Origin of the sequence: Rhodospira trueperi (genome assembly GCF_900101965.1) — a bacterium.
GTDB lineage: Bacteria > Pseudomonadota > Alphaproteobacteria > Rhodospirillales > Rhodospirillaceae > Rhodospira > Rhodospira trueperi.
The window spans coordinates 227,943-277,317 of sequence record NZ_FNAP01000004.1; the positions used below are offsets into that span (position 1 = coordinate 227,943).

A 49,375-nucleotide genomic window follows, 5' to 3' on the forward strand; every position below is an offset into this window, starting at 1 on the left:
CAAGGATGTCACCAGCGACTCCAACGACGCCGCCATCTGTTCGGCCATCATCGCCATGGCCCACGAGCTCAACCTGAAGGTCTGCGCGGAGGGCGCGGAGACCCCCGACCAGTTGGAGTTCCTGCGCGCGCACCGGTGCGACAAGGTTCAGGGCTTCCTGATCGCCAAGCCCCTGCCGCCGGAGGACATGGAGCGGATGTTGAGGGCCGGCATCCCGGAGGCGCTGCGCGGCCCCGTCCCCGCCAACTGATTTCGCCCCAGGTTTCAGGGAAGGGTCGGCGACTGGTCTCGCGACGCTAAGGGGTCGTCTGCGATGGAAGCCGTTTGATTGGGTCCCGCTGCGGCAGTCGGTGGCGGATCGGGACCCAATCATCCGGATACCAGCAGGTCTCATTTTGGCCGTGCGGCCTCCGAAGGGAACGGCTGGGCGCCCCAGGCGCGAACCGGACTCCCTCCCCTGGATCTATCATATTCACTCTTCTTCTCGCCGAAGCGGGGGCTCTTCGCTCGCGCGACAAATTGACTCGTCATTGCGAACCCCTCAGGAATCCCCTCATTTCGGAAAAGGGCCGCAAAATCAATGGGTTTCACGACATCGGCCTGCGCGATAACCTGTTGATTTAATTGCATGTTTAAGAAATGAGGGGATTCCTGAGTGCGAACCCTCGTCGCAAGACGAGGGTGAAGCAATCCAGGGCACAAAACGCAAATATCCACCCTAAATTGCTTTGTCGCTTCGCTCCTCGCAATGACGAGCATAAGTGAAGATATGTGAATATGATAGCCTGGATAGGGGAGGGCTGGGGTGGGGGTGAAAAAAAAGGCCCGTGGGTTGATGCGGCAAGCGGGGTCCGTGCGGACATCACCTCGCCCCCCTCCGACCTCTTCCCGAAGGGGGGAGGAGAGCAGGCCGGCCCCGACCGCAACCGGAGTTCTCCCTCCATCCTGAGAATTGCTGTCCGGACACCGGATCAGTGAAATTCCGAGGCGCGCTGGCCTATTTTTCGGGCATTGTGGCGAATTTTCCGCGTCCGGAACAAAAAATGCGCTGATTGGTCGAAATATTATAATCACAACTTAGTCTAAGTGACGCCTCTCAAGAAGTCGGTGTCAAACTCCTTCTTGGTCTTCCCCTCCCAATTTCGGTGGTGTTTTACCGAAGGTTTATGAAATCACTTGCCGGTCCGGGGGGGGCTCTGCGACCATTAATGACGGATTTTCCGGTCGTTGAGGCGCGCCAAAATGAAGATGAAAATCGCGGCCAAGCTGCCCTTGGCCATTGTGGTTCTGGCCGTGCTTTCGGTCATCGCCACCGGCATCATTGCCTTCAACCAAGCCCAGCAGAGCATGCAGGCCGCCGCGGCCCAGAAGCTGACTGCCATCAAGGAAGGTCGGCTGGCGGAGATGGAGCGCTACCTGGACTTCATCCACCATGACCTTGCCTCCATCGCCGAAAACGACATGACCATCGAGGGTCTGGAGGCCTTCGAGCGCGGCTGGGCCGACCTGGCGGACGGGGGCGACCCGATGACGGTGGCGCAACGCCTCTACATCACCGACAACCCCAATCCGGCGGGGGAGAAGCACCGGCTGAGCGATGCCCGTGACGGTTCGCTCTACAGCGAGGTCCACGCGCGCTATCACCCATGGTTCCGCCGCTTCCTGGAACGGCGCGGCTACTACGACATCTTCCTGGTCGATCACGACGGGACCATCGTCTATTCGGTCTACAAGGAGGCCGATTTCGGCACCAACCTTGAGACCGGACGCTGGAAGGGCAGCGAAATCGCCGACGTTTACCGCCAGATCAAGGCGGATTTCCGCGACGGCGCCTTTGCCATCACCGATTTCCGCCCCTACGCGCCCAGCGACGGCGTGCCGGCCGGCTTCGTCGCCGCGCCTGTGTTCGATCACGCTGGCGAAGAACACGGCGTGTTGATTTTCCAGCTTCCAATCGGCGGCATCAACACGATCATGCAGCAGACCGCCGGGCTGGGTGAGTCCGGCGAAGCCTACATCGTCGGTGACGATCTGTTGATGCGCTCCGACTCTCGGTTCTCCAACGTGTCCACCATCCTGAAGCGCAAGGTCGATACGGTGCCCGTGCGTGAAGCCCTGAACGGCGGGAGCGGCGTGACGGTGGCCAACGACTATCGCGGCGTGCCGGTTGTCTCCGCGTATGGTCCGCTGGAGTGGATGGGCATCAGGTGGGCCTTCCTGGCCGAGGTGGACAAGGCCGAGGTGGACCAGCCCGTCGTCGCCATGGGCATGGGCATCGCCGTGGCGGGCCTGATCATCGCCGTCGTGGTGGCGGGCATCGGTTTGGTGTTCGCCCGCTCCCTGACCGGGCCGATCAACCGCATGGTCGTGGCCATGAAGCGGCTCGCCGACAAGGATTGGACCGCGGAGGTTCCGGCCAAGGAGCGCACCGACGAGATCGGCGACATGGCCGCCGCCGTGCAGGTCTTCAAGGACAACGGCCTGGAGGTCGAGCGCCTGGAGGCCGAGCAGAAGGAACGCGACCGCCGCGCCGAGGAGGAAAAGCGCCGCGTCATGCTGCAGATGGCCGACGACTTCGAGGGCGCGGTCGGCGGCGTCGTGGAGGCCGTCTCGTCGGCCGCCACCGAAATGCGGTCCACGGCGCAGAGCATGGCGGCGATCGCCGAGGAGACTGAAAACCAGGCCTCCACCGTCGCCGCCGCCGCCGAGGAGGCCAGCACCAGCATCCAGACCGTCAGTTCGGCGTCGGAGGAACTGGCCGCCTCCATCCAGGAAATCAGCCGTCAGGTCAGCCACGCCAGCGAGATCGCCGGAGAGGCCACGCGGCAGGTCGAGCAGACCAACACCCAGATCGACGGCCTCAACAACTCGGCCGAACAGATCGGCGAGGTGGTCAAGCTGATTACCGATATCGCCGCCCAGACCAACCTGCTGGCACTGAACGCGACCATCGAGGCGGCGCGGGCCGGCGAGGCCGGCAAGGGGTTCGCCGTCGTGGCCAACGAGGTCAAGACGCTGGCCAGCCAGACGGCCAAGGCCACCGAGGACATCTCCGACCGCATCCGGGGCGTGCAGTCCGAAACCCTGGCGGCGGTCAAGGCCGTGCGGTCCATCGGCGATGTCGTGGCCCAGGTCAGCGAGATCAGCCAGTCGATTGCGTCGGCCGTGGAGGAACAGACCGCCGCGACCCGGGAAATCACCCAGAACGTGGAACAGACCGCGAAGGGTGCCCAGGAAGTGACGATGAACATCCAGAGCGTCAATCAGGCCGCCGGCGAGGCGGGCAGCGCGTCCAGTCAGGTGCTCGGCGCGGCCGGACAACTGGCCGAGAACGGCGAGGTCCTCAAGCGTGAGGTGGGCGCCTTCCTCGCCCGCATCCGCAACGGATAGGGCCACCCGGGCCCTACCTGTCGGCGGCGGGCGGGCGCGTCTCGCCCGCCGCGAGACCGTGACCCGCGCGGGGATTTTGACAGGGCCTGCCGTTTCTGGGTAAAGCGGGGAACCATTTAACCCTCGTTTCGTCATGGGCCGATGTCAACGTCCCTCCAGACCGTGCTTGATGAGACCCGCCCCCCAGCCGAACGCGCCGATCCGCTGCACCTGCTGGAACGCGCCATCCTGGAGTCGCTCGACACCATTGAGGCGACCCGCCCGGGCGGTCTCGTCAGCCTGAGTGTCGCGCTCCCCGATGCCGCGCCAGATGGCGACGCTGCGGTGAACCCGGTTCGGGGCGGGGATTGCCGCTGGCTGTCTCCCGACGAGGATCAGACCCTCTATGGGGCCGGGGAGGCCGTACGCCTCACCCTGCCGACGCCGGACGGGTTCGAGGCCCATCGGACGGCCTGGGTGGTCCTGGGGGAAGAGGGCCTACCGCCGCCCCTTGCTTTCTGGACTGTGCCGCCGGCGCTGGACCCGGCGCCGCCGGAACTCTGGGTGCCGCGTGTGCTGCTGCGCCGGACGGGGGGGCGCATGACCCTTACGGTCAGTCTGCGGCGCGGCGATACGCCGGTCGCGGAAGCGGTCCGATGCTGGCTGGCGGAGGCGCGGACGCTGCTGCACGGCAGGCCCCGTGACGTCCTGCCCGCCATCGCCGCGCGCGCCCCCAAGACCGACCTCGCCGACTGGACGGATCGGGTGCGGCGCACCACCGAGGCCATTGCCGCCGGCCGCCTCTCGAAGGCGGTGCTGGCACGGCGGCTGGATATCCGTCTGACCGGGACCGCAGACGCCCAAGTGCTTGCCGACCGGTTGGCGGCGCTGCATCCCGCGTGCTGCACCTTTGCCCTTGCGCACGGGCAGGGCCATGTGGTGGCGGCCAGTCCGGAGCGGCTGGCGGTCAAGCGGGGGGCCAAGGTCCACAGCACCGCGCTGGCCGGCACAGCGCAACGGCATGCCGACCCCGAGGCCGACGCGCGGGCCGCCGGGGATCTTCTGGCCTCGCCGAAGGAACGCCGCGAACACGCCATCGTCGCCGACGCCATCGCCGAGGCCCTGGCCGAGGTCTGCGAGTCGGTTGAGCGGCCGGAAACGCCCGACATCATGCGTTTGCGTCAGGTGCAGCACCTGCACACGCCGGTGACCGGGCATCTGCGCGCCGGTGTGGGGTTCCTGGATGTGGTCTCGCGCCTGCATCCCACGCCGGCGGTTCTGGGATGGCCCCGACCGGCCGCCCTGGACTGGCTGCGGGCCATGAACGAGGGCCGCGACGGGCTGTACACCGGCGTCGCCGGCTGGATCGACCGCGACGGCGACGGCGAGGCGGCCATGGTGCTGCGCTCGGCCTATGTCGAGGATCGCGCCGCCGTGCTGTGGGCCGGCGCCGGCATCATGGCCGAGTCGGATCCCGCGCGGGAATGGACCGAGACGGACCTGAAGCTCTCGACCCTGCTCAACCTGTTCGGCGATCCATGAGCACGCCGGGGGACGTGACCCAGCGATGGGCCGGGGCCTTGATGGACGGCCTTGCCGGCGCCGGATTGCGGCGGGTGGTGCTCTCGCCCGGGTCGCGCTCCACGCCGCTCACGCTGGCCGCGCTACGCCATCCGGACCTGACCCCTCGCGTCGTCATCGACGAACGCTCGGCCGCGTTCCACGCTCTCGGGCTCGCCAAGGCGGAGGGTCGCCCGGCGGCCGTGATCGCCACGTCGGGGTCGGCCGTGGCGAACTGGTTTCCGGCGGTGGTCGAGGCCGACATGGGCCGCGTGCCCCTGATCCTGCTGTCCGCCGACCGGCCGCCGGAGTTGCAGGACTGCGGCGCCAATCAGACCATGGACCAGATCGGGCTGTTTGGACCTCATGTCCGCGCGTTCCATCCATTGCCGCCGGCCGAGGCGGACATCGGCTGGCTGGCACCGCTGGCCGCCCGGGTGATGGCCGCCACCCTCCAGCCCATGCCGGGGCCGGTTCACGTCAACGTGCCCCTGCGCGAGCCGCTGGTGCCGACGGCCGGAACAGGCTCGGCGGTGTCCGGCCCTGTTCCGCCCCAACGTCTGTCGGCACGGGCGAGACCGTCGAGCGAGACCCTTGAAACCCTGGAGCGCGTGATCGGCGGCGGGCGCGGCGCCATCGTCTGCGGCACCGAGGACCTGGGCGCCGATGGTCGTGCGGCAGTGCTGCTGCTGGCGGAGCGGCTGCGGGTGCCGGTGTTCGCCGATGGGCTCTCCGGGCTGCGGTTCGACGCTCGGGCGGGCGCGGCCGTGCTGGCCCATCCGGATGAGGTGGCGCGGGGAGCGCCGCCGGCCGACTGGGTGTTGCGTCTGGGCGGTGCACCGGTCTCCAAGGCGCTGTCAACGTGGCTGCAAACCGCGCGCGGACGACCCCAGGTGGTGGTCTGTGCGTCCCCCCGGGTGGCCGACCCCGAAGGCACCGCGACCCATGTTCTTCACGCTGATCCGGCGGAGGTCTGTCGGGATCTCAAAGGATCGCCGGCGCCGGAGTGCTGGTTGCGGGACGTCGTGGCGATGGACGGTGTCGCCGCCAACGCCGCCGAGGCGATCTGCGCGGAGGACGCACCGTTCGAGGGCAACGTCCTGCGCCGTCTGGTGAGGGGGCTGCCGTCGGGCACGCCGCTGGTGCTCGGCAATTCGCTGCCGGTGCGGGCGTGCGATTGGCTCGCCGGGCGGGTGCCGGGCGGCCCGCGTCCGTTCGGCAACCGGGGTGTGTCCGGCATCGACGGCACCCTGTCCACCGCGTTCGGCATCGTGTCCGCGCTCGGCCCCGGCGTTGTCGTGGCGGGAGACCTGACGTTCCTGCACGATCTGGGCGGGCTTGCCCTGGGACGCGACCTGCCCCTGGCGATCCTGCTGCTCGACAACGGCGGCGGTGGCATCTTCGACCACCTGCCCCAAGCCGGCCTGCCCGAGTTCGAGCAGGGCTGGCTGACTCCGCCCGCGCTGGACGCGATCACCGCCGCGCGGGCCTTTGGCCTGTCCGCCGAAACGGTCGCCACCACGGATGAGGCCGTCGCGGCCGTGCGCGCGGCCCTTGACCGCCCGGCCGCCTCGGTCATCCGCCTGCCCATCGACCGGGCCGAGAGCCTGCGCCGGTTCCGGTCCTTTTTCGCCACCCGTCCCGCCCCCATTCGCCCACCAGGGAGCCCCGCTTCATGACCACCGAGACGTTCGACTGGCAGCCCGCCCCCGGCACCGACTACACCGACATCCTGTTCGATACCTTCGAGGGTATCGCCCGCATCACCATCAACCGCCCGCACGTCCGCAACGCCTTCCGGCCGGAAACGCTGGAGGAGGTCATGGACGCCCTGCACCGGGCGCGGCTGGATCCGGACGTCGGCGCGGTGATCCTGTGCGGCGCCGGTTCCGAGGCGTTCTGCGCCGGCGGTGACCAGAAGGTGCGCGGCGAGCATGGCGGCTATAAGAACGAGGCCGGCGTCAACCACCTGAACGCCCTCGACCTGCAACGCATGATCCGCACCCTCCCCATGCCGGTGGTGGCCATGGTGGCCGGCTGGGCCATCGGTGGCGGCAACGTGCTGCATTTGGTGTGCGACCTGACCATCGCCGCCGACAACGCCCGCTTCGGCCAGACCGGCCCGCGCGTCGGCAGCTTCGACGCCGGCTTCGGTGCAGGGTTGATGGCCCGCACGGTGGGCCTGAAGAAGGCCAAGGAAATCTGGTTCCTGTGCCGCCAGTACGACGCCCAACAGGCGTTGGAGATGGGCCTGGTCAACACGGTGGTGGCGCTGGCCGATCTGGAGCGCGAGACGGTCGGCTGGTGCCGCGAGATGCTGGCGCTGTCGCCGACGGCGCTGCGCGTGCTCAAGGCCGGCTTCAACGCCGACACCGACGGCCTGTCTGGTATTCAGGAACTGGCCGGCAATGCCACCGCCTTGTTCTACATGACCGAGGAGGGGCAGGAGGGTCGCAACGCCTTCAACGAGAAGCGCTCGCCGGACTTCGGCCGCTATCCGCGCCGGCCCTGATGCGGATTGCGGCCGCGACGGTCCATCCCTACGCCCTGCCGCTGGTGCGGCCGTGGGTGGCATCCCGGGCGACGCTGACCGAGCGACGCGGTCGGCTGCTGGCGGTGACGAGCGAGGACGGGCTGGTGGGTTGGGGTGACTGCGCGCCCCTGCCCAGTTCCGGCGAGGCGGGCCACGCGCGGGTGTTCCAGGCACTGAACGCGGCGGTGCGGGGGTTGCCGGGGCGCGATACGGCGGATGTGTCCCCGTCCGACGTGCCCGAAGTGCGCTGGGCCATAGAGACCGCCCTGTTCGACCTGGAGGCCCGCCGCGCCGGCCTGCCGCTGCGGCGGTTTCTGCGGTCTAGTTTCCCCGTCATTGCGAGCCCCCGTCAGGGGACGGGGGCTCGCAATGACGAGCCACGAACCATCGCCCCCGTCCGCGTGCCCATCAACGCCGCGCTCGGGCCGCTGGACGCGGGGTGCGCCGACCGCGCCGAGGCGGCGGCGGAAAGGGGCTTCGCGGTCGGCAAGATCAAGGTCGGGGTCGGGGCCATCGACGACGAACGGCGCGCCCTCGCCGATGTGATCGAGCGGGCGCGGGGCCGGCTGCGGGTCCGCCTGGATGCCAATCGGGCGTGGCCCGAAGCGGAGGCCCGGCGGTTCCTGGAGTCCCTCGTCGGTCTGCCGATCGACGGTGTCGAGGAACCGCTGGCCGATCCCACGCCGGCGGCGTTGGCGCACCTGCAAAAGGACCTGCCGTTCCCCCTGGCCGCTGACGAGTCCCTGCCGGTGCTCGGTGTCGACGCCCTGCTGGAGGCCCGGGCCGTGCGGCGGCTGGTGGTCAAGCCGGCGCGCCTGGGCGGCATCCGCGCGACGCTGGCGTTGGCCGCACAGGCGCAAACGGCCGGGGTTGAGCTGGTCCTCACGTCGGTGGTGGATTCAACGGTCGGGGTGACGGCCGCCGCCCATCTGGCCGCCGCGCTGCCAACGGAAAACACCCATGGCCTGGGCACGCTCGACTGGCTGACGCGCGACGTGGCGCCGCCGCCGGTGATCGTCGACGGCGCCCTATGTCTTCCCGCCGGCCCCGGGTTGGGTCTCGTCCCCAAGGGATAGCAACCGTGTGAGAACGGCTGCCGGTCGGACCTCCCGCTTGCGATCCGGGGCCACTTTGGTACGGTTTCGGAGTCCGGTCTCCGGAGCCGGGTCCAGCGGGAGGTGAACGGCCCATGACGGATGATCCGGTCCCGCGCGGCGACGCGTCGCGGTGCTCCCTGACCGGCCGCTGTCTGGTGGCCACATCCCGCATGCGGGATCCGATGCTCGCCGGGGCCGTCATCTACCTGTGCGTCCATTCGGAACAAGGCGCCATGGGCGTGGTCATCAACCGCATCCTGGAGGGCTTCAGTTTCCTCGGCCTGCTGCGGGAACTTCACCTTCCCCGGCCCGAACGGGATCCCGAGATCCCGGTTCACTTCGGCGGCCCGGCGGAGCGACAGCAGGGGTTCGCGTTGCACACCGCCGACTATGTCCGCGACGACACGGTGGTTCTGAACGCGGCGATGGCCTTCACCGCGACCCGGGAGGCCCTGCGCGACATCGCCCACGGCACCGGGCCGCGCCGCGCCCTGGTGGCCCTGGGGTATACGGGCTGGCCGCCGGGGCAACTCGACGCGGAAGTGCGCGATGACCAGTGGCTGGTGACGGACGCCGACCCCGATCTGGTGTTCGCCCCCGAGTCGGACACCAAGGCCGATCTGGCCCTGGCCCGGCTGGGCATCGACCCGGCGCGCCTGTCCGGCGAGGGCGGGCATGCGTGAGGGGGCGCCACGCCGACGGGATTGCACCGACCGCCGACTCCCCGACTCGGACTTATTCCTTGCGATCCGGGGCGGTCCTGGTAAGGTCGCGCTGTCCGTCGCTGGGTCGGCGGCGCGCCGTCGGCGCGCCCCATCCGGCACACCGCCCGGACCCCGTCCATGGCCCTGGGGGCGCACCCCCACGGACACGCGCCGTTCCGCGACCGGGAGCGACTCCCGCCGCCGTCGGCGCCTTTCGCGTCAATCCGTGAGCGGCCCGCCCGAGCGACCGGCCTTTTCCGTCGGCCATGTCGGCTTCGGCCCGGACCGACCAGCCAAGGGGACCCCACCATGACGAAGATCAAGGTCGCCAACCCGATCGTCGAACTCGACGGCGACGAGATGACCCGCATCATCTGGGCCTTCATCAAGGACAAGCTGATCCTGCCGTACCTGGACGTCGAGTTGCTGTATTACGACCTCTCGATCCAGAAACGCGACGAGACCGACGACCAGATCACCATCGACGCCGCCGAGGCGATCAAGAAACACCGCGTCGGCGTCAAGTGCGCCACCATTACGCCCGACGAGGCCCGCGTCGAAGAATTCGGTCTCAAGAAGATGTGGCGCTCGCCCAATGGCACCATCCGCAACATTCTCGGCGGCACCGTTTTCCGCGAGCCGATCATCTGCAACAACGTGCCGCGTTATGTGCCGACCTGGACCAAGCCCATCGTCATCGGCCGTCACGCCTTCGGCGACCAGTACCGCGCGACCGACTTCCTGGTGCCGGGCAAGGGCAAGCTGACCGTCACCTTTACCCCGGACGACGGCGGCGCGCCGATCACCCACGAGGTGTTCGACTTCCCCGGATCGGGCATCGCCATGACCATGTACAATCTGGACGAGTCGATTCGCGGCTTCGCCCGGGCGTGCATGAACTACGGCCTGAACCGGGGCTGGCCGGTCTACATGTCCACCAAGAACACCATCCTCAAGGCCTACGACGGCCGCTTCAAGGACCTGTTCCAGGAGGTGTTCGATACCGAGTTCAAGGACCGGTTCGACGCCGCCGGCATCACCTACGAACACCGCCTGATCGACGACATGGTCGCCTGCTGCATGAAGTGGGAAGGCGGTTACGTCTGGGCCTGCAAGAACTATGACGGCGACGTGCAGTCGGACACCGTGGCCCAGGGCTTCGGCTCGCTGGGGCTGATGACCTCGGTGCTGATGACCCCGGACGGCCAGACCGTGGAGGCCGAGGCCGCCCACGGCACCGTCACCCGCCATTACCGCCAGCACCAGAAGGGGCAGGAGACCTCGACCAACCCCATTGCCTCGATCTTCGCCTGGACCCGGGGTCTGAAGTTCCGGGGCGAGTTCGACGGCACGCCAGACGTGACGCGATTCGCCGACACCCTGGAGCGCGTGTGCATTGAGACCGTCGAGGCCGGCCACATGACCAAGGACCTAGCTATCCTGATCGGCAAGGACCAGCCGTGGCTGACCACCCAGCAGTTCCTGGACAAGCTGGACGAAGGATTGAAGGCGGCCATGGGGTGATCCGGAGGCCGATTGATCCGAAAACCGGATCATTGGTTCGGTGAAGCGATGACCAAGTGTAGGGCGGGTGACCGAAGGGCACCCGCCGTCTCTCGACGTGTAGGGCGGCTTGTCCTTCGGCCAGCCGCCCTACAGGTGCGAACCATTTTTGCCGGAAACCGTTTGTGCCGGTCCGGATCGCTCGGGATTTGAGTTTTCTGTTGGCGCAAATCGTCGTCTCGATCCGTTCCGGATCGCTCGGGATTTGCGCTAGATCTGCCCCAGTGTCTTGATCCGGGCCTTGGGGTGGATCTCGTTCTGGGACATGACCACCGTCATCGGACGGAACCGCTCCACGATGGAACGCACATAGGGGCGGATGCCGGGACTGGTCAGGAGGACCGGCGATTCCCCCTGCATGGCGAAGCGCTCGAAGGTCTGGCGCATGGTCATGATGAATTCCTGCAGGCGCGACGGCGGGATCGACAACTGCCGTTCCTCGCCCTGCCCGACCAGGGATTCGGCGAATTCCTGTTCCCACTGCGCCGTCAGGGTGACCAGCGGTACCACGCCGTCGGCGTTCACGCTGGCGTGGCACAACTGGCGCGCCAGTCGCGTGCGGACATGCTCGGTCAGGTGCATGATGTTGCGCGTGGTGGCCGACGCCTCGCTGATCCCCTCCAGAATGGTCGGCAGATCGCGGATGGAAACGCGCTCGTTCAGCAGGTTCTGCAGCACGCGCTGCACGCCACTGGTCGAGATTTGGTTGGGGATCAGGTCGGCGACCAGCTTCTGTTGATCCTTGTCCAACTCGTTGAGCAGTTTCTGGGTTTCGGCGAAGGACAGCAGATCGGCCATGTTGTCCTTGACCACCTCGGTCAGGTGGGTGGTGACCACGGTGGGCGGATCCACGACCGTGTAGCCCCGGAACATGGCCTCCTCGCGGTTGGAACTGTCCGACCAGACCGCCGGCAGCCCGAAGGCGGGCTCGGTGGTCTTTTCCCCGGGCAGGGTGATGTCCTCACCGCGCGGGTCCATGACCAGCAGCATGTTCGGGCGCAGGTCCCCGCGTCCGGCCTCCACCTCCTTGACGAAGATGACGTAGCTGTTGGCGCCGAGCTGCATGTTGTCCTGGATCCGGACCGACGGCATGATGAAGCCCATTTCGATGGCCAGGGAACGGCGCAGGGCCTTGATCTGCTCGGTCAGGCGTGACGCGCCGGGGGCGTTGATCATGCTCAGTAGGCCGTAGCCCAACTCCAGGCGCACGAGATCGATTCTGAGTGCGGTGGAGATCGGCTCCTCGGCCACGGGTGCCACAGGCGCCGGGGCCGCCTCCGCCTCCACCGCCTCGGTTCGGCGGCGTTTCCGTTGCAGGGCCAGGGCGGCTCCTCCCGCCATAAGCCCGAGCAGCGTGAACGGCAGAAACGGTGTGCCCGGCAGCAGCGCCAAGGCCATCGCCAGCACCGCGCTCATCCCCAGCGCGCTGGGATAGGCCTTGAACTGGGCCAGCAGTGTGGCTTCGGCGCTTTCCTTCAACCCGCCTTTGGCCACCATCAGACCGGCCCCGACAGAGACGATCAGGGCGGGGATCTGCGAGACCAGCCCGTCGCCGACGGTCAGGCGGGTGTAGACGTCGGCGGCCTCGCTGAAGCTCAGGCCGCCCTGCACCATACCGATGATCATGCCGCCGACGATGTTGATCAGGGTGATCAGGATGCCGGCGACGGCGTCCCCGCGCACAAACTTCGACGCACCATCCATGGCGCCGAAGAAGTCGGCCTCTTTCTGCATCTCCTCGCGCCGGTTGCGGGCCTCGTCCTCGGTGATCAGGCCGGTGGACAGGTCGGCATCAATGGCCATCTGTTTGCCCGGCATGGCATCCAGGGTGAAGCGGGCGGACACCTCGGCGATGCGCGTGGCCCCCTTGGTGATGACCATGAAGTTGACCAGCACCAGGATGGCGAACACGATCACGCCGATCACGAAATTGCCGCCCATGATGAAGCCGCCGAACGCCTGGATGACCTCTCCGGCGGCGTCGGGACCCTCATGACCGTTGGCCAGAATCAGCCGCGTCGAGGCCAGATTGAGGGACAGCCGCAACAGGGTGGCGATCAGCAGCACCATGGGGAACGAGTTGAACTCCATGGATTTGCGCACGTAGATGACGACCATCAGGATCAGGGTCGCAAAGGTCAGCGACAGCGCCAGCATGATGTCGAGCATCCAAGGCGGCATCGGCAGGATGAGCACCACCAGAATGCCGATAATGCCCAGCGCAAGCCCGATCTCGCCCTTGCTCAGAATCGACTGAACCCGGCGAACGGCATCGCCCAGGCTGTCCGCGCCCGAGCCGCCGCCGGCCCGTCCCTGGGGAACGTCGGACTCGCCTCGGGTGGCCACCGCCTGGCCCTGTGCGCCTGATTCCTCGGCCATCGCCGTTGTCTTTCCTCTTTCGTGTCGTCGGGCGGTCGCGCGCCGTCACGCGACGCCGGGTTACGGCGGTGCGGGGTGTCCGTTCGAGGCCTCGCCGGCAACGCCGACGCCCGGCGCGGGAACCGCGGTCCCCTCGTCGGTGTACTGGCGCAGTTTGTTGCGGAGCGTGCGGATCGAGATTCCTAGGATCGTGGCCGCATGGGTTCGGTTGCCCAGGCAATGGCGCAGGGTGTCGATGATCAGGTCCCGCTCCACATCGGCGACCGTGCGTCCCACCAAGCGGCCGGTTCCTCCGTCCTCGCTCGAAGGCCCCGGCGAACCGTCGGGTTGCGGTGGCGCGATGCCCTCGATCAGCACGGCATTCGGGCCGATGTCGTCGCCCTGGGCCAGCAGCACGGCCCGATGCAGGGTGTTTTCCAGCTCACGCACGTTGCCCGGCCACGCATGGGCCCGCAGCATGGCCAGCGCGGCGTTCGACAGCGGACGGTCGGGCAGGGCGTTGGCCTGGGCATATTTGCGGGCGAAGTGCGTTGCCAGCATATCGATGTCGGCCGGGCGTTGCCGCAGCGGCGGCAGCACCAGGGTGATGACGTTCAGGCGGAAGAGCAGGTCTTCCCGGAAGCGCCCGGCGGCGACCTCGGCGCGCAGGTCCCGGTTGGAGGTGGCGATGATGCGGGTATCGACCCGCACGGGCTTCTTGCCGCCGATGCGGTCGATCTCCCGCTCCTGAAGGACCCGAAGCAGCTTGGCCTGAAGGCGCGCATCCATCTCCGAGATCTCATCAAGCAGCAGGGTGCCGCTGTTGGCCTCCTCGAATTTGCCGATGCGCCGGGCCACGGCGCCGGTGAACGAACCCTTTTCGTGCCCGAACAACTCGCTTTCCAGCAGGGCCTCGGGGATGGCGGCGCAGTTCACGGCGATGAACGGGCCGTCGGCCCGGCGGCTGCTCTTGTGCAGATGGCGGGCGATCAGTTCCTTGCCGGTGCCGGATTCGCCGGTCACCAGCACGCTGGCGTCGCTGGGCGCGACCTGATCCGCCATGGCGACCACCCGGGCCATGGCCGGATCGCGGAAGACCAGGGCATGGCGGTCCTCGGCCACGGCCTCCAGGACGGCGGCGATCAGGTCCGGGTCCGGTGGCAGGGGAATGTACTCCTTGGCGCCGGCCTTGATGGCCCGCACGGCGGCGCGGGAATCGGAGCCCACACCATAGGCCACGACCGGAACGACGATGTGTTCGGCGACCATGGAGTCGATCAGCCCGGCGACATCGAAACGGCCGTCGATCATCACTACGTCGGCGCCGCGCCCCGCGCGCAGGGCTTCCAGGGCCGCCGGCACATCGTTCGCCTGCTCCACCTTGGCGCCCCGTTGCACGGCGATCCGCGCCGCTGCGCCGACCTGCCCTTCCATGGCGCCGATAATCAGGACGCGCATCACGGAGCCTCCCCGGAAGCCGGGTGGCGGCGTATGGAAGACAGGGGTTTGCGGTTCCTGTCAGACATGGAGGCGGCGCACTCGCTGATGGGGCGGCAGAACGCTGTTGAGCAGCATTTCCAGCCGCCGTGGGTTTTCCTTGCGGGCAATGGACAGAACGCCCACCACGTAGAGGTGGTTGACGAGGTGTTCCTCGGTGGCGTTGCGCTCCAGTTTGCTGGCCAGGGGAGAAAACACGACGTTAGACAGGATGGCGCCGTAGAACGTCGTCAGCAGGGCCACGGCCATGCTGGGGCCGATGCGCTCGGGATCATCGAGGTTGCCCAGCATCTGGACCAGCCCCACCAGGGTGCCGATCAGTCCCATGGCCGGAGAGACCTCGGCAGCCCGGCGCAACACCCCGACCCCGCGTCCGTGGCGGGCCGCCGTGGCGTCCATTTCCTGTCGCAGCATGGCCTCGACCTCGTCCTCGGCCACGCCGTCGATCACCAGTCCCAGGCCCTTGTACAGAAACGGCTCGTCGGCGGTGCTCTCCAGGGGCGCTCCCTGCAGCTTCAACAGTCCCCGCGCGCGCGCCAGTTCCGCCAGATCGATCAGGCGCTCGGCCGCGTCGCCCGGATCAATGCGTGGGTGCAGCACGGTACGCGGCAGGACGGAGAGGGTCGCCGACACCTCGTTGAAGGTGAACGAGGCCAGCGTGACCGATCCGGTGCCCAGGATCACGATCAGGATGGCCGGAAGATCGACGAAGGACCCGGGGGAGCCGCCCAGCAGCATGGCCAGGGCGATCAGGGCCAGCGCGCCGCCGATGCCGATGACGGTCGCCAAGTCCACGCCGGCGTAATCATTGCCGGCATCATCGGCGCGGGTGCGTCCGTACAGGGAGCCGCTGTCGGCCATCGGGTCTCAGCTCCGATCCGTTTTGATGATCTCGGTCATGGTCACGCCGAGGCGTTCCTCAACGACCACCACCTCGCCGCGCGCGACCAGCCGGTTGTTGACGTAGATGTCGATGGCCTCGCCGACCTTGCGGTCGAGTTCGACGACGGCGCCCCGACCCAGCTTCAGCAACTGATTGACCTGCATGTGCGACTTGCCGAGCACCGCCGAGACCTGGACCGGAATGTCATAGACCGCCTCCAGGTCGGACGCCGAGCGGGGCCGATCCGGGACATGGGTGGGGGGGTCCTCGCCCATGTCGCCGCCTTCGCCTTCGGCGGACCGTTTCGCCTCGTCAAGTTCGTCAAGATTGAAGTCCGTCTCGTCGGCCATGATGTCGTGATCTCCCTATGGACGGCTGGGCCGGTCGTCCCCGAGCGGGCTGTCGGAGGGCGTCGGGGGGACCTCCGGTGCATTCTGGTCCGCATGCCCATCCGGTTCCGGGTCTGTCATTGAAAGGGCGGTCTTCGGTTCCACGCCCGCATCCTCTTCGATCTCTGGTTCGAACGCGGGTTCGGAGTCCGCCGCGTCCACCTCCAGTTCCGATTCCGGTTCCGGTTCCGGTTCGATTTCGGTTTCGGGGTCCGGGTCCGCTGTCGCGTCCGTTTCAGGCTCGGGCTCGGGCTCCGGCTCCGGCTCGGTTTCGGGGTCCGGGTCCGGGTCCGCTGTCACGTCCGTTTCAGGCTCGGGCTCCGGCTCCGGCTCGGGCTCCGGCTCGGTTTCGGGGTCCGGGTCCGCTGTCACGTCCGTTTCAGGCTCGGGCTCCGGCTCGGGTTCGGGCTCCGGCTCGGGTTCGGGCTCCGGCTCGGGTTCGGGCTCCGGCTCTGGCTCGGGGGGCACGGGTTCTTTCAATTGGCGTTCCACCGCCGCCTCGATTTCTGACCACAGCCGGGCCGTGTCCCGCTCGATCCCGCCGTCTCCCCATTCGACGCGACAGTCGGCGGGTTCTAGCGTCGGATCGGCTCGCACCATGATGCGCCCTTCGTACCCCGTGGTGGTCTCCAGGTCGCGGACCGCCTCGCGCACGGTGTCTGTGACCGCATCATGGACCCGGATGACCAGACGCGGGCGGTCGATGAGATCAGGCAGGATACTGCTGACCAGACCGGCGATCTCGTCGGCTGCCGCCGCATCCATGGTTCTTGGGAACAGCCGCCGGGTGATGACCACGGCCAAGCGGATGGCCTCCTGTTCCATGGCGTCGTAGTACGCCAGGAGAGTTTGGTCCGCGCGGTCGACGGCATCGGCGATGGTCTTCAGCGCCGTGGCCTGGAGGTGCTCGTCCGCCTTGGCGGCTTCTTCCTGAGCCTCGGCGTGGCCCCGGATGTAGCCCTCTTCCCGCGCCGCCTCCAGTTGGGCGGCCGTGTAAAGGTCCGGCGGAGGGACCGTGGGCTGGGCGGCGGCCCGTCGGCGCCGGTCCAGACCGGCAAAGGTCTCGGCTTCGCTGTCGCTGTCGCTGTTGGCGGCCTGCGGTACCTCTTCGCCGACATCGCGCGACGGTGCGGCCGCCGCGTTCACGCGTGCGCGGCCCGGGTCGTCAAAGGAGCGGTCGAAAAGGAATTTCTCCACCGAGACCATGAACTGGCGGCTCCATCAGGGGCTGGGTCTCCGCGCCGCGACGGAGGGGGCTTGAGATTTGCGGCACCAGCCCCCTTCTTCCCCGGCCTCCCGAACGGGACCCCGAAGCGGGCCAGGTGGGGCGGCGGGCTGGCGGGGGCGTCAACGCTCAGTACACCAGTTCGTCGTCTTCCTTGCCTTCGGAGATGACGATCTGGCCGGTGTTGGCCAGTTCCTTGGCCAGGGTGACGATGGAATTCTGGGCCTCGTCGACCTCGCGCACGCGCACCGGCCCCATGGCCTCCATGTCCTCGCGCAGCATCTTGCCGGCGCGCTCCGACATGTTCTTGAAGAACAGGTCCTTGACGGTGTCCGAGGCGCCTTTCAGGGCGAGGCCCAACTTGTCCTTCTCCACATGGCGCAGCAGGACCTGCACACCCTGAGCATCGAGCCGCACCAGATCCTCGAAAGTGAACATGAGCTGCTTGATGCGCTCGGCGGACTCGCGGTTGCGTTCCTCCAGCGCGGTGACAAAGCGATTTTCGGTGTTGCGGTCGAGGCTGTTGAAGATCTCGGCCATCATTTCGTGCGCGTCGCGGCGCGCCGTGCGGGCCAGGTTGGACATGAATTCCGTCCTCAGGGTCTTTTCCACGCCGTCCAGCACCTCTTTCTGCACCGCTTCCATGTGCAGCATGCGCATCACCACTTCCATGGCGAAGTTCTCGGGCAGCAACGCCATGACGCGCGCGGCATGATCAGGCTTGATCTTGGAGAGCACCACGGCGACCGTCTGCGGATACTCGTTCTTGAGGTAGTTCGCCAGCACCTGCTCGCTGACATTGCCCAGCTTGTCCCACATGGTGCGACCGGCGGGACCACGGATTTCCTCCATGATCAGTTCGACGCGGTCCTTGGGCAGCGCGCGGCCCAGCAGGCGCTCGGTGGTATCGAAAGAGCCGACCAGGGAGCCGGTGTTGGAAATGGCGTCGGCGAATTCCACGAACAGGCGCTCGACCAGGGTCGAGTTGATGGTGCCCAGGGAGGACATCACCTGCGACAACTCGCGGATTTCCTCGTCGTCCATCAAGGCGAACAACTTCGCGGAATGATCCTCGCCCAGCGACAGCATCATGATGCCGGCTTTCTGAGGGCCTGTGAGGCTGCGATAATCTTCCTTGACACGCGCCACGGTCGAGTCTCCGTGCTGAACCGTCTAAGCCTAGCTTTCCTGATACATCCAGTTGCGGATGATGCTCAGGGCCTCTTCCGGATGCTTGTCCACAATCTCGCCAATCTTGCGCAAACTGGACGCCTTTACCCGGCCCTCGACTTTTTCGATGTCGATCAGTTCGTCGGGATCGTCGAATTCGTCGTCGCCCAGCCCGATCGGCACCGGCGCGGTGGCCGGTCCCGGAAGCTGCGGGGCCCCCGCCGCCTCGGCCGACAGAAGACCCGTTGCGCCGCCATCGGCCCCGGACGGCAGGCTCTCGAAGGCCCGCGTGACCAGGGGACGGACCACCAGAAGGATGACCAGGATGGCGACGATGGCCACGCCCAGCCCCTCCGCCATGCGCATGATCTCGTCCTTGGTGAAGCCCATGAACATCCAGGGCTCTTCCTCGGCGAACAGGGCGTCGAGATCGGCGAAGCGCATGTTGAGGACCTCGATCTGGTCCCCCCGCGCGGCGTCGTACCCGACGGCGGACTGCACCAGGGCCGTGATCTGCTCCATTTCCTCTGCGGAACGCGCCTCGTACGTCGCCTCGCCGTCGGGGCCGGTGCCCCGGATGCCGTCCACCAACACGGCCACGCTGAGGCGGCCGATCATGCCGGCTTCGCGGACTTGGTTGGTCACCCGGCGGGAAATCTCGTAGTTGACCGTCTCCTCGGTGCGGTTCTCGCTGGTGGTCGCGGTGGCGGAGCCTCCGGTTTCCTGCAAATCGGCGTCCGGCAGATTGGTGCCCACCGAAACGGGCGGCGGTTCGGAGTCGCTGCTCTCGAAGACCTCCTCGACCGTGACCGTGGAGCGGGCCACCTGTTGGTCGGGATCATAGATCTCCTCGTTGGTGACCACCCGGTCGAAGTTCATGTCGGCATGGACCTCGGCGCGCACGGTGTCGGGCCCCAGGGTTCGGGTCAGGAGCCCCTCGATCGAGCGCGCCAGCCGCTGTTCCTGGGTGCGCCGGGCCTCCTCGCGCGTCAGGGCGGCGAGGCTGCCATCCTCGTCCATGCCCCGGGTCAGCATATTGCCCCGTTCGTCGATGATCGAAACGCGCTGCGTGCTCATTCTCGGGACCGCAGCCGCGATCAGGTTCTGGATCGCGACCACCTGACCGGCATCCAATTGGGCGCGACCGGTGGCGACCATGACCGACGCGGACGGCTCATTGGTCTCGCGCGAGAACACCTCGCGTTTGGGCAGCACGAGGTGAACACGCGCGGTGCGTACGCCCTCGATGGAGCTGATGGTGCGTGCCAGTTCGCCTTCGAGGGCGCGCACCAGATTGATGTTCTGGATGAAATTGGTGGTGCCCAGGATGCTGGATTCGTCGAAGACTTCATAGCCCACCGTCGCGCCGCCGCCGGCCGCCAGTTCGGCCGTCTGCAACCGCATGCGGTCACGCTGATCGGCCGGCACAAGAATCTCGGTGCCGTTTGCCGCCAGTTGATACGGGATATTCTGCTCTTCCAGGCTCTGCACGATGGCCCGGGCCTCGTCCTGTTCCAGGCCGCCGTAAAGCAACTCGAACTGCGGCGCGGCGAAGCGGGTGATGAAGAAAATGACGAGGCCGATCAGGGCCACGGCCACGCCGGCCATGGCGGCCAGACGCGCGGGGCCGAGATTGCGAAGCTGGTCCATGAAGCCACTCAAGGCATGGCCCTCTGATCAGACGGTTCGGGTGTGAAACCGCGTAGGGTGATCGAAGCGGGCGCGGGGCGGAGTCCGTTCCGATCTTCCGCGGGGGCGCGATGCCGTGTCGCCGAACCTTGGAGACCGCCCTGACCCACGCTCAGGCTAGCCGTGCGCGGTTAAAGAACTCCTTAACAGTAGGCAGATCTTGCCGCATGCCGGGGTTCCCCTCGATTCGTCCGTGTCCTCGTGATACTGAGTTCGGCGACAGCCACAGCGCAGGGAGGCCCCGCCATGTCCGCCCGCACAGGTCCGATCGTCATTCTGACCGGCGCCGGTATTTCCAAGGAATCCGGCCTGGACACCTTCCGCTGCGCCGGCGGCATCTGGTCTCAGGTGCGCCTGGAGGATGTGGCGACACCGGAGGGGTTCATGCGAGATCCCGACCGCGTGCAGGCGTTCTACAACGACCGTCGGCGCGGCTTGCTGACCGACAACATCCGACCCAATGCCGCGCACGAGGCTCTGGCCCGGCTGGAATGTGAATGGGACGATGAGGTGTTCCTGGTCACCCAGAACATCGACGACCTGCACGACCGGGCGGGCTCTTCCAACCTGCTGCACATGCACGGGGAATTGCTGAAGGTCCGCTGCGAGGTCTGCCACGGCGTCCACGAGTGGCGTACCGACCTGGGCACCGGCGAGGACACCTGCCCGGCCTGCGGCGCGCTGGGCCGGTTGCGTCCGCATGTCGTCTGGTTCGGCGAGATCCCGCTCGGCATGGACCGGATCGCCGATGCGCTGGAGCGCTGCGCGCTGTTCATGTCGGTGGGCACGAGCGGGACGGTCTACCCGGCCGCCGGCTTCGTCGCCGAGGTCACCCGCGTCGGCCGCGCCCACACCGTGGAACTGAACATGGAGGCCAGCAACGGCGCCTCGCTGTTCCGCGAGGTCCTCCAGGGACCGGCCACCGAGCTTGTGCCGGCCTACGTGGACCGGCTGCTGGCCGAGGGGATTCCGGGGTAGTCACCCGTGCCGACTCTGGACGAGACCGCCGCGGCGGCGCGCGCTTGCACGCTGTGCGCTGATCACCTGCCGCTGGGACCGCGCCCGGTGCTGCGGGCGCGCGGGACGGCGCGGATTCTGGTCATCGGTCAGGCCCCGGGCACGAAGGTCCACGCCACCGGCCTGCCCTGGAACGATCCCTCCGGCGACCGGCTGCGGGCGTGGATGGGGGTGGACCGCGAGACCTTCTACGACGACCGCCGGATCGCCATCATCCCGATAGGCCTGTGCTACCCGGGCCGCCTGCCGCGCGGCGGCGACGCCCCGCCCCGGCCCGAATGCGCGCCGACGTGGCATCCGGCGCTGCTGGCCGGGCTGCCCGATGTGGCGTTGACGCTGCTGGTGGGGCAGTACGCCCAGGCGCGCTATCTGGGCGAAGGGCGCGGCCGCACCCTGACCGAGACCGTGCGCGCCTTCGCCGCGCCGTTGGAGGGGGCAGGGCTGTTGCCGCTGCCGCACCCGAGTTGGCGCAATACCGCGTGGCTGCGCCGCCATCCCTGGTTCGAGGCCGAGCTTCTGCCTGTGCTTAGGGACCGTTTGGCGACGCTGCTCGAACGGCCTTGACGGCGGCGGGCCGGCGCGAGACAACCGCTTCGTCCCGACCGTTTCCCCTTTCCCTCGCGCCGGATTTTCCCGCATGGACGCCACCACGGCCGCCCGGGCCAGCCTTGCCGACTATCTCGCCGACAGCCAGGACGTGCTGCGCCGGACCCGCGAGGCCGGCCTGGAGGGCGCGATGGACCGGGCGGTGGCGGTCATCGCGGACGCGCTGGGCGCCGGCCGGCCGCTGTTGGTGGCCGGCAATGGCGGCTCCATGGCCGATGCGCTCCACATCGCCGGCGAGTTGACGGCCCGTTTTCTGCTGGAGCGGCGCGGTTTGCCGGTCATCGCCCTGGGCGCGAACTCCTCGACCCTGACGGCCTGGAGCAACGACGTCGGCTACGCCAGCCATCTGGCGCGCGAGGTGGAGGCGTATGGAACGGCCGGGGGCGTGCTTCTGGCGATCAGCACCAGTGGCAATTCGCCCAACATCGTGAGCGCGGCGGAGACCGCGCGGGCCAACGCTATGACCGTGATTGGCCTGACCGGAGAGGGCGGCGGGCGGCTGGCGCCGCTGTGCGATATCCTCATCGCCGCGCCGTCCCGCTTCACACCGATGATCCAGCAGGCCCACCAAGCCCTATACCATTATCTCTGCCTTCACGTAGAAGCCGCCCTCGCCTGACTGCCCGGGAGACGCCCCATGCACGGAACGCAGTCCATCGCCGCGCCCACCCATCCCGGCCACCGCCGTTTCTCGGGCGAAACCCTGGTGGTCGCCAGCCACAACCCGGGCAAGGTGCGGGAGATCGCCGACCTGTTGCGGCCGTTCGGGCTGTCCCGCGTGCTGGCCGCCGGGGATCTGGGATTGCCCGAGCCGGAGGAGACCGGTCGAACCTTCACCGCCAACGCCGTCCTGAAGGCGCGCGCGGCGGCGGAGGCTGGCGGGCACCCCGCCCTGGCGGACGATTCCGGGCTGGAGGTGGCGGCGCTGGAGGGGGCGCCCGGCATCCTCTCGGCGCGCTGGGCCGGGCCGGACAAGGATTTCGCCCGCGCCATGGAGCGCATCGCCCAGGAACTGGGCGCCGGCCGCGACCGGCGCGCCAACTTCACCTGCGCGCTGGCGCTGGCGTGGCCAGACGGTCATGTTGAGTGCTTCGAGGGCCGCGTCTTCGGCGACATCGTCTGGCCGCCGCGCGGGGAAAAGGGGTTCGGTTACGACCCCATCTTCCAGCCCGACGGCCACGCCATCACCTTCGCCGAGATGGATCCGGAGGCCAAGCACGCCATCAGCCACCGCGCGGAGGCCTTTCGTCGGCTTGTGGCGGCGTGTTTCGGGGGGTGATACGGGTTTCGGAGCATCCGTCCTTGCCGCTTCCGCAGTATTCAGTTCGGGCGGTCAGCGCCACCCGGGCTCCCTTCCTGGTTCGATCTGCGTCACATCAAGTGTTGTTGCACTCGTCATTGCGAGGAGCGAAGCGAAGAAGCAATCCAGGGCGAAACGTTGTGCTCTCTGCCCTGGATTGCTTCGCCCTCGTCTGTCGACGAGGGCTCGCAATGACGAGTCAAACCGCCGCACGAGCGACGGGCTCCCGCTTCGGCCGAAAATGTGTGAATCGGAGAGCCCCAACGGGGAAAGAGACGGCCAGTGCATTCCGAACCGGACCGGAACAAACGGACTTCGTATGACCGCGCCCGGCCGCCCGCCGTCAGCCGCCGGCGGTGTTGGCGCTCGCCCGGCTGAAATCGCGGGCGGCGAGGTCGTCGGGATCGATGTAGAACTCGACGACACCACAATCGCAGAACATGAAGTCGGTGCCGTAGTCGCTGTCCAACACCAGCAGGCGCACGCCTTCACCCGTCGTGAAATTGGTTTTTGCTTGCGGGTATCCCAGCATGACATGCTCGGACTGCCCCACGGACGGGCGGATCCAGCGATCAACGACCTCAAGGGCCAGGGGCGGAAGAACGGCGCGCAGATCGGCATCGAACACTGCCCGCTGCGCCACCCGTTTCACCGCGCAGAGTAGGGCGGTGTTGGCCTCCTGCGCGTTCAGTTCGGTCAGGATCCAGTGGATCACCCGCGCCGACAGGTCGGGGTCGGGCCGGTCACAGTCCGGCAGGGACCGCAGAACCGGCGCAAAGGCCTGAATCTGCTCCAGGCGGTCCTGAAGACCCGAGAGCTTCGCCTGATGCTCCGATGACCGCGCCCCGGCGCGGTCATCCAGGAACTGGCTCTCGTACGCGATCTTGGACGCACACTCGGTCTCGAGCGCGGTGGCGAATTCCGACATGACCGCGCCGCACCACGGGAATGCGTCGTCCTCGGCGAAGGGGGCGTTCAGATGGGGCTTGCGAACAACGTTCCCCTCCGCGTCGCGGGCCCAATCCGCCGTCTCCTCATCCATCACCCGCTCGGCGCCCACGATCTGCTTGGAGAAGTCCTTGGACGGTGGCGGCAGGTGTGCCTTAAGCTCGGCCGCGAACATCTCCAGAGCCAAGGTTTCGAGGTCCGCCGAGCGTCCGGACGGATCGACGGGAAAAGAGCGGATGGCATGGCCCGTGACCGGCCACGCCGGGTAGGTCTTCACCCCGACGCGGGCATGTCCTCCCCCCATCTTCTGGTACGCGTGACCGATGTCAGGCATGTCGTCCGGCACGGCCTGTTTTTCGGCGACCCGCTGAGGCGCGGGAACATAGAGCACGCGCGTCCGATCCCCCGGCTCGTCATCCATCCAGAGCATTTCCTCGTCGATGTCGCCGAAGAACAGCAACAGGCCGTCCGGCGGCAGAGGCGTATCGGTGGGCACGCTTGGCATCTCGGCGCAATCGATCTGGGCCAGGAAGTGCAGGGGCTGCCCGGTCGAACGACCGCGCGGCCAGGGAACATGGGGCGGCAGGGACGGCAGCCCGCCCAGGTGACTGTGTCCGGGCGCTTCGGATCCCAGGGGCCAGACCCGGCGCAGATAGATGGCCGCTCGCTCGCGCCGGCGCAGTTCAGCGCGCAGTGCGTCCCCGGGGTCGGGGCCTCGCGCCGGATCGGCCGCAGTCCCGTCGCCGCAGCGACGGCGTCCGAAAATTGCCATGGCGACGCTCTCCCTCCTGGTCTGGTCCGGGCTGGCCGGGCGGTTCTCCCGCGTCCTGGGATGAGGACCCGCGTCCCGTTGCCGTAGTCTGGCGTGGGACTCTGACCTCAATCATAAGCGTGCCGAGTCGATTGTCTATTGGGAATGGCGAGGCCCCGCGAGATAGCATCCAAAACGGGGCGTGTTTGAGCCGATCCGGCTACTTCAGCCAAATCTCGGCGCCGGCGGCGCGGCCGGTGGCGTCCACCACCGTCACTCGCGCCAGCCCGCGACCGTCGGGTCGCCATTGTGCGCCCCGGTGCCACGGCGCCGTTTCCAGCGGACGTCCGTTGACCAGCCAGGCATAGGGGCGGTGTCCGCCGTCGGCCTCCAGCACCAGACCCAGCGCCGCCTGATCCCAGTCCAGGGTCGCCCCGTCGGGCGGGAAGCGCAACCGCAGGGGATCGGCGGTGCCGGTCGCGGCCAGCCGCCGGCCGGCGTCCGGCGCCGTCAGTCGGCGTAACGGCGGCGGCAGGTCGGCGCCACGCGCCACATCCAGTACGCCCGCCGGACGCGGCCCCGGCAGCGGGCGGCGGGGCGGCGCCAGGAGGTCGAACAGGGCGCGCATCAAGGGCGCGGCGGTCTCACGGCCGATGATTCCGGGAACCGGTGTTCCGTCCGCCCGGCCCACCCAGACGCCGACCACATGGTCGCCGTCCATCCCGATGGCCCAGGCATCCCGGAATCCGTAGGAGGTGCCGGTCTTGAAGGCCACGGCGCGCCCACCCCGGATGGCGTCGTCGGGGGCGAAGCCGGCGGCCGGCGGGGCCTCGGCGAGAATGGAGCGAAGCTGCCATGCGGCGGCCTCCGACAGAATGCGGGTGGGGTCCCCAGCCTCTTCCGAAGGAGACTGTTGAAGTCTCACCGCCCGACGCTCGCCGCCGACGGCTATCGTGGCGTACAGCCCCACCAGTTCTTCCAGCGTCACGCCCAGCCCCCCCAGCGCCAGCGGCAGCCCGGGCCGGCCCAGCCCGCCGCGTCGGCGCGGGGTCACCCCGGCCTCGGTCAGGCGCGCGGCGAAGCGCATCGGCCCCACGCGGTCTAGCACCGCCACCGCCGGCACGTTCAGCGAGCGGCGCAGCGCCTCCGCCGCCGTCACCCGGCCATGGTGCGCGAAGCCGAAGTTCTCCGGCGCGTAGCCGCCGCCGAAGGCCATCGGCCGGTCGTCGATCTCGGTCAGGGGATGCAACAGCCCGTCCTCGAACGCCATGCCGTAGATCAGCGGTTTCAGCGCTGACCCGGGCGAACGCGGCGCCTGGGTCATATCCACCGCGCCCCGGCGTTGCGTATCCAGCAAACCGGGCGAGCCGACCCAGGCGCGAGCCTCGCCGGTCGCGGCCTCGACCACCAGGGCGGCGACGGACACGCGCGTGCCAAGAGAATCGGCATGGGCGCGCACCAGGGCCTCGACCCGGGCCTGAAGCCCGGCCTCCAGGGTGGTTGGGATCACCGGCGGGTCGGTGGGGTCCCGCTCCGCCGCCAGCCGTCGCGCCACATGCGTGGCCAGCAGCGGCATGGGCTGGCGCACCTCGGGCAGCGGCTCGGCCTCGGCCTCGCGGGCCTGGAGGGCGGTCAGCACCCCGGCGCCGACCATGCGCCGCAGCACCTTGGCGCGTGCCGCCCGCGCCGCCTCCGGGTGGCGGTCGGGCCGCCATGCCGTCGGGTTCTGCGGCAGCGCCACCAGCAGCGCCGCCTGCCCGGGGGTGAGTCGGCGCGGTTCCTTGCCCCACCACGCCAGGGCGGCCGCCCGCACGCCCTCGATGTTGCCGCCGAACGGCGCCAGCGTCAGATAGGCGTCCAACACCCCGTCCCGGCCCAGGTGCGCCGTCAATTGCAGCGCGCGGGCCATCTCGATCAGTTTCGAGGGCAGGGTGCGCGGGCGCGGCTCCAGCAGCCGCGCGGCCTGCATGGTCAGGGTGGAAGCGCCGGAGACGACCTCGCCGTGCCACACCGCCTGGGCGGCGGCCCGGGCCACCGCCAGTGGGTCCACACCCGGATGCCAGGGGAACCGCGAATCCTCGTAGGCCATCAGCATGGCCAGATACAGCGGATCAACATCGGCCCGCGTTGTCGGCAGGCGCCACGTCTGGTCGGGACTCAGGAATCCGCGCAGCACCTGACCGGTTCGGTCGGTGATGGTGACGGTCGGGGCCAACCGCGACAGATCAGGCGGAACGAGGCGATCCAGCGCGAGGGTGGAGGCGACGGCCAGAACGAGCGCCAGCCCTAGCGCGGCGGCGCCGCGCCGGACCTTATCCGGCGTCTGGCCCCTTCGGGTCCTCATCGTCCCAGTCCTCGTCCCACGGGTCGACCTCCGGATCGTCCGCGTCGCCGTCGCCGTCCTCCGGCGCGGTGACCGCCAGGGCGTGGCCGGTCTCAACGCCGGCGGCATTGCGCTCAACCGGCTGGAACACCCCGGCCAGTGCCGCGCGGTCGTCGGCCGACAGCACGCCCAGGGCCTCCAGTACCAGCCCCAGCGCCACTTCGGCGGCGCGGGTGGCGCCGTCGTCCATCTTCAACGCCACACCCACACCGTGGCCCGGAATTATGGCAACCATGTTGCCTTCCGCGCCGACCTTGGCCAGGACGCGCCCGGTGGTGGTTCGGATCAGCCGCGTCTCGCAGCGCCCCGGCCCGGCCACCATATCCGGGTGCGCGGCCATCGCCGCGCACAGCCGCCGCGCCGCCGCGGCCCGGGACGGCGCCAGCCCGGAGGGATCGGCCAGCCGCGCCATTCCCAGCGCCACCGCCCACAAGGGCAGGGCAGGGGAGGGGATGCCGCAGCCTTCCAGGCCATGGGGCATCGTCGCCATGTCCACGTCGGTCAGGTCGCCGAGCACCGCCGTCACCGCGCGCTGTACCGGGTGTTCCGCGCCGATGTAGCCGGCCGTTGGCGCGCCCATGGCCTGGGCTAGCCGCAGGAAACCCGCGTGCTGGCCGGAGCAGTTATGATGCACCGGGCCGGATCGGCCACCCCGGCGCGCCAGTTCCCGGGCGGCGTCGGGATCCAGTGGCCAGTCCCGCGTTCCGCACTCCAGGTTGGCCTCGCTCAGACCCATGTCCTCCAGCCACTCGCGGATGCGCTCCACCTGCATCAGCCAGCCGGCATGGGACGCCGTGTGCAGGGCGATCCGTTCCGGCGTCAGATCGGGCGCGTCGGGCAGGGCCTCCAGCAGGGCCAGCGCCTGCATCGGCTTCAGCGCCGAGCGGGGGAACACCGGGCGCTCGACATCCCCCCAGGCCAGCAGGGGACGGCCGTCGGCCCGCAACGCGATGGCCGCGCCCCGGTGAAAGGACTCGACGGCGTCGCCCCGCGTCAGCGCCACCAGGACCGGGTTGTCTGGGAAAAGCTCGGCGTGGGTTGAGGGCGGGTCGGTCGGATCGGCGGAGGAAGGCATGGACATGATGGCATCCCGTGAAACGGGCCGCGCGCGGCCCTCGGTGCCGCCGATCCTGGCAGGGCGGACGGGGTCTGACAATGTTCGGGTGATTTCTCGCGCAACAGCATGTTGCCCCCGAGCGGCGGCTGATATAGGACAGGCGCACGCTGAGCCACCGGGCCCAGCCGGACGTCCGTTTCCGCCGGGGGAGAACCAGGCCCGTTGTCCGCCACCATCCTGATCCTCAACGGCCCGAACCTGAACCTGCTCGGCCGGCGCGAGCCGGCGCTGTACGGGCGCGAGACGCTCGAAGACATCGCCGCCGCCTGCCGCGCGCGCGGCGAGACCCTGGGCTTCGCCATCGATTTCCGCCAGAGCAACCTTGAGGGCGAACTGGTCGAGTGGATCCAGGCCACGCACACCGACGTGCGCGGCATCATCCTCAACGCGGCGGCCTATACCCATACGTCGGTGGCGATTCCCGACGCCTTGCGCGCGGTCGGCCTGCCGGTCATCGAGGTTCACCTGTCCAACGTGTTCGCGCGGGAGCCGTTCCGCCACCATTCCTACGTGTCTCCCGTGGCCGCCGGTGTCATCGCCGGCCTGGGCGGACAGGGCTACGTGCTGGCGCTGGACGCCATGGCCCGACTGGTGGAGACGGAGGCCGCCCGGACGTCCGATCCACAAACCTGACACCGCCGGGTTCCCCCGGCCGACCCTGTATCCCGCGACGAAAGACCGAAGACACCGCCATGTCCAGGACCCCCATCGACACCGAAGCCGTCCGGGCGCTCGCAGAGCTGCTCGGAGAGACCGGTCTGTCCGAGATCGAGTACGACACCGGCGAGTTGCGCATCCGCGTGGCGCGGACGCTGACTATCAACGCCAGCGCGGGCGCCGTCGTCGCGCCGGCCGGGGACGCTCCGGCGGCGGCGGCGTCCGGTGCCGGCGCCGCGGCGAAGCCCGAGGATCACCCAGGCGCGGTGACCTCGCCCATGGTGGGCGTGGTCTATCTGGCGCCGGAACCGGGCGCGCCCAATTTCGTCAAGGCCGGGGATACCGTGGAGGAAGGGGCCACCCTGCTGCTGATCGAGGCCATGAAGACGTTCAACCCGGTTCGCGCGCCGCGCTCCGGCCGTGTTGCCGCCTTGCTGGTGGATGACGCGACGCCGGTGGAATTCGGCGAGCCCCTGGTGGTCATCGAGTAGGGCCGCCCCATGTCCGCGACCGTCGCTCCGCAGCGCCCGCCCATCACCTTCCAGAAGGTGCTGATCGCCAATCGCGGCGAAATCGCCCTGCGCATCCTGCGCGCCTGCCACGAAATGGGCATCCACACCGTGGCCGTCCACTCGACCGCCGACGCTGAGGCCATGCACGTCCGCCTGGCCGACGAATCGGTGTGCATCGGCCCGCCTCCGGCGCGCGACAGCTACATGAACAAGGCGGCTCTGCTGGCGGCGGCCACGATCACGGGCTGCGACGCCATCCATCCCGGTTATGGGTTCCTGTCGGAGAACGCCGATTTCGCCGAGATGGTCCACGACCACCACATCGCCTTCATCGGTCCGCCGGCCCGCCTGATCCGCATGATGGGCGACAAGATCGCCGCCAAGCGCGCCGCCGCCGAGGCCGGCCTGCCGGTGGTGCCCGGCTCCAAGGGGTCCATCACCACCGACGCCGAGGCCATCGCCATGGCCGAGGAGATCGGCTACCCCGTGCTGATTAAGGCCGCCGCTGGCGGCGGCGGGCGCGGCATGAAGGTGGCCGCCACGGCCGACGCGGTGGTCGAGGCGTGGCGCACCGCCCGCGCCGAGGCCCTGGCCGGCTTCGGCAACGACGACGTCTACATGGAGAAGTACCTTTCCGACCCCCGGCACATCGAGGTGCAGGTGTTGGCCGATATGCACGGCACCGTCGTCCACCTGGGGGAGCGCGACTGTTCGCTTCAGCGCAAGCACCAGAAGGTGTTGGAGGAGGCGCCCTCGCCGGCCCTCGACGCGGGTCTGCGCGAACATATCGGCGCTGTCGCCTGCGAGGCGGCGCGCAACCTGGGTTACCACAACGCTGGCACCATGGAGTTCCTGTTCGAGGACGGGCGATTCTACTTCATGGAGATGAACACCCGCCTGCAGGTCGAGCATCCCGTCACCGAGATGGTCACCACCATCGATCTGGTGAAGGAACAGATCCGCGTCGCCCAGGGCGAACCGCTGGGCTACGGCCAGGAGGACATCCGCTTCCACGGCCACGCCATCGAATGCCGCATCAATGCCGAGAACCCGGTGACCTTCGCGCCGTCACCCGGCACCATCGGCCGCTATCACGCCCCCGGCGGCATGGGCGTGCGGGTGGAGTCGGGGCTCTATACCGGGTTGAAGGTGCCGCCGCATTACGACAGCATGATCGCCAAACTGATCGTGCACGGCGCCAACCGCACCGAGTGCCTCATGCGCCTGCGCCGGGCGTTGGGGGAATACGTCATTGACGGTGTCGAGACCACCATCCCCTTGCATCAGCGCCTGATGCGGGCCTCCGACTTCGTCGCCGGCGCCTACGACATCCGCTGGCTGGAGCGGTTTGTGACGGAGGGGCCGGAATCTGGGGATTAGCGGGTCTGACAACGGCGACCACGAGGGGGCGACCACGAGGGGGCGACCACGAGGGGCCGACCAAGACGGTGAGAAATCCGGGCGAGCCCCGGTGTTGGGGCTTGCGGGTTTGCTCTAGGGCCTGTTGCGTGAGCTCTGATACCAACCGACGATTGGATTGACGCTCGTCCAGCCTTCACGACATCCAGCCGGCGTTGTTGAGCCTTTGTTTTTCTCGCCGCAGCGCCCCTTCGGGGCGCGCGGCTCCGCCGCCCTGGCCGCCCTTTAGGCGGCCATCCTTGAATCGGCGCCGTGGGCGCCGGCCCCCCCGTCTGAAAAAGCTGGCGTCGCGAAGCGACACCAGGGGCGCGCCGGCCGGTCTGAAACGCGCAACGCGCTCTATTGATTTGATATTGAAGCAAATCGTCGTCGCGATCCGTTTCGGATCGCTCGGGATTTGCGCTATCCCCGCCACGCGCGCGGCGGGCCGACGTCCACATGCACGAAGCCGGAGCGCGGGTAGTATCCGACGCCGCCACGTCCCATGGTCAGCGCCAGCCGGCGCAGATCGGCGAGGCCGTATCCGGGAATCGCGATATCGGCGGCCATGCCCCTGATATGATAGCTGTTCTTGGCCACGCCCCGTCCGGCCTGACGCATGCGCGCGTTGGTGCCCGGCGCCCGGTAGGCGGAGATGATCTCCAGGGGTGAGCGCGCCTCCAGTCTGCGCCGGATGTCGCTCAGCAGGTCCAGCAGTGCCGGATCGATGGGCGCCACGGCGTCGGTGCGCCGGTCGCGCATGATGTGGTTGATGGCCTGGAGTGCGTCCGGCAGGTAGTGGCCGTTCTCCATGTAGGTGACGTTCAGCCGCTCGCCGGTGTGAATGTTGTCCAGCGCCAGGGACCGCACCCGGGGACCGCCGGCCGGCGGGGTCGGCAGCCGGCTCGACACGGTCTCCATCATGGCGTCTTGGGGCGGTGTCGGCTTGCGCCCGATCTGAAACAGCAGAGGCACATCGGGCTTCGGGCCGGGCGGCACCGGCGCGCCAGCAAGGGCCTGGGACAGCGGGGTGAGGGTGGCCGCCCCCAGGGCGGCGCCCCCGAACAAGACCCGACGGCGCGTCGCCGCCGGGCGGGACGTCTCGTGGCTGGACACGATCTGGCCTCTCTCAACTCATGCTCTGGCGTAGGGTCCGGCCTCTTTTGGGCCGGTTTTCTGGACTTGGCTCGGGCCTGCGTCACCGCAAACCGACCTAGCCGTCCGATATATGTCGGCACTATATCACATCGTGTTCAAGAAAAAAGCGGTTCTTTTGGAACGGTGCACCGGATCCTTACGCGCCACAAAAGAAACCCGTGCGGCCGTCGCCCGGAACAGAACTACCGCCCCGTTGCGGACCTGGGCCTGTCGGCGACTCATTTGGTGCGTATACCGTGGCCAGTGCGCAATGCTGTGTCATCGTGTCCGGGGCTTTGTGGATATTGACCTTATTGAACCGCGTTCTGTGTATTTTGAAACACATGAATCGCCTGGCGCGCGGCATCACAGCCGGATCGGCGCCCAGATGCGGTCCGGCGCCGCCAGTCGAGCCCGGGCCTCGACCAGGGCCAGTTCGCAGCCGCCCCCCCGTAGCGTCTCGGCCAGCAGGGCGAACAGGCCGGACACCGCCGCGCTCAGGGCCACCTGGGGACGCCCGTCCAGCAGCCAGTGATGCAGGAACAGTCCCGCCAGCACGTCACCGGCGCCGTTGGGCGCGCGCGGAAACCGCAGGCGCGGCGTCGCCACGATCCAGACTCCCGTCCCGTCGGTCACCAGACAGCGGGCGCCGTCGGCCTCGGGGCCGTCCGGAACCTCGACGCTGGTCACCACGACCACGGACGGACCCTTCGCCCGCAGCGCATTGGCGGCGTCGATGACGTCGGCCAGCGTGTCACAGCGCCGCCCGGTCAACAGGGTGAGCTCGAACTGGTTGGGCTTGGCGATGGTGGCGCGTGGAATCAGACGGTCCGCCATGGCGTCCGGGATGTCCGGCTCGACATACAGGCCCGGGCCGACCGGCCCCGCCAGACCGGGGCCGGTATCCCCCATCACCGGATCGCACAGGTACGGAAGGTCCGGCCGCCCCTCGCGCGCCCGGTCGACCGCCGCCGCCACGGCGGCCGCGGTTCCGCCGGCCCCCAGGTAGCCGGACAGAACGGCCTCCCGCTGCGGCCAGTCGACATGCTCGGCCACGCCTTCCAGGCAAGCGTTCACATGGGCGGGGTCGACGACATGACCGCGCACGCGGCCATAGCCCGGGTGATTGGAGAACAACACGGTATGGACCGGCCACACGGCGCGCCCCAGCGCCCGCAATGCCGGCACGGCGGCGGCGTTGCCCACATGGCCCGCCGAGACGTGACTTTGGATGGACAGGATGGCCATATCAGATTCGGAATCCTCGGCGGCCGTCGGGCGCGTGTTGCAATGCGGCGCCCACCTTGCCACGGGCCGGCATTGAATTATAGTGTGCCGCCTCGCGCTCCTCCGGCGGTCGGACCCGGAGAGTCGAGGGACGCCAGACCATGAGGCATGAGGGAGAAAAGATCCATGGCCGCACCCGCCCGTCCGCGCCGTAGCGTGCTCTACATGCCGGGATCCAACACCCGCGCCCTTGAAAAGGCCAGGACGCTGGCCGCCGACGGCCTGATCCTCGACCTGGAGGACGCGGTTGCGCCCGACGCCAAGGTCGAGGCCCGCGCCAACGTGGTCGAGGCTGCCTCCAGCGGTGGTTATGGCAAGCGCGAGGTGCTGATCCGCACCAACGGGCTCAACACGCCGTGGGGCTACGCCGATCTGGAGGCCGCCGCCTCCAGCGGCTGCGACGGCATTCTTCTGCCCAAAGTGGAAAGCGCCGACACGGTGCGCCAGGTCGAGGCCATTCTGGAGGCCAAGGGCGCGCCCGCGCACACCCTGATCTGGTGCATGATGGAAACGCCCCTGGGCATGCTGCATGCGGCCGAGATCGCCGGCGCCACGCCGCGCCTCGGCGGCTTCGTCATGGGGACGTCCGATCTGGCCAAGGACCTGCACTGCCATCATACGCCGATGCGCCTGCCCATGATCACCTCGCTCGGGCTGTGCCTGCTGGCGGCGCGGGCGCACGGGCTGGCCATTCTGGACGGCGTGTACCTGGACCTTCAGGACGACGAGGGCTTCGCCGCCGCCTGCCGCCAGGGTCTGGAACTGGGCTTCGACGGCAAGACGCTGATCCACCCCAAGACCGTGGCCGCCGCCAACGAGATCTTCGCCCCCAGCGACGATGAGGTAACATGGTCGCGCCGCATCATCGAGGCCCATGCCGAGGCCGAGCGCGAGGGCAAGGGCGTCGTCGTGGTGGACGGCAAGCTGGTCGAGAACCTGCATGTGGTCAACGCACGGCGGTTGGTGGCGTTGTCCGATGCCATCGCCGCGCTTCAGGCTGACCTTGAGGCCTGAGCGCCGCGTCCGGTCCGTTTCCCCCGTCCTCCCTGGAGCGCCCCGTGATGACAGCCGACGCCACGCCCAAAAGTAAGAGTAAAACCAACCCCGGCAACTTCTTCGAGGACTTCTTCCTCGACCAGGAGATCGTGCATGCCACCCCGCGCACCGTCACCGAGGGCGATCAGTCCCTCTACGTGGCGCTCTACGGGTCGCGCTTCGCGATGCACTGCTCGGCGGAATTCGCCATCGACGTGGGCTTCGAGGACATGCCGCTGGACGATCTGCTGGTCTTCCACATGGTCTTTGGCAAGAGCGTGCCCGACATCTCGCTGAACGCGGTCGCCAACCTGGGCTATGCCGAATGCGTGTTCGGCGCGCCCGTCTATGCCGGCGACACCCTGCGCGCCACCTCGCGCGTCATCGGGCTGAAGGAGAACTCCAACCGCAAGTCCGGCATCGTTTGGGTCCGCACCACCGGTTTCAATCAGGACGACGAGACGGTGGTCGAGTTCGTGCGTTGGGTCATGGTGCGCAAGCGCGACGCGTCGGGTGCCGACGACGGGCCGGAGCCGGCGACCGTTCCGTCGCTGGCCGATGTGGTGCCGACGGCCGATCTCATCATTCCCGATGATCTGGACGTGGACGATTATGACATCGAACTGGCCGGCCAGGACGACCTTTGGGAGGACTACCACGCCGGGGAGCGCATCGATCACGGCAGCGGCATGACCGTCGAGGAGGCCGAACACCAGATGGCCACCCGAATGTACCAGAACACGGCCCGGGTTCACTTCGATCAGGTGTTGGCGTCGGCGGGGCCGATGGGCCGGCGACTGGTCTACGGCGGGCACATCATCAGCATGGCCCGGGCGCTGTCGTTCAACGGTCTTGCCAATGCCTTCCGCATCGCCGCCATCAACGGTGGGGCGCACACCAACCCCGTGTTCGCGGGCGACACCATCCGTGCCTGGACCGAGGTCCTGGACCGCATGGAGGTGCCGGATCGATCCGACATCGGCGCGCTGCGGCTGCGCACCGTGGCGGTCAAGAACGAGGACTGCGCCGATTTCCCGGACAAGGATGAATCGGGCGTCTATCCGAAGTCCGTGGTGCTCGATCTGGACTACACGGTGTTGATGCCGCGCCGGGCGGCGTAGCCCAGGTTCCGCGGGGCCGATCTCAGGGCAGGGTGAAGATCACGGACAGGCGGTTCCACCCGTTCTCTCTGCGATAGTGGGCCTCGTCCGAGAGTTCCTTCACAAGATGCAGCCCGAGCCCTCCGGGAGGCCGATGTTCGGGCGCTTGGTCAAGGTTGTCCGGGGCGGGGCAGCTGATGGGATCGTAGGCCCGCGCCTGATCGAGGAACTCCAGAACGGCGCGGCCATTGCCGATCTCGGCCTTGATCCGCAGCGTGGGATCGGGCTCATCCTGATAGCCATGCAGAATGATGTTCGACACGATTTCGTCGACGGTCAAAAGCAGTTTCAGAATGAGATCGTGGGGGCACCCTTGCGATGATGCATAGTCCTCAACCTCCTGAAAGACCGCAGACAGGCAGTCCAGGCAGGCCGGGACCGTCCAGGTCTTGCCCGGGCTGTCCTCAGGGGCGGCGCCGGATTGGTGATCGGGGGCTGCGTCACTCATCGACTCACACCAGAAAAAAAACCTCGCCAAGGGGTTGGGGGAGCGTCTGGCCCTGATTGCCGTCTCGCGATACACTCCTTGTGTGCGACGCCCGTTCCGTCGTTCGTGCTGCCTCTGCCAAGCCTCACCCAGGAGCCAAGCCGATGTCTTTGTTCCCAGCAAGGTCCGCCCTCGGGCCTGTGTTCGCGGCGGCGATCTTCGTGGCCTGTCTGTCAGCCGCACCCGCGATAGCGGCCGACGCGATCGGCCAGATCAAGACCGTCTCGGGCGCCGTCGCCATTGAACGGGCGGACGACACCACGCAGGCGGTGATCGGGGATTCGGTGTATCAACAAGACGTGATCAGAACCGGCCCAGACGGAAAGGTTGGCATTACGTTTGTCGACCTTAGCATGTTTTCGGCCGGGCCCGGAACCGAGTTGAAGCTGGAGCGCTTCCGGTTCAATCGCACCACCCACGACGGCGTTTTCGAGAGCCGGATTCGGCGCGGCTCCCTGAGCGGTGTCTCCGGCAGGATCGCGGCAAACAACCCCGACGCCATGAAAATCCGAACCTATTCGGCCATCCTCGGCGTGCGCGGCACCAAGTTCGTGATTGAGGTGGAAGGCCACTAAGGGCGCGTCCGAAACCCGACGAAGAGTGCGTTGCCATGGTGAAAGGAGTCGGCTTTATGTCCCGTCAAACAGACACGATGGCCGCCGCCCTCAAGGGCATGGGCCTCGCCCTGGCCGGCCTGGCCCTCGCCGGATGCGGCCAGATGATGGACCGCCAGACCTGGGATCCCGCGTCGGTCACAAGCCTGCCCGTTCCCGAAGACCCGTACGAGGCCGCGCTGGTGGCCGAGTATGTCCGGATCGCGCGCGTGGAACGGGCGGAACAGGATTGGAGCGACAGTGCGTTCTTCCTTGACAAGGCCCGGGCCGCCGCCACGGGCGGGGTTCCGGCGTCCCAGCCGTCCGAGGATCGGGACCTGAGCCCGGACGCGGCCGAGACGCTGACCGCCGCCCGCGAGGCGCTGGTCGGCGTCTCCACGATCAAGGCGGAAATCTTCGCGCCCGAGGCCCTGGCCAAGGCCCAGGCGTCTTACGATTGCTGGCTTCAAGAGCAAGAGGAAGGGTTCCAGGATGAGGACATCGCCGCCTGTCGAACCGATTTCGAGACCGCGCTCCAGGAGGTGAAGGATATTCTGGCCGAGCCCAAGGACCTGTTCGTGGTGTTGCCCCATGAGGATGGCTCGGTCGGCGGCATTGAGATCGACGACGGGTCCTCGACCGTGTTGCTGGACACGGCCTTGGCCGCCTCGGTCGTGCGCGATGGCGGCTCGGCGTCGGTGGACCTGACGTCCGAACAGGTGGAGACGATCTTCGGCGACGCGCTCGCCAGCCTGCCGGAGCCACCGCGCAGCTTCACCCTGTACTTTGTGGAAGGAACGGTCGACCTGACGGCGGACTCCGAATCGGTGCTGGCAACAATACTCGCCGAGGTCAAAGGCCGGGCCGCGCCGGAGGTGGAAATCATCGGTCATACCGACCGGGTCGGGGCGACCGGCTTTAATGATCGGCTTGCCAAGCGTCGCGCCGAAGCGGTGCGCGCGTCCCTGGCGGGCAAGCTCGGGCTGCCCGAACGATCCGTTTCCACGGCGGGACGGGGCGAGCGGGCTCCCCTGATCCCCACGCCCGACGGGGTCGGGGAGCCGCGCAACAGGCGGGTTGAGGTGACGGTGCGATAGGGGGGGCGTGGTGCCGACGCCCCGTCGTCGGGACCCCCATTGCCATTATCGGCGATCAGGCGCGGCGCCGGTCGGCAACCCGCCGGGCTTGGCGCCCCGCGCAGACGATATCCGGCCCGTGATTTCGTCCGACGAAGACAGGGGGCTTGAAGACAGGGGGGCTTATCGTCGGACGATCCGAAGCGTGCCGATGGCCTCAGGGGCTTACGCCCGGGGCGCCCGCCTGTGCTTACGATGTGCTTACTGGCATAGAAAAAGGGGCCAGCGCGTCGGCGCTGACCCCTTTTTTTCATTGGTGGAGCCGAGGGGAATCGAACCCCTGACCTCTACAATGCCATTGTAGCGCTCTCCCAACTGAGCTACGGCCCCACAGGTCTGTCGATGTGGTCCGGGTTTTGGGGACCCGGGGACGGAATCAAGGTGGAATGCTCCAGCCTATGGCCCAGGGTCCGTCACTTTCGACCGCCCCTGACGTCCCGTCGAGGCCCGGGAACTTAGGGCGTTCGGTCGGGCGGGGCAAGAGGAAAATGCGCCCTTGTTCGCTCTTCCGGTCAGGTTGGATCAGGCGGGGCGCGGAACACGGTGTTGAGGCCGGCATGTGCCCCGCGCTAGCCCGCCACGACCCCGTCAGGCCCAGCCCTTTGCCCCGCCATGGCGGCGTCGAGAGCCTCCCCATGCCGCAACACTCGCTCCGCCGCCGCCGTGTGACCGCCGTCCGGCGTGTGCAGCACCAGACCGGGCCACAGCGTCGCCGCCCCCCGCACATCCCGCCGGGCGCGCACGATCACGCGGCGGGCCGGGCGCGCGATGCCGTCCCGATCGGGGCCGGGCCACAGCGGAAGGATCTCCGCCGCGCCGGCGCGTCCGGCCAGCGCGGCCAACAGGGTGTCCAGGCAGTCGGCGCGGTGGATCACGACAAGCCGTCCCTTGGGCCTCAGCCGGTCGAGGCAGGCGCCGATCCAGCGCGCCAGCGGCACCGTCGCGGCGTGGGCGCCGGCCCGCCCCGGGTTCGGCGGCGGCGTGCCGGATTCGTGATAGGGCGGATTGGTCAACACCGCGTCGAATGGCTCGGAGGTTGCCGCGTGGGGCGGGTCCATCAGATCCCCCACACTCACCGGCAACCGCTCCGTCATGCCGTTCAGCGCCGCCGAACGCGTCGCCAGGGCCGCCATGCCCGCGTCGATCTCCAGGCCGGTCACACGGACCTCAGCCGATGCTCGGGCCAGCAGGCACAGGGCTGCCGCGCCAGTGCCCAGGCCGGCGTCCAGTACGCGCGTCACCCGCCCCGGCCCCCCCAGCGGGACCGCCGCCGCGAGCAGGACCGGGTCCATTGCCACACGGTAGCCGCGCGCGGGCTGAAGCAGACGCACGCGCCCACCCAGGATGGACGTTTCCTCCGCTTCGCCGCTCACGGCTGATCGTCCGGTTCGGAGGCCGTGGCGAGCACCCAGCGCGCCCGGTCGTACCGGGCCGCCTCGACCCACACCCGCGCGCGGATGGCCGACACGGCCCCGCCCAGGGCGGCGCTCGTGTGCCGGTCCAGGACCGTCGCCTCGATCCCCTCCGCCCGCAGACAGGACATCAGATAGGAGAGAAAAACCGGGTCCTGAACCACGGTCAGTTCGCGCATGCCCTCCACGCCCTCTTCCCTCCTTCTTGGCCGACGTTCGTGATTCGAGCACGGTTGTTGGCGTCGCCGTGAGTCCCCAGCTTAACGGAAGCGCACCATCGCGCTTGACCGGGCTTCGGGCGCCCCCCTATGCTCCCGTCGCCCCGGCCGGCCCGTCAACCCCGACGCGGCCCGCTTCCCGTTTGTCCCGCATCGTGGTCGCCATCGTGAACGCTTCTTCTTCTTCCTCTTCCGCATCCGCTCGGCCGGACGGAAAAACCGCCTTCGACGCCCTGCTGGATCTGGTCGGCGACGACCTGCAGCGGGTCAACCAGGCCATTCTGGACCGGATGGAGAGCCCCATCGCGCTGATCCCGCAGATGGCCGCCCATCTTATCAGCGCGGGCGGCAAGCGGCTGCGGCCGCTGCTGTGCCTGGGCACGGCCCGGCTGGTCGGCTACGAGGGCGACCGTCACATCGAACTGGCCGCCAGCATCGAGTTCGTCCACACCGCCACGCTGTTGCATGATGATGTGGTGGACGAAAGCGACATGCGGCGCGGGCGCGACACGGCCAACGCGCTGTGGGGCAACAAGCCCAGCGTTCTGGTGGGCGACTTCCTGTTCGCGCGGGCGTTCGAAATGATGGTGGACGAGGGCACGCGCGAGGTCATGAGCCTGATGGCTCGCGCCTGCGCCACCATCTCGGAGGGCGAGATCCACCAGTTGCTGACGGCCAACGACATCGAAACCGAAGTGCCGGCCTATCTGCATGTGGTCGAGTCCAAGACCGCGGCCCTGTTCGCCGCCGCCGCCCGCATCGGCGGCGTGGTGGCCGACTGCCCGGAGGAGGAAAAGGCCGCTCTGGAAGCCTTCGGCGGCAACCTGGGCATCGCCTTCCAGATCGCCGACGACTACCTGGACTATTCCGCGCGCGAGGCCGAACTGGGCAAGTCCATCGGCGATGACTTCCGCGACGGCAAGCTGACGCTGCCGGTGATTCACGCCATCGCCCAGGCCAACGACGAGGAACGCGCGTTCTGGAAGCGCTGCCTGGAGGACCAGGAGTTCTCCGATCCGCGCGCCGAGGCCGACCTCGCGCACGCCATGGAGCTTCTGGACAAGCACGGCAGCCTGAAGGAAACCGTGCGCCACGCCCACGAATACGCCGAGAAGGCCCGCCGCGCGCTCGACATGTTCCCGGACAGCGAGACCAAGACCATCCTGACCGACGTGGTCGATTTCAGCGTCGAGCGGGCGTACTGATCGGTCGGCTTGCCCGGCGTCGCCGTTAACGCGGCACCTGCGGGGTCAGGCCATCCGCGCGGAACGCCTCGCGCGCGGTCTCGCCGTAGAGGGCATGCACGAAGGCCCGGGCCGGAGCATCGACCGGCGTGCTGGCGCGCACCGCGACCTGATAGCGGATCGGCGGATGGGTGTCCGGCGGGAACTCTCCCACCCAACGCACGCGCTGGTCCCGCCGTGCCGCATTGGCGAGGGCCACGCCCAGCGCCGCGTCGCCGTGGGCCACCCAGTCGAGCACGGTGCCCGGCCCGGGCGCTAACCGCACGCGTTTCGAGACACCCTCGCCCCACCCGATGGCGCGTAGCGCCTGCAGGCTGATCTCGCCCAACGCGTTGCGTTCCGGGTCGATCACCGCCAGAGGGTGGCTGCCGTTCACCCATCGGGTCAGGTCCATGGCGCGGGTCACGGTGTCCGGCCCCGGCCGGTCGGGCGCCACCACCAGGGCCAGCCCGTTTGTCACCAGATCCGTCGGTCGCTCGACGAGGCCCTGGGCCACCAGCCGCGCCATGTTGCCGGCGCCGGCGACGATGACGACGTCGTGGGCCAGCACCCCGTCGATGGCCGTCGCGCTTGAGACATCCCCGAACGACAGCAACAGGGACGTGCCGGCCTCGGCACCAAGGGTGTTCATCAGGGGCTGCATCGCCGCCTTAAGGGATGGGTCGGCGTGGACGGACAGAGCGGTCTGGGCGCGGCCCGGAATCGGGAACGCGGCCAGCGTGGCGGCCGTTCCGGCGGCGCCACACAGCAGGACTCGGCGCGACACCATCAACTGATGAACCATCTCTTGACCTTTCCACACGGGCATGATCGGACGTACCGTCACCCTTCCGCGTCAACATGGCGACCGTGGGGCAGGGGGTGTCCAGGGCAATCGGGTGAAGGCACAGTCGGCGAGCCGCGAGACTCCGTAGGGCGGGTTCGCGCCGAAGGCGCAACCCGCCGCATCATCGCCGCGCGGCGGATTGCCCCGCTTCGCGGGTCGAATCCGCCCTACCTTACGAAAAGAGGGTGGGACATTCCGCCACAAGGCACACGATCCACCGGGTGTTTGCGACCGCACACCCTTTCACCCGATTGCCCTGAGGGGGTGTCCGGGTGGGGAGGCCGGCCCTCAGCCCGCCAGCGCGCGGGCCAGCAGTGCCGCATTGGCCGGCGATTCGCCGATTCGACGAACCGTATAGGGCCACCAATCGCGGCCGAACGGCACGTACAGGCGCACCCGCTCGCCCTCGACCGCCAGGGCGCGGGCCAGCGGCTCCCGCACGCCCAGCAGCATCTCGAACTCGTAGCGGCCCGGTGTCCAACCGCCCGCCCGGGCGCGGTCCCGGGCATGCGCGATCAGGTGCGCGTCGTGGGTGGCAACGATGGGATAGAACCCGGCCTCCCGGGCGTCTTCGGAGAACATGGCGTCGATCAGGCGGCGGGAGTTCGCCTTGACGTCGGGGCGGCGGGTGTAGGCGTACGCCGGCTCCCCCACGAAGGCGCCCTTCACCAGACGGACCCGGCTGCCGCGCCGGATCTGCGCCGCCAGATCGGCTTCGGTGCGCTTCAGGTACGCCTGAAGAGTCAGGGCCACCGGAAACCCCCGTTCGGCGAGGTCGTCGTGCAGGGCGATGGTGGCGTCCACCACCGAGGGGTCCTCCATGTCCAGCATGAGGCAATGCAGCCCGGGGCTCGGCGCGGATGCGGCGGCGTCCCGGATGGCTTCGGCGATGGTGTCCAGGTTCCGTCGGGTCAGCGCGGGGTCCAGCAGGTGGCCGACCTGGGTCATGTCCACCGAGACGTGGATGTCCAGTCCCGTCCCGGCCAGCGCCCGCGTGACCGCTAGCTTGGCGGCGACGTTCTCGTCCACCAGCGCCGGCTGGTCCACGTATTCGCCCAGGTAGAACAGCGAGGCCCGCAGGCCCTGTTCGCTCAGCAGGGCCTGGGCGCGCGCGACGCCCACGGTCTCGTCACCGCTCGCGATGAAGCGGCGGCTCAGGCCGGAGGTGACCCGGCCGTTCTGCATGACCCGGCTCACCCGGCCGGACCGGGCGAGGGCGATCATGGCGGATTGCCAGAGACGGGACAGCATCGTTTGGGGCTCCTGACATCACCGCGTCGCGACGGGTTCCGGGGCGGGGCGGCCACGGCGGATTGCGTTCGACCCGCCGGGAGTCGCGGCCCGTTTCGGGGTTACGCCCGAAACAGGTCTCCGACGCTGATGTCACAGCCCGGCGGGTCGAGGCGGAGCCGCCCTTCCGACAGAATCGTCGTGCGGAGCGTGCCGTCCCCGGCGCGGGCATGATGGACGAGCCGCCGCCCAAGTGGATCGACCACCAGGTAGTGGTGGATGCTGTCGACCGAGAAATATCCGGTCAGTTTGTATCCCGTGTCGACGCGCGCGGATCCGGGAGACAGCACCTCGACCACCACGAGCGGGTTGACGGCCGCCACGTCATCCGGACCGCCGGCACCGCAATCGACCAACACGTCTGGGACGAAATCGCCGTCCTCGCCGATTTCGACGGTCAGGCCGTCCACGAAGGCCTCGCACGGCGAGCCGGCCGCGTCCAGGGCATCGCTCAAGGCCCGCCACAGGCTCTGTTTCACGCGGACATGGGCGCGCCGCTCCGGGGCCATGGCCACGGCGCGACCCTCCACGCGCTCGGCGCGGCCCTCGCGTTCTTCGGCCCAGCGCAAGAAGGCCGCCCGGGACATGATCGAACCCGCCTGTTCGGGCACGGACATGGGGCGGCCCTCCATGTTGCTCGCGGACCCTACTTCGCCAAGCCGATCTCCAGCAGCGCCTCCTCGATCTCCGGCAGGATGTCGGGATCGTCGATGGTCGCCGGCATCTTGTAGTCCTGATGATCGGCGATCTTCTGCATGGTGCCGCGCAGGATCTTGCCCGAGCGCGTCTTGGGCAGGCGACCGACCACAATGGCCTGCTTGAAGGCGGCCACGGGGCCGATGGTCTCGCGTACCATCTTCACCGCCTCGGCGACGACCTCGGTGTGAGGCTTGGTCACCCCGGCCTTAAGCACCAGGAAGCCGAGCGGCATCTGCCCCTTCATGTCGTCATGCACGCCGATCACGGCGCACTCGGCGACATCCGGGTGGTTGGCCAGAACCTCTTCCATGGCGCCGGTGGACAGGCGGTGACCGGCGACGTTGATGATGTCGTCGGTGCGGGTCATGACGTAGACGTAGCCTTCCTCGTCCACGAAGCCGGCGTCGCCCGTCTTGTAGTACCCCGGGTATTCGTCCAGGTAGGCTTGGCGGAAGCGGTCGTCGGCGTTCCACAGCGTCGGCAGGGTGCCCGGAGGCAGCGGCAGTTTGCACACCAAGGCGCCGATCTGGCCGGGTTCGACCTCCTGCTTGTTTTCGTCCAGGGTGCGGACGTCCCAGCCCGGCACGGCCTTGGTGGGCGAGCCCAGCTTGACCGGGAACTCCTGCAATCCCATGCAGTTGGCGGCGATGGCCCAGCCGGTTTCCGTCTGCCACCAGTGGTCGATGACCGGCACCTTCAGCTGGTTCTGCGCCCAGGTGATGGTGTTCGGGTCGGCGCGCTCGCCGGCTAGGTACAGAGTGCGGAAGTGGCTGAGGTCGTACTTGCCCAGGAACTCCCCGTTGGGATCTTCCTTTTTGATGGCCCGGAAGGCCGTGGGCGCCGTGAACAAGACCGGGATCTTGTGTTCGCTGATGACCCGCCAGAAGGTGCCGGCGTCGGGCGTGCCGACCGGCTTGCCTTCGAACACGACGGTGGTGCAGCCGTGCAGCAGCGGGCCGTAGCAGATGTAGGAGTGGCCCACGACCCAGCCCACATCCGACGCCGCCCAGTACACCTCGCCTGGTTCGACGTTGTAGACGGCCTTCATGGTCCACTTCAGCGCCACGGCATGGCCGCCGTTGTCGCGCACGACGCCCTTGGGCTGCCCGGTGGTGCCGGAGGTATAGAGGATGTACAGCGGATCGGTGGCCTTCACGGGCACGCAGTCATGTGGGCGGGCGTTGGCCACGGCCTCGGCCCAGTCCACGTCGCGGCCAGCGGTCATTTCGCCCGTCTTCTGCTCGCGTTGCAGGATGATGCAGCGATCCGGCTTGTGGGTGGCGACCCGGATCGCCTCGTCCAGCAGCGGCTTGTAGGCGATGACCCGGCCCGGCTCCAGCCCGCACGAGGCGGCGACCACAACCTTGGGCTTGGCATCGTTGATGCGGGTGGCCAGTTCGTTGGCCGCGAAACCGCCGAACACCACCGAATGCACGGCGCCCAGGCGGGCGCAGGCCAGCATGGCCACCAGGGCCTCGGGCACCATCGGCATGTAGATGATGACGCGGTCGCCCTTGGTCACGCCTTGATCCGCGAGCGCGCCGGCAAACGAAGCCGTCAACTGCTTCAGTTCGGCGAAGGTGATCTTGCGCTGGGTGCCCGTGATCGGGCTGTCGTGAATGATGGCGAGCCGCTCGCCGTTTCCGGCCTCGACATGGCGGTCAACGGCGTTGTGGCAGGTGTTCAACTCACCGCCGACGAACCAGCGATAGAAGGGCGGGTTGGAATCGTCCAGCACCTTGTCCCATCGCTTGACCCAGTCGATGTCCTCGGCCGCCTTGCCCCAGAAGGCGGCGGGATCGGTCAGGGACAGACTGTGGGCTTCGTCGTACGCGTTGGCCATGTCGCGCGCTCCGCTGGTGTGTCGGGTGGTCTCTCTGCTGTCGCGGGCCGAAGGCCCGGCATGGGCCGGTGGGCCGGCATGTCGTGCCCGAGAGCATCGGGGGCAAGAAAAATTGCGCACCACGGCCACAAAAGCAACACGGAATGCCGAAAATCGTGCCGGCAGAGACACAAACCCGCAGCGCGGTCGTGTCTTCGAACGCAATGCGGGGCGGTCGATGGACCGCCCCGCTCCGTCGTGTCTTTCCTTGTCAGTGGAACCTCTTATCGTCCCGGGTCCTGCCATGCTGTCGGGATCCGGGATGAAGGCTGTCCTTCGATATCAGGTCCTTTCCTTTGGTCGGCTCAATGGCGGATCACCACCGCCCGCGTCCCACAGGGGCACAGGGCGGCTAGCTCGCTCTCGCCATTCGGGTCATCTCGTCCTTAATCGCCAGTTTCTGGCGTTTCAGCGTCGCGATCAGACTGGAATCCGGCATCGGGCGCGCGGTCTCGTGTTCCAACAGCGTCTCCAGTTCGGTATGCCGGGAATTCAGCGCATCCAACCTTGCATCACGACCCATGGCATGACCCTCCTTGTGCAGGTGAGAAACGGCTCGAGTCTACCCGACCTCCCGGGGCAGATAAAGAGATTCCGAGACGGTTCCGTGAATTTGTGGTTTTTTGCCTTGAAAGATCGTTTCGCATCCGTATGGTGAGGAGTTTTTTTGAATGAGTCCATCCCTGCCCCTCGTCGTCGGCATCAGCGGCGCCTCGGGAATCGCCTATGGCGTGCGCCTTTTGGAGGTGTTGCGCCGAGTCGGGATTCCGACTCATCTGGTCATGACCCGCGCGGCGGAGATCACGCTGGCCTATGAGACCTCGCTGAAGGTGGCCGACGTGCGCGCGCTGGCCACCGAGTGGCACCGCGTCGACGACATGACGGCGGCGCCGTCCTCCGGCAGCTTCCGCACCCGGGGCATGGTGGTCGCTCCCTGCTCGGCGCGCTCGCTGGGGGCCATCGCCTCGTGCTCGGGCGAAACCCTGCTGACGCGCGCCGCCGATGTGACCCTGAAGGAACGCCGCCGGCTGGTCCTGATGGTGCGGGAAACGCCGCTGCATCTTGGGCATATCCGCGCCATGGCGGCGGTCACCGAGATGGGCGCCATCGTCGCCCCGCCCATGCCGGCGTTCTACAGCAAGCCCCGGTCGCTGGAGGACGTGGTGGACCACGGCGTCGGGCGGGTGCTCGACCTGTTCGAGATCGACGCCGGACTGGTCAACCGCTGGCGCGACGGGGACGGGGCGGGGTGAGGCCGCGACATGGCCGCATTTGGCGTACAGGGTGGGGAACGTCCTCATCGTGAGACCCGCACCATGCTTGCCCGTCCCCTCGTTCTCGTCCTGCTCGCCGCCTGCCTGATGAGCCCTTCCGCCGCCGACGCCCAAGCCCCGCAAAGCGAGCGCTCGCGCGCGGCCATGGCGCGGGTCACCCCCTCCCTGAAGGGGGCCGTCGAGGAGGCCGGGCTGGCCTGGGGCGCGCCGGTCTTCCTTCGGGTCTTCAAGGAGGAAGGCCGCCTGGAGGTCTGGCTGGAAACGGCCCCCGGCGGTCCCTTCGCGCGGTTTCGGTCCTACGATATCTGCGCGTGGTCCGGCGACCTGGGGCCGAAGACGCGGGAGGGCGACCGTCAGGCCCCGGAGGGCTTCTACGCCGTGGGTCCGGGGCAGATGAACCCGCACAGTCGGTTTCACCTGTCCTTCAACCTGGGTTATCCGAACGCTTATGAGCGGGCGCGCGGCTGGACCGGCAGCGCCCTGATGGTCCACGGCGACTGTGTTTCCGTCGGCTGTTATGCCATGGGCAAGCGGTTCATCCCGCTCGGGGCCGACCGCAACGACCCGATCAACGAACTCTGGACGCTGATGTCGGCGGCCTTCGATCACGGCCAGCCCTTCGTGCGCGTCCACGCCTTTCCGTTCGCGATGACACCGGAGGCGCTGGCCCGGCGCGCGGAGCACCCCTGGGCCGGGTTCTGGTCCAATCTGGCGGAGGGTTCCCGCTGGTTTGAAGAGCACGGCCGCCCGCCCAATGTGATCATGGGCGACGGGCGGTATCGGTTTGGTCCGGGATAAGAGCCGCCTACCCGAAATGCCGGCCCAGGCGGGCCACGGCCTCGTCCAGGGCGCTGTCCAGCTTGGCGAAGCAGAACCGGGCGTAGTGCGATGGCGCCGCCGCGCGGTCCTGATAGAACGCCGAGAACGGCACTGCCGTCACCCCGGCCTCGACCGTGATGTGGTGGCAGAAGTCCGCGTCGGTGCCGTTGAAGCCGACGCCCCGGATGTCGGCGGTCAGGAAGTAGGTGCCGGCCGACGGCATCACCTCGAACCCGATCCCGCGCAGGCCGTCCGCGAGTCGGTCGCGCCGCGCCGCCATGTCCATCGCCAGATGGTCCAGCACCTCCGGCGGCTGGCTCAGCCCGAACGCCACCGCGCTTTGCAGGCAGGTCGGCGTGGTGAAGGTCAGGAACTGGTGCGTCTTGGCGATGGGCGCCAGCAGGGCGGGCGCGGCCACGACATACCCCACCTTCCAGCTTGTGACCGAGAACGTCTTGCCGGCCGAACCGATGCGAACGCAACGCTCGCGCATCCCCGGCAGGGTCATCAGGGGCACATGACGGCGGCCGTCGAACACCAGATGCTCGTAGACCTCGTCGCAGACCGCATAGGCGTCATGGCGGATCACCAGATCGGCGATGAAGGCCAGCTCGTCGTCGTCGAACACCTTGGCCGACGGGTTCATCGGGCTGTTGAGCAGGATCAGCTTGGTCTTGTCGGAGAACGCCGCCGCCAGATCGTCGCGCGGCAGGGTCCAGTGCGGCGGTTCGACCCGCACCATGCGGGGCACGCCGCCGGCGCGGCGGATGATGGGCAGATAGCTGTCGTAAAGCGGCTCGATCAGTACCACCTCGTCGCCCGGTTCGATCAGCCCGAACAGGCAGTCGGCCAGCGCCTCCGTGGCGCCGGAGGTCACCATGACCTCCGCTTCGGGGTCCAGGTCGAGGCCGTAGAAGTGCCGGTCGTGCGCCACGATCGCCTGCCGCAACGCCGGGATGCCGGTCATCGGCGGGTACTGGTGCGGGCCGGCCTCGGCGGCCTCGGCTGCGGCCTTCAGAACGGCCGGCGGCTCCAGTCCTTCCGGAAAGCCCTGCCCCAGGTTCACGGCGCCGTGGTCCTGGGCCAGTTTCGACATGACGGTGAAGATGGTGGTGCCGTAGGACGACAGAATGGAATTGGCCGCTTTCACCCCGTGATGCTCCCTGTCCGGAGTCCCCTATGTCCGTGCGTGTCGGGCCGTGCCCGGGCGGTTCGCGCGTCGCGGGCCGGGCGAGCCCCCTCGTATCGCATGAAACGGCCGGGATGAACACACCGACAGGACCCCGGTGGTGGGCAATCGGGTGAAGGGTGCGTGGTCGCGAAGACACGGGGAATCGTGTGCCTTTTGGCGGAACGCCCTACCTTCTTAAATTAAGGTAGGGCGGATTCGACCCGCGAAGCGGGGCAATCCGCCGCGTGGCGGTGATGCGGCGGGTTGCGCCTTCGGCGCGAACCCGCCCTACGAAGTCTCGCGCTGTTTCGCCAAAGGTGCGTTCACCCGATTGCCCTGGACCCCGGTGGTGGGCGGACCCGGCGCGGTCAGCCGCGCCGTCGGCACCATAGGCGGCCGAACAGCGCGTCAAGGGACAGCGGCCCCGGTCCCTTCAGCAGTAACCGGGGCAGAAGTGCGGGCGGTCAGGCTTGGCAGCGCGCTGTGACGAGTTCGGCGAGGTTCGGCACGGGGGAGGCGACAGGGGCGCCGAGGCGCGTACCGAGGTAGTCCCAGAACGAGACGCCGAGCTTGCGGCAGGTCTTGCTCAGGCCGAGGAAAGCGTCCCGGCAGTCCCGCCCGTCGTCGCTGTGGGTGGTGGCGCTGACCTTACGGCGGGTCACCTGACAGCGGATGTCGTTTTCCGAGCCGTTGGTGTGCAGCGGGATCTCCGGGCGATCGAGGACGCGCAGCAGGTCGTCCTTGTTGGCCAGCAAGCGGGCCAGCAGGCGATCCAGGGTGGCGAACCCGGTTCGGCGCCTGAAGATTCGCTTGAAGCGGGCCTTCAACTCGGCCTTGCGGCGCGGGGTCGGCGCGTCCCGATAGGCCTTCAGGTCGGCGTAGAACCACCAGATCAGGGACCGGACCGTTTCCTTGGCTTGGCGGGCCGCCTCGGTGAAGGTGTCGAGCCTGTGGACCAGCCGTTCGGCGTGGACCCAGC

44 protein-coding genes and 1 tRNA gene (1 of these 45 running past the window's edge) are annotated in these 49,375 nt (G+C 68.3%); 22 read left to right on the forward strand and 23 right to left on the reverse strand.

Annotated elements, in window-relative coordinates; translation table 11 throughout:
- The 8 genes from BLS85_RS07530 to BLS85_RS07565 all read left to right on the forward strand — a co-directional run.
- Positions 1 to 250: the 3' portion of a sensor domain-containing protein gene (locus BLS85_RS07530; RefSeq protein WP_176793482.1), read on the forward strand. The gene continues 2,300 nt to the left of window position 1, outside the view; the window shows 250 of its 2,550 coding nt (coding positions 2,301–2,550); its start codon lies off the left edge, out of view; its stop codon occupies positions 248 to 250.
- 992 nt (positions 251 to 1,242) lie between these two features.
- Positions 1,243 to 3,390 (forward strand): methyl-accepting chemotaxis protein, encoded by a 2,148-nt coding sequence (locus BLS85_RS07535; protein ID WP_092784627.1) that lies wholly within the window; start codon positions 1,243 to 1,245, stop codon positions 3,388 to 3,390.
- A 141-nt stretch (positions 3,391 to 3,531) separates the two neighbouring features.
- Complete coding sequence (locus tag BLS85_RS07540; RefSeq protein ID WP_092784805.1) at positions 3,532 to 4,911, forward strand: isochorismate synthase; 1,380 nt, start codon at positions 3,532 to 3,534, stop codon at positions 4,909 to 4,911.
- The gene (gene menD, locus BLS85_RS07545) at positions 4,908 to 6,608 is read left to right on the forward strand and encodes a 2-succinyl-5-enolpyruvyl-6-hydroxy-3-cyclohexene-1-carboxylic-acid synthase (RefSeq protein WP_176793484.1); all 1,701 of its coding nucleotides are present in this window, start codon (positions 4,908 to 4,910) and stop codon (positions 6,606 to 6,608) included. Before BLS85_RS07540 ends, menD begins: the two co-directional genes overlap by 4 nt.
- Positions 6,605 to 7,441 carry a 1,4-dihydroxy-2-naphthoyl-CoA synthase gene (gene menB / locus BLS85_RS07550; RefSeq protein WP_092784633.1) on the forward strand — a complete coding sequence of 279 codons (837 nt, stop codon included), beginning with the start codon at positions 6,605 to 6,607 and terminating at the stop codon, positions 7,439 to 7,441. Before menD ends, menB begins: the two co-directional genes overlap by 4 nt.
- Complete coding sequence (locus tag BLS85_RS07555; protein WP_092784636.1) at positions 7,441 to 8,538, forward strand: mandelate racemase/muconate lactonizing enzyme family protein; 1,098 nt, start codon at positions 7,441 to 7,443, stop codon at positions 8,536 to 8,538. Before menB ends, BLS85_RS07555 begins: the two co-directional genes overlap by 1 nt.
- 113 nt (positions 8,539 to 8,651) lie before the next feature.
- The gene (locus BLS85_RS07560) at positions 8,652 to 9,242 is read left to right on the forward strand and encodes a YqgE/AlgH family protein (protein ID WP_092784639.1); all 591 of its coding nucleotides are present in this window, start codon (positions 8,652 to 8,654) and stop codon (positions 9,240 to 9,242) included.
- 330 nt (positions 9,243 to 9,572) lie between these two features.
- On the forward strand, positions 9,573 to 10,787 hold the full coding sequence (locus BLS85_RS07565; protein ID WP_092784642.1) for an NADP-dependent isocitrate dehydrogenase: 1,215 nt from the start codon (positions 9,573 to 9,575) through the stop codon (positions 10,785 to 10,787).
- A gap of 249 nt (positions 10,788 to 11,036) precedes the next feature.
- Here BLS85_RS07565 and flhA read toward each other — a convergent pair whose 3' ends face one another.
- The 7 genes from flhA to fliF form a co-directional block, all read right to left on the reverse strand.
- Positions 11,037 to 13,205 carry a flagellar biosynthesis protein FlhA gene (flhA, locus tag BLS85_RS07570; protein ID WP_092784645.1) on the reverse strand — a complete coding sequence of 723 codons (2,169 nt, stop codon included), beginning with the start codon at positions 13,203 to 13,205 and terminating at the stop codon, positions 11,037 to 11,039.
- 60 nt (positions 13,206 to 13,265) lie between these two features.
- A complete protein-coding gene (gene flbD / locus BLS85_RS07575) occupies positions 13,266 to 14,642 on the reverse strand; it encodes a sigma-54-dependent transcriptional regulator FlbD (protein ID WP_092784648.1) in 1,377 nt (458 codons plus the stop codon).
- 60 nt (positions 14,643 to 14,702) lie between these two features.
- A complete protein-coding gene (locus BLS85_RS07580) occupies positions 14,703 to 15,542 on the reverse strand; it encodes a motility protein A (protein WP_092784651.1) in 840 nt (279 codons plus the stop codon).
- 6 nt (positions 15,543 to 15,548) lie between these two features.
- Positions 15,549 to 15,914, reverse strand: a complete 366-nt coding sequence (gene fliN, locus BLS85_RS07585) for a flagellar motor switch protein FliN (RefSeq protein ID WP_092784654.1) — start codon at positions 15,912 to 15,914, stop codon at positions 15,549 to 15,551.
- A gap of 15 nt (positions 15,915 to 15,929) precedes the next feature.
- Positions 15,930 to 17,159, reverse strand: coding sequence for a FliH/SctL family protein (locus BLS85_RS07590; protein WP_092784657.1), 1,230 nt, complete (start codon positions 17,157 to 17,159; stop codon positions 15,930 to 15,932).
- Between the two features lie 148 nt (positions 17,160 to 17,307).
- Positions 17,308 to 18,327, reverse strand: a complete 1,020-nt coding sequence (gene fliG, locus BLS85_RS07595; RefSeq protein WP_092784660.1) for a flagellar motor switch protein FliG — start codon at positions 18,325 to 18,327, stop codon at positions 17,308 to 17,310.
- Positions 18,328 to 18,357: 30 nt separating this feature from the next.
- On the reverse strand, positions 18,358 to 19,998 hold the full coding sequence (gene fliF, locus BLS85_RS07600) for a flagellar basal-body MS-ring/collar protein FliF (protein WP_245699133.1): 1,641 nt from the start codon (positions 19,996 to 19,998) through the stop codon (positions 18,358 to 18,360).
- 285 nt (positions 19,999 to 20,283) lie between these two features.
- Between fliF and BLS85_RS07605 the strand changes: the two genes are divergently transcribed.
- The 4 genes from BLS85_RS07605 (at position 20,284) to rdgB (ending at position 22,939) form a co-directional block, all read left to right on the forward strand.
- Entirely contained in the window at positions 20,284 to 21,015 is a 732-nt protein-coding gene (locus BLS85_RS07605) for an NAD-dependent deacylase (RefSeq protein ID WP_092784666.1), read from the forward strand.
- 6 nt (positions 21,016 to 21,021) lie between these two features.
- The gene (locus BLS85_RS07610) at positions 21,022 to 21,618 is read left to right on the forward strand and encodes a uracil-DNA glycosylase family protein (protein ID WP_092784669.1); all 597 of its coding nucleotides are present in this window, start codon (positions 21,022 to 21,024) and stop codon (positions 21,616 to 21,618) included.
- Between the two features lie 73 nt (positions 21,619 to 21,691).
- Entirely contained in the window at positions 21,692 to 22,279 is a 588-nt protein-coding gene (locus BLS85_RS07615; protein WP_092784672.1) for a D-sedoheptulose-7-phosphate isomerase, read from the forward strand.
- A gap of 18 nt (positions 22,280 to 22,297) precedes the next feature.
- On the forward strand, positions 22,298 to 22,939 hold the full coding sequence (gene rdgB, locus BLS85_RS07620; protein ID WP_092784675.1) for an RdgB/HAM1 family non-canonical purine NTP pyrophosphatase: 642 nt from the start codon (positions 22,298 to 22,300) through the stop codon (positions 22,937 to 22,939).
- A 364-nt stretch (positions 22,940 to 23,303) separates the two neighbouring features.
- On the opposite strand, the gene BLS85_RS07625 is transcribed toward rdgB, so the two are convergent.
- The 3 genes from BLS85_RS07625 to BLS85_RS07635 all read right to left on the reverse strand — a co-directional run bounded on the left by BLS85_RS07625 (position 23,304) and on the right by BLS85_RS07635 (position 28,123).
- A complete protein-coding gene (locus tag BLS85_RS07625) occupies positions 23,304 to 24,680 on the reverse strand; it encodes a DUF1963 domain-containing protein (RefSeq protein WP_092784678.1) in 1,377 nt (458 codons plus the stop codon).
- Between the two features lie 199 nt (positions 24,681 to 24,879).
- Positions 24,880 to 27,003 carry a penicillin-binding protein 1C gene (gene pbpC / locus BLS85_RS07630; protein WP_092784681.1) on the reverse strand — a complete coding sequence of 708 codons (2,124 nt, stop codon included), beginning with the start codon at positions 27,001 to 27,003 and terminating at the stop codon, positions 24,880 to 24,882.
- Positions 26,972 to 28,123 carry an asparaginase gene (locus BLS85_RS07635; protein ID WP_092784684.1) on the reverse strand — a complete coding sequence of 384 codons (1,152 nt, stop codon included), beginning with the start codon at positions 28,121 to 28,123 and terminating at the stop codon, positions 26,972 to 26,974. Before BLS85_RS07635 ends, pbpC begins: the two co-directional genes overlap by 32 nt.
- A gap of 198 nt (positions 28,124 to 28,321) precedes the next feature.
- Here BLS85_RS07635 and aroQ point away from each other — a divergent pair, with 198 nt between their 5' ends.
- The 3 genes from aroQ to accC are packed head-to-tail and all read left to right on the forward strand — an operon-like array spanning position 28,322 to position 30,708.
- Positions 28,322 to 28,792: a type II 3-dehydroquinate dehydratase gene (gene aroQ, locus BLS85_RS07640; protein WP_092784687.1), complete on the forward strand. Its 471-nt coding sequence runs from the start codon at positions 28,322 to 28,324 to the stop codon at positions 28,790 to 28,792.
- A gap of 59 nt (positions 28,793 to 28,851) precedes the next feature.
- Complete coding sequence (locus tag BLS85_RS07645; protein ID WP_092784689.1) at positions 28,852 to 29,307, forward strand: acetyl-CoA carboxylase biotin carboxyl carrier protein; 456 nt, start codon at positions 28,852 to 28,854, stop codon at positions 29,305 to 29,307.
- A 9-nt stretch (positions 29,308 to 29,316) separates the two neighbouring features.
- Positions 29,317 to 30,708, forward strand: a complete 1,392-nt coding sequence (accC, locus tag BLS85_RS07650; RefSeq protein ID WP_092784692.1) for an acetyl-CoA carboxylase biotin carboxylase subunit — start codon at positions 29,317 to 29,319, stop codon at positions 30,706 to 30,708.
- Positions 30,709 to 31,149: 441 nt separating this feature from the next.
- On the opposite strand, the gene mepK is transcribed toward accC, so the two are convergent.
- Both mepK and pdxY read right to left on the reverse strand, forming a co-directional pair.
- Positions 31,150 to 31,842 (reverse strand): peptidoglycan L,D-endopeptidase MepK, encoded by a 693-nt coding sequence (gene mepK / locus BLS85_RS07655; protein ID WP_092784695.1) that lies wholly within the window; start codon positions 31,840 to 31,842, stop codon positions 31,150 to 31,152.
- Positions 31,843 to 32,229: 387 nt separating this feature from the next.
- The gene (gene pdxY / locus BLS85_RS07660) at positions 32,230 to 33,111 is read right to left on the reverse strand and encodes a pyridoxal kinase (protein ID WP_092784698.1); all 882 of its coding nucleotides are present in this window, start codon (positions 33,109 to 33,111) and stop codon (positions 32,230 to 32,232) included.
- 165 nt (positions 33,112 to 33,276) lie between these two features.
- On the opposite strand from pdxY, the gene BLS85_RS07665 reads away from it, so the two are divergent.
- Positions 33,277 to 34,164 (forward strand): HpcH/HpaI aldolase/citrate lyase family protein, encoded by an 888-nt coding sequence (locus BLS85_RS07665; protein WP_092784701.1) that lies wholly within the window; start codon positions 33,277 to 33,279, stop codon positions 34,162 to 34,164.
- A 47-nt stretch (positions 34,165 to 34,211) separates the two neighbouring features.
- On the forward strand, positions 34,212 to 35,306 hold the full coding sequence (locus BLS85_RS07670) for a MaoC family dehydratase (protein ID WP_092784704.1): 1,095 nt from the start codon (positions 34,212 to 34,214) through the stop codon (positions 35,304 to 35,306).
- A gap of 22 nt (positions 35,307 to 35,328) precedes the next feature.
- On the opposite strand, the gene BLS85_RS07675 is transcribed toward BLS85_RS07670, so the two are convergent.
- Positions 35,329 to 35,793, reverse strand: a complete 465-nt coding sequence (locus BLS85_RS07675) for an ATP-binding protein (RefSeq protein WP_092784707.1) — start codon at positions 35,791 to 35,793, stop codon at positions 35,329 to 35,331.
- Between the two features lie 179 nt (positions 35,794 to 35,972).
- On the opposite strand from BLS85_RS07675, the gene BLS85_RS07680 reads away from it, so the two are divergent.
- Positions 35,973 to 36,407 (forward strand): FecR family protein, encoded by a 435-nt coding sequence (locus BLS85_RS07680; protein WP_218128338.1) that lies wholly within the window; start codon positions 35,973 to 35,975, stop codon positions 36,405 to 36,407.
- A gap of 56 nt (positions 36,408 to 36,463) precedes the next feature.
- Complete coding sequence (locus tag BLS85_RS07685; protein ID WP_176793486.1) at positions 36,464 to 37,522, forward strand: OmpA family protein; 1,059 nt, start codon at positions 36,464 to 36,466, stop codon at positions 37,520 to 37,522.
- Between the two features lie 293 nt (positions 37,523 to 37,815).
- Here BLS85_RS07685 and BLS85_RS07690 read toward each other — a convergent pair.
- From BLS85_RS07690 to BLS85_RS07700, 3 genes are all read right to left on the reverse strand, one after another.
- Positions 37,816 to 37,891, reverse strand: a tRNA-Ala gene (locus BLS85_RS07690).
- 239 nt (positions 37,892 to 38,130) lie between these two features.
- Complete coding sequence (locus BLS85_RS07695) at positions 38,131 to 38,934, reverse strand: tRNA1(Val) (adenine(37)-N6)-methyltransferase (RefSeq protein ID WP_245699134.1); 804 nt, start codon at positions 38,932 to 38,934, stop codon at positions 38,131 to 38,133.
- Positions 38,931 to 39,152 carry a putative signal transducing protein gene (locus tag BLS85_RS07700; RefSeq protein WP_143027127.1) on the reverse strand — a complete coding sequence of 74 codons (222 nt, stop codon included), beginning with the start codon at positions 39,150 to 39,152 and terminating at the stop codon, positions 38,931 to 38,933. The genes BLS85_RS07695 and BLS85_RS07700 overlap by 4 nt, the downstream gene beginning before the upstream one ends.
- A 206-nt stretch (positions 39,153 to 39,358) precedes the next feature.
- Between BLS85_RS07700 and BLS85_RS07705 the strand changes: the two genes are divergently transcribed.
- Positions 39,359 to 40,396 (forward strand): polyprenyl synthetase family protein, encoded by a 1,038-nt coding sequence (locus BLS85_RS07705; RefSeq protein WP_245699135.1) that lies wholly within the window; start codon positions 39,359 to 39,361, stop codon positions 40,394 to 40,396.
- 25 nt (positions 40,397 to 40,421) lie between these two features.
- Here the strand turns inward: BLS85_RS07705 and BLS85_RS07710 are convergent, their stop codons facing one another.
- The 5 genes from BLS85_RS07710 to BLS85_RS07730 all read right to left on the reverse strand — a co-directional run bounded on the left by BLS85_RS07710 (position 40,422) and on the right by BLS85_RS07730 (position 45,655).
- Positions 40,422 to 41,219, reverse strand: a complete 798-nt coding sequence (locus tag BLS85_RS07710; protein WP_176793487.1) for a molybdate ABC transporter substrate-binding protein — start codon at positions 41,217 to 41,219, stop codon at positions 40,422 to 40,424.
- A 330-nt stretch (positions 41,220 to 41,549) separates the two neighbouring features.
- On the reverse strand, positions 41,550 to 42,512 hold the full coding sequence (locus tag BLS85_RS07715) for a proline dehydrogenase family protein (RefSeq protein WP_092784722.1): 963 nt from the start codon (positions 42,510 to 42,512) through the stop codon (positions 41,550 to 41,552).
- Positions 42,513 to 42,613: 101 nt separating this feature from the next.
- On the reverse strand, positions 42,614 to 43,168 hold the full coding sequence (locus BLS85_RS07720; RefSeq protein ID WP_218128340.1) for a Uma2 family endonuclease: 555 nt from the start codon (positions 43,166 to 43,168) through the stop codon (positions 42,614 to 42,616).
- 29 nt (positions 43,169 to 43,197) lie between these two features.
- Positions 43,198 to 45,093: a propionyl-CoA synthetase gene (locus BLS85_RS07725; RefSeq protein WP_092784725.1), complete on the reverse strand. Its 1,896-nt coding sequence runs from the start codon at positions 45,091 to 45,093 to the stop codon at positions 43,198 to 43,200.
- Positions 45,094 to 45,484: 391 nt separating this feature from the next.
- The gene (locus BLS85_RS07730; protein ID WP_092784728.1) at positions 45,485 to 45,655 is read right to left on the reverse strand and encodes a YdcH family protein; all 171 of its coding nucleotides are present in this window, start codon (positions 45,653 to 45,655) and stop codon (positions 45,485 to 45,487) included.
- A 148-nt stretch (positions 45,656 to 45,803) separates the two neighbouring features.
- On the opposite strand from BLS85_RS07730, the gene BLS85_RS07735 reads away from it, so the two are divergent.
- Together BLS85_RS07735 and BLS85_RS07740 are read left to right on the forward strand one after the other, a co-directional pair.
- Positions 45,804 to 46,385, forward strand: a complete 582-nt coding sequence (locus BLS85_RS07735; protein WP_092784731.1) for a UbiX family flavin prenyltransferase — start codon at positions 45,804 to 45,806, stop codon at positions 46,383 to 46,385.
- Between the two features lie 63 nt (positions 46,386 to 46,448).
- Entirely contained in the window at positions 46,449 to 47,204 is a 756-nt protein-coding gene (locus BLS85_RS07740) for a L,D-transpeptidase family protein (RefSeq protein ID WP_092784734.1), read from the forward strand.
- Positions 47,205 to 47,211: 7 nt separating this feature from the next.
- On the opposite strand, the gene BLS85_RS07745 is transcribed toward BLS85_RS07740, so the two are convergent.
- Together BLS85_RS07745 and BLS85_RS07750 are read right to left on the reverse strand one after the other, a co-directional pair.
- Positions 47,212 to 48,375, reverse strand: coding sequence for an aminotransferase (locus BLS85_RS07745; RefSeq protein ID WP_092784737.1), 1,164 nt, complete (start codon positions 48,373 to 48,375; stop codon positions 47,212 to 47,214).
- A gap of 485 nt (positions 48,376 to 48,860) precedes the next feature.
- Positions 48,861 to 49,375 (reverse strand): IS66 family transposase (locus BLS85_RS07750; protein WP_143027126.1); only part of this gene is annotated, 515 nt, incomplete at its 5' end.

What these genes read in the sequence shown, in the direction of transcription:
- BLS85_RS07535 (WP_092784627.1), top strand. Translation starts at nt 1,243, where the DNA reads ATGAAGATGAAAATCGCGGCCAAGCTGCCCTTGGCCATTGTGGTTCTG.
- BLS85_RS07540 (WP_092784805.1), top strand. Translation starts at nt 3,532, where the DNA reads ATGTCAACGTCCCTCCAGACCGTGCTTGATGAGACCCGCCCCCCAGCC.
- menD (WP_176793484.1), top strand. Translation starts at nt 4,908, where the DNA reads ATGAGCACGCCGGGGGACGTGACCCAGCGATGGGCCGGGGCCTTGATG.
- menB (WP_092784633.1), top strand. Translation starts at nt 6,605, where the DNA reads ATGACCACCGAGACGTTCGACTGGCAGCCCGCCCCCGGCACCGACTAC.
- BLS85_RS07555 (WP_092784636.1), top strand. Translation starts at nt 7,441, where the DNA reads ATGCGGATTGCGGCCGCGACGGTCCATCCCTACGCCCTGCCGCTGGTG.
- BLS85_RS07560 (WP_092784639.1), top strand. Translation starts at nt 8,652, where the DNA reads ATGACGGATGATCCGGTCCCGCGCGGCGACGCGTCGCGGTGCTCCCTG.
- BLS85_RS07565 (WP_092784642.1), top strand. Translation starts at nt 9,573, where the DNA reads ATGACGAAGATCAAGGTCGCCAACCCGATCGTCGAACTCGACGGCGAC.
- flhA (WP_092784645.1), bottom strand. Translation starts at nt 13,205, where the DNA reads ATGGCCGAGGAATCAGGCGCACAGGGCCAGGCGGTGGCCACCCGAGGC.
- flbD (WP_092784648.1), bottom strand. Translation starts at nt 14,642, where the DNA reads ATGCGCGTCCTGATTATCGGCGCCATGGAAGGGCAGGTCGGCGCAGCG.
- BLS85_RS07580 (WP_092784651.1), bottom strand. Translation starts at nt 15,542, where the DNA reads ATGGCCGACAGCGGCTCCCTGTACGGACGCACCCGCGCCGATGATGCC.
- fliN (WP_092784654.1), bottom strand. Translation starts at nt 15,914, where the DNA reads ATGGCCGACGAGACGGACTTCAATCTTGACGAACTTGACGAGGCGAAA.
- BLS85_RS07590 (WP_092784657.1), bottom strand. Translation starts at nt 17,159, where the DNA reads ATGGTCTCGGTGGAGAAATTCCTTTTCGACCGCTCCTTTGACGACCCG.
- fliF (WP_245699133.1), bottom strand. Translation starts at nt 19,998, where the DNA reads ATGGACCAGCTTCGCAATCTCGGCCCCGCGCGTCTGGCCGCCATGGCC.
- BLS85_RS07605 (WP_092784666.1), top strand. Translation starts at nt 20,284, where the DNA reads ATGTCCGCCCGCACAGGTCCGATCGTCATTCTGACCGGCGCCGGTATT.
- BLS85_RS07615 (WP_092784672.1), top strand. Translation starts at nt 21,692, where the DNA reads ATGGACGCCACCACGGCCGCCCGGGCCAGCCTTGCCGACTATCTCGCC.
- rdgB (WP_092784675.1), top strand. Translation starts at nt 22,298, where the DNA reads ATGCACGGAACGCAGTCCATCGCCGCGCCCACCCATCCCGGCCACCGC.
- BLS85_RS07625 (WP_092784678.1), bottom strand. Translation starts at nt 24,680, where the DNA reads ATGGCAATTTTCGGACGCCGTCGCTGCGGCGACGGGACTGCGGCCGAT.
- pbpC (WP_092784681.1), bottom strand. Translation starts at nt 27,003, where the DNA reads ATGAGGACCCGAAGGGGCCAGACGCCGGATAAGGTCCGGCGCGGCGCC.
- BLS85_RS07635 (WP_092784684.1), bottom strand. Translation starts at nt 28,123, where the DNA reads ATGTCCATGCCTTCCTCCGCCGATCCGACCGACCCGCCCTCAACCCAC.
- BLS85_RS07645 (WP_092784689.1), top strand. Translation starts at nt 28,852, where the DNA reads ATGTCCAGGACCCCCATCGACACCGAAGCCGTCCGGGCGCTCGCAGAG.
- accC (WP_092784692.1), top strand. Translation starts at nt 29,317, where the DNA reads ATGTCCGCGACCGTCGCTCCGCAGCGCCCGCCCATCACCTTCCAGAAG.
- pdxY (WP_092784698.1), bottom strand. Translation starts at nt 33,111, where the DNA reads ATGGCCATCCTGTCCATCCAAAGTCACGTCTCGGCGGGCCATGTGGGC.
- BLS85_RS07665 (WP_092784701.1), top strand. Translation starts at nt 33,277, where the DNA reads ATGGCCGCACCCGCCCGTCCGCGCCGTAGCGTGCTCTACATGCCGGGA.
- BLS85_RS07670 (WP_092784704.1), top strand. Translation starts at nt 34,212, where the DNA reads ATGACAGCCGACGCCACGCCCAAAAGTAAGAGTAAAACCAACCCCGGC.
- BLS85_RS07675 (WP_092784707.1), bottom strand. Translation starts at nt 35,793, where the DNA reads ATGAGTGACGCAGCCCCCGATCACCAATCCGGCGCCGCCCCTGAGGAC.
- BLS85_RS07685 (WP_176793486.1), top strand. Translation starts at nt 36,464, where the DNA reads ATGTCCCGTCAAACAGACACGATGGCCGCCGCCCTCAAGGGCATGGGC.
- BLS85_RS07700 (WP_143027127.1), bottom strand. Translation starts at nt 39,152, where the DNA reads ATGCGCGAACTGACCGTGGTTCAGGACCCGGTTTTTCTCTCCTATCTG.
- BLS85_RS07710 (WP_176793487.1), bottom strand. Translation starts at nt 41,219, where the DNA reads ATGGTTCATCAGTTGATGGTGTCGCGCCGAGTCCTGCTGTGTGGCGCC.
- BLS85_RS07715 (WP_092784722.1), bottom strand. Translation starts at nt 42,512, where the DNA reads ATGCTGTCCCGTCTCTGGCAATCCGCCATGATCGCCCTCGCCCGGTCC.
- BLS85_RS07720 (WP_218128340.1), bottom strand. Translation starts at nt 43,168, where the DNA reads ATGTCCGTGCCCGAACAGGCGGGTTCGATCATGTCCCGGGCGGCCTTC.
- BLS85_RS07725 (WP_092784725.1), bottom strand. Translation starts at nt 45,093, where the DNA reads ATGGCCAACGCGTACGACGAAGCCCACAGTCTGTCCCTGACCGATCCC.
- BLS85_RS07730 (WP_092784728.1), bottom strand. Translation starts at nt 45,655, where the DNA reads ATGGGTCGTGATGCAAGGTTGGATGCGCTGAATTCCCGGCATACCGAA.
- BLS85_RS07735 (WP_092784731.1), top strand. Translation starts at nt 45,804, where the DNA reads ATGAGTCCATCCCTGCCCCTCGTCGTCGGCATCAGCGGCGCCTCGGGA.
- BLS85_RS07740 (WP_092784734.1), top strand. Translation starts at nt 46,449, where the DNA reads ATGCTTGCCCGTCCCCTCGTTCTCGTCCTGCTCGCCGCCTGCCTGATG.